This is a genomic window from Brevibacterium sp. FAM 24630 (assembly GCF_049804075.1).
Taxonomy (GTDB): Bacteria; Actinomycetota; Actinomycetes; order Actinomycetales; family Brevibacteriaceae; genus Brevibacterium.
This window is the reverse complement of the sequence record NZ_JBNBZD010000011.1, coordinates 57672-114680: the sequence shown is the minus strand read 5'-3', so window position 1 is coordinate 114680 and position 57009 is coordinate 57672. Positions and strand designations below refer to the sequence as shown.

Annotated in this window: 48 protein-coding genes (2 of these 48 running past the window's edge); 19 read left to right on the top strand and 29 right to left on the bottom strand. The window is 66.2% G+C overall.

Annotation, left to right across the window (positions count from 1 at the left end; all coding sequences use genetic code 11):
* The 9 genes from betC to ACPUD7_RS10330 form a co-directional block, all read right to left on the bottom strand.
* On the bottom strand, nt 1-1376 hold the 5' portion of the coding sequence (gene betC, locus ACPUD7_RS10370) for a choline-sulfatase (protein ID WP_135542485.1). The gene continues 214 nt to the left of window position 1, outside the view; only the first 1376 of its 1590 coding nucleotides appear in the window; it begins with the start codon at nt 1374-1376; the stop codon falls past the left edge of the window.
* Nucleotides 1373-3526, bottom strand: coding sequence for a BCCT family transporter (locus ACPUD7_RS10365; protein WP_205683403.1), 2154 nt, complete (start codon nt 3524-3526; stop codon nt 1373-1375). Before ACPUD7_RS10365 ends, betC begins: the two co-directional genes overlap by 4 nt.
* A gap of 415 nt (nt 3527-3941) precedes the next feature.
* On the bottom strand, nt 3942-4256 hold the full coding sequence (locus ACPUD7_RS10360; protein ID WP_135542483.1) for a DMT family transporter: 315 nt from the start codon (nt 4254-4256) through the stop codon (nt 3942-3944).
* The gene (locus tag ACPUD7_RS10355; RefSeq protein WP_240690119.1) at nt 4253-4609 is read right to left on the bottom strand and encodes a DMT family transporter; all 357 of its coding nucleotides are present in this window, start codon (nt 4607-4609) and stop codon (nt 4253-4255) included. Before ACPUD7_RS10355 ends, ACPUD7_RS10360 begins: the two co-directional genes overlap by 4 nt.
* A complete protein-coding gene (locus ACPUD7_RS10350; RefSeq protein ID WP_135542481.1) occupies nt 4606-5319 on the bottom strand; it encodes a TetR/AcrR family transcriptional regulator in 714 nt (237 codons plus the stop codon). The genes ACPUD7_RS10355 and ACPUD7_RS10350 overlap by 4 nt, the downstream gene beginning before the upstream one ends.
* Nucleotides 5320-5427: 108 nt before the next feature.
* Nucleotides 5428-6219: an ABC transporter ATP-binding protein gene (locus ACPUD7_RS10345; RefSeq protein ID WP_135542479.1), complete on the bottom strand. Its 792-nt coding sequence runs from the start codon at nt 6217-6219 to the stop codon at nt 5428-5430.
* A gap of 5 nt (nt 6220-6224) precedes the next feature.
* Nucleotides 6225-7208 carry an ABC transporter permease gene (locus ACPUD7_RS10340; protein WP_135542477.1) on the bottom strand — a complete coding sequence of 328 codons (984 nt, stop codon included), beginning with the start codon at nt 7206-7208 and terminating at the stop codon, nt 6225-6227.
* 141 nt (nt 7209-7349) lie between these two features.
* A complete protein-coding gene (locus tag ACPUD7_RS10335) occupies nt 7350-8333 on the bottom strand; it encodes an ABC transporter substrate-binding protein (RefSeq protein ID WP_135542475.1) in 984 nt (327 codons plus the stop codon).
* A 263-nt stretch (nt 8334-8596) separates the two neighbouring features.
* Nucleotides 8597-10858 (bottom strand): S9 family peptidase, encoded by a 2262-nt coding sequence (locus ACPUD7_RS10330; RefSeq protein WP_425119836.1) that lies wholly within the window; start codon nt 10856-10858, stop codon nt 8597-8599.
* 200 nt (nt 10859-11058) lie between these two features.
* Here ACPUD7_RS10330 and ACPUD7_RS10325 point away from each other — a divergent pair, with 200 nt between their 5' ends.
* The 3 genes from ACPUD7_RS10325 to ACPUD7_RS10315 are packed head-to-tail and all read left to right on the top strand — an operon-like array spanning nt 11059 to nt 14316.
* The gene (locus ACPUD7_RS10325; protein ID WP_240690117.1) at nt 11059-12096 is read left to right on the top strand and encodes a Bug family tripartite tricarboxylate transporter substrate binding protein; all 1038 of its coding nucleotides are present in this window, start codon (nt 11059-11061) and stop codon (nt 12094-12096) included.
* Nucleotides 12093-12767, top strand: a complete 675-nt coding sequence (locus ACPUD7_RS10320; RefSeq protein ID WP_240690115.1) for a tripartite tricarboxylate transporter TctB family protein — start codon at nt 12093-12095, stop codon at nt 12765-12767. Before ACPUD7_RS10325 ends, ACPUD7_RS10320 begins: the two co-directional genes overlap by 4 nt.
* A 1-nt stretch (nt 12768) precedes the next feature.
* Nucleotides 12769-14316, top strand: coding sequence for a tripartite tricarboxylate transporter permease (locus tag ACPUD7_RS10315; RefSeq protein WP_135542472.1), 1548 nt, complete (start codon nt 12769-12771; stop codon nt 14314-14316).
* A 51-nt stretch (nt 14317-14367) separates the two neighbouring features.
* Here the strand turns inward: ACPUD7_RS10315 and ACPUD7_RS10310 are convergent, their stop codons facing one another.
* From ACPUD7_RS10310 to ACPUD7_RS10285, 6 genes are all read right to left on the bottom strand, one after another.
* Nucleotides 14368-15921 carry an MFS transporter gene (locus tag ACPUD7_RS10310; RefSeq protein ID WP_135542470.1) on the bottom strand — a complete coding sequence of 518 codons (1554 nt, stop codon included), beginning with the start codon at nt 15919-15921 and terminating at the stop codon, nt 14368-14370.
* 54 nt (nt 15922-15975) lie between these two features.
* Complete coding sequence (locus tag ACPUD7_RS10305; protein ID WP_425119835.1) at nt 15976-19230, bottom strand: carboxyl transferase domain-containing protein; 3255 nt, start codon at nt 19228-19230, stop codon at nt 15976-15978.
* Nucleotides 19227-20969, bottom strand: a complete 1743-nt coding sequence (locus ACPUD7_RS10300; protein WP_425119834.1) for an AMP-binding protein — start codon at nt 20967-20969, stop codon at nt 19227-19229. The genes ACPUD7_RS10305 and ACPUD7_RS10300 overlap by 4 nt, the downstream gene beginning before the upstream one ends.
* 109 nt (nt 20970-21078) lie before the next feature.
* Complete coding sequence (locus ACPUD7_RS10295; RefSeq protein ID WP_425119833.1) at nt 21079-21756, bottom strand: TetR/AcrR family transcriptional regulator; 678 nt, start codon at nt 21754-21756, stop codon at nt 21079-21081.
* An 87-nt stretch (nt 21757-21843) separates the two neighbouring features.
* Complete coding sequence (gene araD / locus ACPUD7_RS10290; RefSeq protein ID WP_425119832.1) at nt 21844-23562, bottom strand: L-arabinonate dehydratase; 1719 nt, start codon at nt 23560-23562, stop codon at nt 21844-21846.
* Nucleotides 23563-23690: 128 nt separating this feature from the next.
* Nucleotides 23691-25088 carry an SLC13 family permease gene (locus ACPUD7_RS10285; protein WP_425119831.1) on the bottom strand — a complete coding sequence of 466 codons (1398 nt, stop codon included), beginning with the start codon at nt 25086-25088 and terminating at the stop codon, nt 23691-23693.
* A gap of 169 nt (nt 25089-25257) precedes the next feature.
* Between ACPUD7_RS10285 and ACPUD7_RS10280 the strand changes: the two genes are divergently transcribed.
* The 3 genes from ACPUD7_RS10280 to ACPUD7_RS10270 are packed head-to-tail and all read left to right on the top strand — an operon-like array spanning nt 25258 to nt 27437.
* Nucleotides 25258-26040: an HpcH/HpaI aldolase family protein gene (locus ACPUD7_RS10280; protein WP_425119853.1), complete on the top strand. Its 783-nt coding sequence runs from the start codon at nt 25258-25260 to the stop codon at nt 26038-26040.
* A gap of 41 nt (nt 26041-26081) precedes the next feature.
* Nucleotides 26082-26897 (top strand): IclR family transcriptional regulator, encoded by an 816-nt coding sequence (locus tag ACPUD7_RS10275; protein ID WP_425119830.1) that lies wholly within the window; start codon nt 26082-26084, stop codon nt 26895-26897.
* An 18-nt stretch (nt 26898-26915) separates the two neighbouring features.
* A complete protein-coding gene (locus ACPUD7_RS10270) occupies nt 26916-27437 on the top strand; it encodes a TetR/AcrR family transcriptional regulator (RefSeq protein ID WP_425119829.1) in 522 nt (173 codons plus the stop codon).
* Between the two features lie 134 nt (nt 27438-27571).
* On the opposite strand, the gene ACPUD7_RS10265 is transcribed toward ACPUD7_RS10270, so the two are convergent.
* Complete coding sequence (locus ACPUD7_RS10265; protein WP_425119828.1) at nt 27572-29392, bottom strand: flavin-containing monooxygenase; 1821 nt, start codon at nt 29390-29392, stop codon at nt 27572-27574.
* A gap of 114 nt (nt 29393-29506) precedes the next feature.
* Here ACPUD7_RS10265 and ACPUD7_RS10260 point away from each other — a divergent pair, with 114 nt between their 5' ends.
* A complete protein-coding gene (locus ACPUD7_RS10260; RefSeq protein ID WP_240690083.1) occupies nt 29507-30667 on the top strand; it encodes a GAF domain-containing protein in 1161 nt (386 codons plus the stop codon).
* Here ACPUD7_RS10260 and ACPUD7_RS10255 read toward each other — a convergent pair whose 3' ends face one another.
* Both ACPUD7_RS10255 and ACPUD7_RS10250 read right to left on the bottom strand, forming a co-directional pair.
* The gene (locus ACPUD7_RS10255) at nt 30668-31990 is read right to left on the bottom strand and encodes a helix-turn-helix domain-containing protein (RefSeq protein WP_240690085.1); all 1323 of its coding nucleotides are present in this window, start codon (nt 31988-31990) and stop codon (nt 30668-30670) included.
* A 62-nt stretch (nt 31991-32052) separates the two neighbouring features.
* Nucleotides 32053-33396: a CynX/NimT family MFS transporter gene (locus ACPUD7_RS10250; protein WP_425119827.1), complete on the bottom strand. Its 1344-nt coding sequence runs from the start codon at nt 33394-33396 to the stop codon at nt 32053-32055.
* A gap of 86 nt (nt 33397-33482) precedes the next feature.
* Here ACPUD7_RS10250 and ACPUD7_RS10245 point away from each other — a divergent pair, with 86 nt between their 5' ends.
* Complete coding sequence (locus tag ACPUD7_RS10245) at nt 33483-34232, top strand: AraC family transcriptional regulator (RefSeq protein WP_425119826.1); 750 nt, start codon at nt 33483-33485, stop codon at nt 34230-34232.
* A gap of 36 nt (nt 34233-34268) precedes the next feature.
* Here ACPUD7_RS10245 and ACPUD7_RS10240 read toward each other — a convergent pair whose 3' ends face one another.
* The 3 genes from ACPUD7_RS10240 to ACPUD7_RS10230 form a co-directional block, all read right to left on the bottom strand.
* Complete coding sequence (locus ACPUD7_RS10240) at nt 34269-35777, bottom strand: pyridoxal phosphate-dependent decarboxylase family protein (protein ID WP_425119825.1); 1509 nt, start codon at nt 35775-35777, stop codon at nt 34269-34271.
* A complete protein-coding gene (locus ACPUD7_RS10235) occupies nt 35770-37143 on the bottom strand; it encodes an MFS transporter (protein WP_425119824.1) in 1374 nt (457 codons plus the stop codon). The genes ACPUD7_RS10240 and ACPUD7_RS10235 overlap by 8 nt, the downstream gene beginning before the upstream one ends.
* A gap of 108 nt (nt 37144-37251) precedes the next feature.
* On the bottom strand, nt 37252-38097 hold the full coding sequence (locus tag ACPUD7_RS10230; protein WP_425119823.1) for an urea carboxylase-associated family protein: 846 nt from the start codon (nt 38095-38097) through the stop codon (nt 37252-37254).
* Between the two features lie 137 nt (nt 38098-38234).
* Here ACPUD7_RS10230 and ACPUD7_RS10225 point away from each other — a divergent pair, with 137 nt between their 5' ends.
* The 3 genes from ACPUD7_RS10225 to ACPUD7_RS10215 all read left to right on the top strand — a co-directional run bounded on the left by ACPUD7_RS10225 (nt 38235) and on the right by ACPUD7_RS10215 (nt 39652).
* Entirely contained in the window at nt 38235-38513 is a 279-nt protein-coding gene (locus ACPUD7_RS10225) for a hypothetical protein (RefSeq protein ID WP_425119822.1), read from the top strand.
* Between the two features lie 81 nt (nt 38514-38594).
* Complete coding sequence (locus tag ACPUD7_RS10220; protein WP_425119821.1) at nt 38595-39140, top strand: TIGR03086 family metal-binding protein; 546 nt, start codon at nt 38595-38597, stop codon at nt 39138-39140.
* Between the two features lie 59 nt (nt 39141-39199).
* Complete coding sequence (locus tag ACPUD7_RS10215) at nt 39200-39652, top strand: carboxymuconolactone decarboxylase family protein (protein WP_205683399.1); 453 nt, start codon at nt 39200-39202, stop codon at nt 39650-39652.
* A 29-nt stretch (nt 39653-39681) separates the two neighbouring features.
* Here the strand turns inward: ACPUD7_RS10215 and ACPUD7_RS10210 are convergent, their stop codons facing one another.
* The 4 genes from ACPUD7_RS10210 to ACPUD7_RS10195 all read right to left on the bottom strand — a co-directional run bounded on the left by ACPUD7_RS10210 (nt 39682) and on the right by ACPUD7_RS10195 (nt 44347).
* The gene (locus ACPUD7_RS10210) at nt 39682-41205 is read right to left on the bottom strand and encodes a tripartite tricarboxylate transporter permease (protein ID WP_425119820.1); all 1524 of its coding nucleotides are present in this window, start codon (nt 41203-41205) and stop codon (nt 39682-39684) included.
* A complete protein-coding gene (locus ACPUD7_RS10205; RefSeq protein ID WP_425119819.1) occupies nt 41202-41768 on the bottom strand; it encodes a tripartite tricarboxylate transporter TctB family protein in 567 nt (188 codons plus the stop codon). The genes ACPUD7_RS10210 and ACPUD7_RS10205 overlap by 4 nt, the downstream gene beginning before the upstream one ends.
* On the bottom strand, nt 41765-42697 hold the full coding sequence (locus ACPUD7_RS10200; RefSeq protein WP_167854494.1) for a Bug family tripartite tricarboxylate transporter substrate binding protein: 933 nt from the start codon (nt 42695-42697) through the stop codon (nt 41765-41767). The genes ACPUD7_RS10205 and ACPUD7_RS10200 overlap by 4 nt, the downstream gene beginning before the upstream one ends.
* 363 nt (nt 42698-43060) lie before the next feature.
* Nucleotides 43061-44347 carry an adenylosuccinate synthase gene (locus tag ACPUD7_RS10195; RefSeq protein ID WP_135542272.1) on the bottom strand — a complete coding sequence of 429 codons (1287 nt, stop codon included), beginning with the start codon at nt 44345-44347 and terminating at the stop codon, nt 43061-43063.
* 316 nt (nt 44348-44663) lie between these two features.
* Between ACPUD7_RS10195 and ACPUD7_RS10190 the strand changes: the two genes are divergently transcribed.
* Both ACPUD7_RS10190 and ACPUD7_RS10185 read left to right on the top strand, forming a co-directional pair.
* Nucleotides 44664-45941, top strand: a complete 1278-nt coding sequence (locus tag ACPUD7_RS10190) for a PLP-dependent aminotransferase family protein (protein WP_240690090.1) — start codon at nt 44664-44666, stop codon at nt 45939-45941.
* A 108-nt stretch (nt 45942-46049) separates the two neighbouring features.
* Nucleotides 46050-46589, top strand: coding sequence for a hypothetical protein (locus tag ACPUD7_RS10185; RefSeq protein WP_425119818.1), 540 nt, complete (start codon nt 46050-46052; stop codon nt 46587-46589).
* A gap of 72 nt (nt 46590-46661) precedes the next feature.
* On the opposite strand, the gene ACPUD7_RS10180 is transcribed toward ACPUD7_RS10185, so the two are convergent.
* The 4 genes from ACPUD7_RS10180 to ACPUD7_RS10165 form a co-directional block, all read right to left on the bottom strand.
* The gene (locus ACPUD7_RS10180) at nt 46662-49187 is read right to left on the bottom strand and encodes an FtsX-like permease family protein (RefSeq protein WP_425119817.1); all 2526 of its coding nucleotides are present in this window, start codon (nt 49185-49187) and stop codon (nt 46662-46664) included.
* A complete protein-coding gene (locus ACPUD7_RS10175) occupies nt 49184-50134 on the bottom strand; it encodes an ABC transporter ATP-binding protein (RefSeq protein WP_425119816.1) in 951 nt (316 codons plus the stop codon). The genes ACPUD7_RS10180 and ACPUD7_RS10175 overlap by 4 nt, the downstream gene beginning before the upstream one ends.
* Nucleotides 50135-50254: 120 nt before the next feature.
* Nucleotides 50255-50962, bottom strand: coding sequence for a LuxR C-terminal-related transcriptional regulator (locus tag ACPUD7_RS10170; protein WP_425119852.1), 708 nt, complete (start codon nt 50960-50962; stop codon nt 50255-50257).
* A gap of 125 nt (nt 50963-51087) precedes the next feature.
* Nucleotides 51088-52740, bottom strand: coding sequence for a sensor histidine kinase (locus tag ACPUD7_RS10165; protein ID WP_425119815.1), 1653 nt, complete (start codon nt 52738-52740; stop codon nt 51088-51090).
* Nucleotides 52741-52999: 259 nt separating this feature from the next.
* Here ACPUD7_RS10165 and ACPUD7_RS10160 point away from each other — a divergent pair, with 259 nt between their 5' ends.
* The 6 genes from ACPUD7_RS10160 to ACPUD7_RS10135 form a co-directional block, all read left to right on the top strand.
* Nucleotides 53000-53425, top strand: coding sequence for a fluoride efflux transporter FluC (locus ACPUD7_RS10160; RefSeq protein ID WP_135542282.1), 426 nt, complete (start codon nt 53000-53002; stop codon nt 53423-53425).
* Nucleotides 53422-53799, top strand: a complete 378-nt coding sequence (gene crcB / locus ACPUD7_RS10155; RefSeq protein WP_425119814.1) for a fluoride efflux transporter CrcB — start codon at nt 53422-53424, stop codon at nt 53797-53799. The genes ACPUD7_RS10160 and crcB overlap by 4 nt, the downstream gene beginning before the upstream one ends.
* Before the next feature lie 131 nt (nt 53800-53930).
* Nucleotides 53931-54341, top strand: a complete 411-nt coding sequence (locus ACPUD7_RS10150) for a hypothetical protein (RefSeq protein WP_425119813.1) — start codon at nt 53931-53933, stop codon at nt 54339-54341.
* On the top strand, nt 54238-55755 hold the full coding sequence (locus tag ACPUD7_RS10145) for a sensor histidine kinase (protein WP_425119812.1): 1518 nt from the start codon (nt 54238-54240) through the stop codon (nt 55753-55755). Before ACPUD7_RS10150 ends, ACPUD7_RS10145 begins: the two co-directional genes overlap by 104 nt.
* On the top strand, nt 55752-56420 hold the full coding sequence (locus ACPUD7_RS10140) for a response regulator transcription factor (RefSeq protein ID WP_135542288.1): 669 nt from the start codon (nt 55752-55754) through the stop codon (nt 56418-56420). Before ACPUD7_RS10145 ends, ACPUD7_RS10140 begins: the two co-directional genes overlap by 4 nt.
* Nucleotides 56421-56495: 75 nt before the next feature.
* Nucleotides 56496-57009, top strand: the 5' portion of a protein-coding gene (locus tag ACPUD7_RS10135) for a DUF4956 domain-containing protein (RefSeq protein ID WP_135542290.1). Its footprint extends 134 nt past the window's final position; only the first 514 of its 648 coding nucleotides appear in the window; it begins with the start codon at nt 56496-56498; its stop codon lies beyond the right edge, outside the window.

The window sequence follows — 57009 nt, the reverse complement described above, 5'->3', positions numbered from 1 at the left end:
TGCAGCGTCTGCGCATAGGCGGGGTCCTCGGCCCGGTTGACCAGCTCATCCGGGTCGGCGGCGAGGTCGAAGAGCAGAGCCGGATCGCCCGGGCAGAGCGTGAGCTTGCAGTCTCCGCGCACAAGCGTGACCTGCGGGCGGTAGGTGCCTTCGGCGAAGTATTCGACGACGACATCCCGGTCCTCGGGTCCGAGTTCTCCCGTGGCCTCCCGCCGAGCCGACTCCAGCAGGGACGTACCCACCAGCCCTTCATCGATCGCCGAGGCGGCCCCGGCCGGCGCGTCAGCCCCACCGTCCGCAGAGGCCGCATCGCTGCCGGTGCGGGCGATCTCGAGCAGAGTGGGCGCGAGGTCGACGAGGCTGACGGGGTTGGCGTAGCGGCCGGGAGTGACCACCTCGGCGGGGCCGTTGATGATGATCGGCACCCGGGAGGACTGCTCGTAGGGCGACATCTTGAACCACAGTCCCTTCTCCCCCAGCATGTCACCGTGGTCGCTGGTGACGATGATGACCGTGTTCTTCGCCAGGTCGAGCTCTTCGAGCCGCTTCCTGATCGCCCCGACATGGTCGTCGATGTAGTTCACCGCCGCATAGTAGGCTCGGCGGGCTCGCCGCACGTCCTCGATGCCGGGCTCGCGCTGGTCGAAACCGCACATCGTGCGCAGCCGGTGGCTGTGCGGGTCCTCGGCCGCATCGGGAACCTCGGGGTGGGCGGGGTCCGGGATGTCCACCTCGGCGAAGCGGTCCCAGTTGGCCTTCGGCGGTTCGTACGGATCGTGCGGGTGGATGAACGAGGTGACCATGAGGAACGGCTGGTCGGATCCGGCCGCCTGATTCGCGCGTTTGCGGTCGTTGAGGTGCCGCAGGGTCTTGAAGATCACCTCATCGTCGAAGTCCTGCTGGACGTTCGCACTCGCCGCTCCGGCGGTGAACACGGGTTCGGCTTCGTGGTACCACTGGAGCTTCTCCTCCAACGGCCGCTGCCAGTCCGGAACCATGTCGAGATCGGCCGGGTAGACATCGGTGGTCAGGCGCTGCTCGAACCCGTGGTGCTGATCAGGCCCGATGAAATGCATGCGCCCGATGAGCGCCGTGTGATAGCCGAGCTTGCGCAGCCGGTGGGCGAAGGTCGGCACCGAGGCGGCGAAGTCATCGCCGTTGTCGAGGCAGTCGACGTCCGAGGGCATCCGTCCGGTCATCATCGATGCCCGCGACGGCGCACACAGGGGCGTATTGCAGTACGCCCGATCGAAAACCGCCCCATCGGCGGCCAGAGCATCCATGTTCGGTGTCAGCGCGGCCTGATCGCCGTAAGCGCCCAAGGCCTGCGCGGCCATCTGATCGGCCTGGATGACGATGATGTTCGGGGTGGTCATGAGCGGTCCTCTCGGTGATCGGTGGTGGAGTCGGAATCGGTCGCCGAGGCAGCTCCGGACCCGGCGAGTTCCTCAGCCTCGGTGTCGGTGGGGTCATCATCGGCTGCCGCGGATCCGTCCGGATCACCGGATTCGGTATCGGCGGTCCAGCCGTCGGCCCATTCCCCGGTTTCGTAGTCGAAGCCGACCGGATCGCCGTTCTCGTCCGTGCGCTGGTACCAGCCGGTGTAGTCCTCGTGTTCGGAGTCGATGCCGCAGTTCGCGCCGTCACCGGGTTCGGTGGGAACGACCTGGAGGGCGAAGTCGTCGCCATAGGCGTCGGCACCGGCGACCACGGCATTGTCGACGGCGTTGAGCGCGTACTGCCGGCGCAGAGCCAGCGGGTCCGTGCGCAGCTCCTTGAACCACGCGACGATGATGAAGAGCATGACGATCGCAAACGGCACGGCCGTGACGATGACGAGCTGCTGGAGCCCTTCGAGCGCGCTGGCGTCGCCGAGGAGGAGCATGACCACGGCGATGCCGGACATGACCAGACCCCAGAACACGACGACCCACTTCTTCGGCTCCTGATCACCGCGGCTGGTGAGCATGCCCATGACCACCGAGGCGGAGTCCGCGGAGGTGATGAAGAAGATCGCGAGGACGACGATGACGACGAACGGCAGCCATTCGACGTAGGGCAGATTGTCGATGAGGGTGAAGAACACCTCGGGGGCTTCCATGCTGTCGTTGAAGCCCGCGGCTCCGGAACGGTACATCGAGATCGAGGTTCCGCCCATGATGCCGTAGGCGACGAAGAGCAGAGTCGAGGGGATGAAGATCGTCCCGAGGATGAACTGACGGATGGAGCGACCGCGGGAGATGCGGGCGATGAAGGTACCGACGAACGGCGACCAGGAGATCCACCAGGCCCAGTAGTACACGGTCCACAGCGACTGGAATTCCTGAGTCTCATCGCCCCAGGACAGAGACCGGCCCATCATGTCGAACATCGAGCCGAGGTATTCCATGAACGCCGACGGCAGCAGGTTGAACAGGAACAGAGTCGGTCCGAGGAACAGGACCAGAGCGACGATGCCGACGGTGAGCACGATGTTGATCGACGACAGGTAGCGGATTCCCCGGGAGACGCCGGAGACGGCCGAGATGATGAATCCGCAGGTGAGGACGAGAATGATGATGACGAGCATATTGTTCGTCATCGGTCCCGCTCCGGAGACGATGCTGACTCCGGTGCCGATCTGCATGGCCGCGATGCCCAGGGCCGCGGCGGTGCCGAAGAGCGTGGCGACGATGGCGAAGATGTCGACGAGCTTGCCGGCGAAGCCCTCGGTCTGGCGCTTGCCGAAGAGGGTGACGAAGATCGAGGACAGCAGCAGGGAGCGTCCGCGACGGTAGGCGGCGTAGGCGATGGCACCGCCGACGAGGGCATACATCGCCCAGGCGTGGAAGCCCCAGTGGAAGTAGGTCTGGGCCATCGCACCGTGAAGCGCTTCGGTGGTCTCCGGATCGTTCGTCAGCGGAGGCGGGGCGATGAAGTAGGTCAGCGGCTCGGAGGGCCCGAAGAAGAGCACACCGATGCCGATGCCGGCGGCGAAGAGCATCGCGACCCAGGAGAAGGTGCTGAACTCGGATTTCTCTCCGTCCTTGCCCAAGGGGATCTTGCCGTAGGGCGAGAACGCGAGGATGAGCAGAGACACGAGCACGATGATGGCGACGAGGTTGAACAGCCAACCGACGTGCAGAGTCGCCCAGTCATAGGCCGTCTGGGCGACACCGGCGACGCTGCTGGGGCTTGCGATGCCCCAGATGACGAATGCGACGGTCAGCGACCCGGCGATCGCGAAGATGATCTTGTCGAGGAAGTAGTGACGACGCTGCTCGTCGATGGCGATGCCGGGCACGAGGATGGGGTGGGTGTCGTGCGGGTAGTTGGCGCCCGCCTCGCTGGCACCGGCCTTGCGAGGGTCGGGGCGGCTGTAGTCGAGCTTGCCGAGGCCTCGTCCGGTCTCTCGGCTGACCCGTCCCGCTTCAGCACCGACGCGCTTCGCGTCGGCCTTCAGCCGTTCTCGCGGCGGGCGGCGGGTGGACGTGGTGGATTGGTCCGATTCCGTCCGGTCGGGATTCGTTTCGAAATCGTCTGCCATGTGTCGGTTCACTTTCATTCGGCGGTCAGGACAACTGTTCGTCGAACGGCGACAGGCCCAGCAGACATACCCGCTATCGCCCGATGAGCTCGGCGGCTCATCAGGTCAGAGATTTTCAGGATTCGAGATCGACTGGGCTGTCGCCGATCAGCAGGGGGCTCCGCGGATCGGCGGACGGTGCTTAGGGCTCTCCGCCCCACCATCCGACGGCAGCAGGTTCCCAGGAGTCATCGGCGAAGCCACAGCTCGGGCGTTCACGATTCGGAGTCGACGAACCACCACGGTGTGGGTCGTCACTTCCGAAAAGAGTCATATCTTCAGACGATAACAGTTTCTGCAGTCTTCCCAAAGGAAACGGCAACGGCCGCTGGACACAGCCTCAAGGCCACTCTGCCCGGAATGCTTGCCGCTGAGCTCAGCCTGCTTCGACGAGCATGACGCCGACGGCGATGAAACCGATGCCGAGAAGTGCCTTCCGCGTCAGCGGGTCCTTCCAGATGACGCGTGAGAGCAGGCAGACCAGGGCGACTCCGCAAGCGGCCCAGAGGCCGTAGGCGACCCCGAGGTGCATGCCGGCGGCCAGTGTTCGGCCGAGGAAGTAGAAGGCAGCACCGTAGGCGATGGCGACGGGAATGATCCAGATCCTGCGCTGCAGGCCCCCGCTGGCGCGCAGGCACAGGGTGCCCGCGACTTCGCTGAGGATCGACAGGACCAACCAGAGCCAACTCATTCGGTCACCTCCTCCACGGTCTCTGATTCGCCGGGCGTTCCCGACTCGACAAGGACGACACCGATGATGATGACGACGATGCCGATCACGGCACCCAAGCTGAGGACTTCTCCGAAGAACACGACACCGAGCATCGCAACGAGTGCGACGCCGCTGGCCGACCAGGTGGCGTAGACGGCGCCCAGCGGCATCCCGAGTCGCTGCGTGAGGCCGAGGATGAAGAAGGCTGCGGCGTAGAGGATGACGACGCCGGGGATCCACACCGGATCGGCGATGGAGGCGCGCAGCATCAGCGTTGCGGCAACCTCGGCGAGGATGGCGACGGCGAGGAGGAGCAGACGAGTCATATTCATGCGGTCACCTCCCGGGTGCCGGTGCCGGTGCCGGTGGCGGTGCCGGTGTCGGTGCCGGCGTCATCGGCAACGGCGCGATCTTCGGCGGCTGAGCACTCACCTGCCGCTGCGGGCTCTTCGGCTCCGGTACGGCGGTTCGCCGCAGCACGGCCGTTTCCTGCGGTGAGTCTTTCGGCCATGTCGATGAGTCCGAGGGCGTGTTCGCGCACTGCGGCGAGGTCGGTCGACCGGAAGACTCCGGTGGCTTCGGACATCCATGCCCCGTCAGCGCAGAACCGGGCCGCGGTCAGCAGTGACACCGCCTGCGCGTCGAGCCCGACGGTGTCGAACCACGGCCCGAGGTGGCCACTCCACGCCTCCGCCAACGTCGGGTGGTAGAGGGCATCGGAGAAGATCCAGTAGTCGGCGCGGGAGACCTCTGCCGTGGTCGCGACGGCGACATAGGCGCGGTGCCGCTCGAAGCTCGACAGCTCCCCAACCGGTTTCCCGGCCTGCCCGGCGAGCATATGCGCCCAATGCTCGGCGGCATGATCGACCACTCCCACCATGAGGGCTTGTTTGGAGGGGAAGTGGTACATCAGCCCCGGCTTCGTCAGCCCTGCCTGGTGGGCGACCGATTCGAGCGAGATGGTCACACCCTGCACCGAGTCGTGCGATTCGGCGAGAGCCTTCGCCGCTTCGAGAATCCGTGTCCGCGCATCACCAGCCATACAGCGACTTTACCAACCGGTTGGTAAAGTCAGCCAGCCCTGGCCTTCACCGGCCCAGCTGCTCGCCGATGCGGCCACTCCGCGAGTTCAGCGGATTGGTCCTGCGACTCAGTTGAGCAGCGCCCGGTCCCCCAGGGTCGCTCCCTTGAGCTTCGAGAACTCCCCGAGCAGAGTCTCAACCGTCAGGTCCTTCTTCTCCTCGGCCGTGGCCTGGTAGATGATGCGACCTTCGTGCATCATGATCAGCCGGTTGCCCAACGCGATCGCCTGCTCCATGTTGTGGGTGACCATGAGCGTGGTCAGCCCGTCAGCTTCGACAATCTTCTTCGTCAGCGCCGTCACCAGCGCTGCGCGCTGTGGGTCGAGCGCCGCCGTGTGCTCGTCGAGCAGCAGGATCCGCGGCTGAGTGAATCCGGCCATGAGCAGACTCAGCGCCTGCCGCTGTCCGCCGGACAGCAGCCCGACCTTCGTCTTCAGTCGGTTCTCGAGGCCGAGCTCGAGCGTCGCCAACTCGTCCTTGAAGTGCTCCCGCCGCGCCGAGGTGGTGCCCCGACCCAGCCCACGTGACTGTCCGCGCTTGAGCGCCAGGGACAGGTTCTGTTCGATCGTGAGGTCCGGTGCTGTGCCCGCCATGGGATCCTGGAACACCCGGCCCAGGTACTTCGCGCGCTTGTGTTCACGTTTCCGAGACACCTCGGCGTCGTCGATCGTGATCGATCCGGAGTCGATGGGCAGACGTCCGGAGATCGTGTTGAGCAGTGTCGACTTGCCCGCACCGTTGGAGCCGATGACGGTGACGAAGTCGGACTCGGCGAGTTCGAGCGAAAGCCCCTGCAGCGCCTTGCGCTCGTTGACGGTTCCGGCGAAGAAGGTCTTCGAGATGGTGTTGATCTTGAGCATGCCACTCAGCCTTCCTTCCCGGCGCGTGCACTGCTTGCCCCGGCAGGGATGTCAGCGATCTCGGCCGGGTCCTTGATGTCGGTCGTGCCCTGCGGCACCGAGGTGGCCGCACGGTTGCCGCGGCCGCGCAGCGACGGGATCCGCTTGAGGAAGCCCCACCTGGGCAGCAGCAGTGCGATGACGACGAGGAGCGCAGTGGTCAGCTTCATGTCGTTCGTATCGAGCCCGGCGCGCAGGGCGAGGAAGATGATGAGCCGGTAGAACACGGAGCCGAGCAGTGCGCCGAGGCTGGCCATGAAGATGTTGCGGTTGCCGAACACGGCCTGGCCGAGGATGACCGACGCCAGTCCGACGAGGATGAGGCCGATGCCCATGCTGATGTCGGAGAAGCCCTGGTACTGGGCGACGAGGGCGCCGCAGAGCGCGACGAACCCGTTCGACAGGGCGAGGGTGAGCATCGTCGAATTGTCGGTGTTCACACCGAGGCTGCGGATCATCTCCTTGTTGTTGCCGGTGGCCTGGATGGCCAGGCCGAGATCGGTGGTGAGGAACCAGTCGATGGCGAACTTGAGGATGAGGGCGAAGGCGAGCAGGATCGCGATCGACACCCAGGTGCCCAACAGCATGTTCTCCCGCAGCGGGGTGAACACGGTGTCCTCTCGCAGCAGCGGCAGGTTCGCTTTGCCCATGATCCGCAGGTTGATCGACCACAGTCCGATCATCGTGAGGATGCCGGCGAGCAGTCCATCGATGCCGCCCTTGGTGTGGAGCAGACCGGTGATGTATCCGGCGATGAGTCCGGCACCGATCGCGGCGGCGGTGGCCAGGAAGGGGTCGACCCCGGCGATGATGAGGGAGGCTGCGGTGGCGCCGCCCGTGGTGAAGCTTCCGTCGACGGTGAGGTCGGGGAAGTTGAGGACCTTGAAGGTCAGATAGACCCCGAGCGCCATCGCGCCGTAGATGAGCCCGAGCTCCAATGCTCCGAACATGGGTTTCCGTTCATTTCTGGTGTGTGGTTCGTGGTGGCGCCGAGGGGGCCGGCAGTGCTGCCGGCACCCTCGGCGCCGGTGACCTCAGGCTGAGGAGTTCAGGACTCCGCGCACCGGGTCACGAGGTGTGGCCGACGAGGGTCAGTCGATGACGTTGTCGGCTTCGTCGATGAGCTTCTGCGGAATTTCAACGCCCTGGGCCTTGGCGGCCTTCGGGTTGACGACGAGCTCGAGGTTCGAGCTGGTCTCGACCGGCATCTCGGCAGGCTTCTTTCCGTCCTGGAGGATCTTGAGAGCCATTTCGCCGGTCTGTTCGCCGAGCTTCGTGTAGTCGATGCCGCGGGTGATCGCTGCCCCGGATTCGACCTGGCCGGCTTCGGAGCCGACGAGCAGAGCCTTGTTCTTCTCTGCCGCCTGAACCATGGTCGACACGGCCGAGACGACGTTGTTGTCGGTGGGCACGTAGTAGGCGTCGACCTTGCCGAGTGACTCCACGGCCTGGGCGAGTTCGCTCGAGTTCGCGATCGTCGCTTCCTTGATCTTCACATCAAGGCCCTTCGCGGCCTCCTTCGCCAGGTCGACCTGCACCTGCGAGTTGACCTCACCGGAGCTGTAGACGATGCCGACGGTCTTCGCATCGGGCTTGACGTCCTTGACGAGCTTGAGCTGCTCTTCGACCGGGTTGAGGTCGGAGGTGCCGGTGACGTTGCCGCCGGGCTTGTCGCTGGAGTCGACGAGCCCGGCTTCCTCGGCGTCGGTGACGGCGGTGAAGAGCACGGGCTTGTCGGTGATCGCCTGGGCCGCGGCTTGGGCGGCCGGGGTGGCGACGGCGAGCACGAGGTCGAGGTCGTCGTTGGCGAAGGTCTGGGCGATCGAGGTCGCGTTGGCCTGTTCGCCCTGGGCGTTCTGCACATCCCAGTCCACGTCGACGCCGGCATCTTCGAAGGACTTCTTGAAGCCTTCGGTGGCGGCGTCGAGCGCCGGGTGCTGCACGAGCTGCGAGACACCGATGGCGAACGAGTCGTCCTTGCCCCCGCCGTCACCGCCCTCTCCGCCGGAGCAGGCCGAAACCGCAAGAATCGAACCGACCGCCACAATCGCTGTGGCCAATTTCCTGAGACGCATTCTTCTCCCTTTCGGAATTTCGGTCCGCCGGTGCGGATCCGTCACGAATTCTGCATTCGGCACCGCCTCCCCTCGCACGCGAGAGGGCAGGGCGATGCAGATGAATGATGTGTCACCTGGCCTCAGACCGTTCTGAGACCATGACGCACATCACGTCGAATGTGATGATATCCACTCTATTGCCCGGCACTGACACCGGGTGCCGATTGCGGCTTTTGGAGACAATCGTCCCAGTATCGTTATCTCCGGCGACAGACGTCCCGTCAGGGCTCGATCTCGACATCCGTTCGTCCCAGGACATCGAGGATCCAGGCGAAGTCGAACGCGGTCTCCTTCCAGGCGTCGTAGCGGCCGGAGGCGCCTCCGTGGCCGGCGACCATTTCCGTCTTGAGCAGGGCGTTCGCCCCGACTTCGCGGAGCCGGGCGACCCATTTCGCGGGTTCGACGTAGAGGACCCGGGTGTCGTTGAGCGAGGTCACGGCGAGGATCTTCGGGTACGCGGCCTCGGTGACGTTCTCATAGGGGGAATAGGAGCGCATGTAGTCGTAGACGTCCTCATCGTGCAGCGGATCGCCCCATTCCTCCCATTCGATGACGGTCAGCGGCAGTTCGGGCATGAGGATCGAGGTCAGAGCGTCGACGAAGGGCACGTGCGCACTGATTCCGGCGAAGAGTTCGGGAGCCATGTTCGCGACCGCGCCCATGAGCAGTCCGCCGGCCGATCCGCCGGTGGCCACGAGCCGGTCCGGTCGTGTCCATCCCTCCTCGACGAGGTGGTTCGCGGCGGCGATGAAGTCCGTGAAGGTGTTCTTCTTCGCGGTGGTCTTGCCCTGGTCGTACCAGTGTCGGCCCATCTCTCCGCCGCCGCGGACGTGGGCGATGGCGAAGACGACCCCGCGGTCGAGCAGAGACAGCCGTGAGACCGAGAAATACGGGTCCATGCTCGCTTCGTAGGAGCCGTACCCGTAGAGGACGAGCGGTGACGGCTCTTCCGGCGCCGAGGCGGCCGTGCCCTGATCGGCGAAGCGCTGCAGGTCCGTGCGGTAGACCACCGAGATCGGCACCTCGGCGCCGTCCTCGGCGCGAGCCCACAGCAGGGTCTCGTCATACTTGTCGAGTTCGACGGAGCCGAGCACGGGCTGCCGTTTGAGAACCGTGTCAGTGCCGTCCGCGATGCTGTGGGAGTAGAGCACAGACGGAGTCGACATGGAGGTGAAGAGCAGCCGGATGGCGGTCTGGGCGAACTCGGGGTTGGCCGAGAGCATCAGGGTTCCGGTCTCTCGACCGAAGGGCAGCTCCTGCAGTGCCCCATAGGGCGAGGCGGCGTCCAGGGTGAGCGCGATGGTGCCGACGCGGGCGAAGCCGCCACGGCGGTAGCTGAGGACGATGAAGTCGGCGAAGGCGTCGACGTCTTCGATGCGCATGCCGTCGATGTCGGCGAGGACGGGGCGCGGGTCCGCCGTCGGGTCGGAGGCGGGGACGTCGACGAGTTCGAAGTCGTCGCGGTTGCGGTTGTGGGTGATGAGGAACCGGTCCTCACCGCCGATGACAGCGTGTTCGACGTGGTATTCGACGCCTTCGACGCGCGGCCAGACTTCCTGCGGTTCGGCTTCGAGGTCGTCGGCGCTGATGCTCCAGTAGCCGGTGGTCGTCTTCGACCCGGTGACGACGAACATCATCGTGCCCGAACGGGAGAACCCGGAGCCGACGAAGTAGCGTTCATCGGGTTCTTCGAAGATGCAGGTGTCTGCCCCCGCTGCGGTGCCGACGCGGTGGCGCCACACCTTCTCCGGCCGCCAGGCGTCGTCGACCGTGGTGTAGAAGACGAAGCGGCCGCTGGGATCGAGCGAGGCTCCTGCGAAGGTGCCTTCGATGACGTCATCGAGTTCGTCACCGGTCTCCAGATCCCGCAGTCGCAAGGTATAGCGTTCGTCTCCGGTGGTGTCGACGCCGTAGAGCAGCCACCGTCCGTCGTCGGAGAGCGAGAAGGATCCGAGTGAGAAGAACTCCTGCCCCTCGGCGGCGAGGTTCGAGTCGAAGACGACCTCTTCACCGGGCAGCTCGTCCTCGCCGACCGTCGGCGGGGTCCAGTCCTCGGGTCCGGAGATCGGGACGCGGACGCTGATGCCGTAGTCGAGTCCGGCCCGGGTGCGGGAGAAGTACCAGTAGGCGCCGCGCCGGTTGGGCACGGACATGTCGGTTTCCTTGATGCGGGTCTTGATCTCGGTGAAGATCGATTCCTGCAGTCCTTCGAGATGAGCGGTCTGCGCCGCGGTCCAGGCATTCTCCGCCTCGAGGTGCGCGATGACCTCGGGCGAGTCCTTCTCCCGCATCCATTCGAAGTCATCGACGAAGGTATGCCCGTGGTGGGTGCGCTCGAGGGGCACCTTCTTCGCCACCGGGGCCGAGGTCGGGCTTGCCAGCGTCGGGCTCGCGGGCTTCGAGGACTCGGACTTGGAAGACACGGACGAGGCCGTCGGAGTTTCGGATGATTCGGGGGCTGCTGCACCGGAAGTTTCGCTCATGAGTCCACCCTAGTGGCAGACTCGTCGACCGAGGCGTGCTCGGCGGCACCTTCGCGCGGCCCTCGCAGGCCCCCGGGCGAGCAGAATGCGCTTAACGCGCTCAATGAGCAGAACGCGCAGAGTGAGCATAAGCAGGCGCCGCGTCAGCGCACCACCTTAAGGTGAGTCTCACATCACACCTGCCTTCAAAGGAGAAGTCCGTGCCACAGGCGCCACCTCCCGAGGATTCGACTGCCGAATCCTCCCATCCTTCACGACGAATGTTCGGTCGCTTCGCCTATGGGGCGATCGCCTTGGCGGCGATCGGCACGGCGACGACCTACTCGTTCAAGGCCGCCTCGGCCCAGGGCGATCTGTCATCGAACCTCACCCTCATCGCTCCGGCCGGGGCGGGTGGCGGCTGGGACGGGTTCGCCCGGGAGACTCAGCAGGCCATGCGCGTCGAGGCGCTGGCGAACAACGCGCAGGTCGTCAACATTCCCGGAGCCGGCGGCACCATCGGTCTCGGCAAGTTCTCGACCATGCACGGTCAGGCGGATACGATCCTGGCCACCGGCACGGCCATGGTCGGCGGCATCGCACTGAACGCATCGCCCGTCGGCTTCGCTGACACCACCCTGCTGGCCCGCGTGGCCGAGGACTATGACGTCCTCATCGCCGCAGCCGACTCCCCGCACAACACGATCGACGATGTCGTCGGTGCGTGGAAGAAGGACCCGAAGGGATTCGTGTGGACGGGCGGCTCGGCCGGTTCCGTCGACCATCTTACGATCGCTCAGCTCGCACTGCTCGGCGGAATCCCCGCCTCCGACATCACCTACATTCCGAAGTCCGGCGGCGGTGAGGCGATCCAGACGCTGCTCTCGGGCACCACCGACTTCGCGTCCTGCGGCTTCAACGAAGTCTCCGACCAGATCGAAGCCGGACGCGTCAAAGCCATCGGTGTCGCCGCTCCGGAGCGGATCAAGGGCTTCGACGATGTGCCGACCATGTCCGAACAGGGCTACGAAGTGACGCTGACGAACTGGCGCGGCTGGCTCGGGGCGCCCGGAATCACCGGCGCCGAATCCTCCCAGCTGCTCGGGGTGCTGCAGAAGACCCGCGACAGCGCGGCCTGGAAGGACGCCCTCGATCGGAACAAGTGGACCGACGTGTGGCTGACCGGTGATGAGTTCACCGAATTCATCAAGGAAGACAGCTCCCGGGTAGAGAAGCTGCTGAAGGAGTTGGGACTGTGAGCGCACAGACAGCAACGGACACGGAACGGACGAACCGCCTCGGCGCGGGAACCTGGTGGCAGGGACGATCGGGACTGATCGTTCCGCTCATCATGGGAGCCTTCTCGACTTATCTCCTCGTCGGCATCCTCACGATGGACGTCGCCGAGGATGCGGACAAACCGGGGCCGCAGTTCTTCCCGATGATCATCATGATCGTCGGATATGCACTGACGATCCTGCTGGTCATCGCCTATATGCGCAATCCGGAACCGGTCGACGTCGACGACGAGGTGCCGACCGAAGTCGAGGAGGACACCGCGTTCTCGACCCCGGTCACCGCGGCGGTCTCGGCATCGCGCCTGTCCCCTCACGAAGAGGACGAACCGGCAGGCGACCGCAAGGCTCTGGCCGCAGCTCGGGCGGCCGATACGAAGCACCGCACGCACAGCGACTTCGTATCCCTGGCCTGGGGCGCCGGCGGTTTCGCCGCCTTCGCGCTGATCCTCGAGTTCGCCGGGTGGATCATCGCCGCCGCGCTTCTGTTCTGGTGCGTGGCGAGGTCGATGGGCTCGAAGAAGCCCTTGTTCGACCTCACTGTGGCGCTGACGTTCTCATCCTTGGTCTACATCGCCTTCGCGGTGATGCTGGGGCTCAACCTTCCTTCGGGAATCCTGGGAGGTGGCTTCTGATATGGACGCTCTCATGTCCCTCTTCGAGGGCTTCACACATGCTCTGACTCCGATGAACCTGCTGTGGGTCCTCGTCGGCTGCTTCCTCGGCACCGCCGTCGGCGTGCTGCCGGGCCTCGGATCGTCGATGGCGGTGGCGCTGCTGCTGCCGATGACCTTCGCACTCGATCCCACCGGCGCCTTCATCATGTTCGCCGGCGTCTACTTCGGTGGGCTCTTCGGCGACTCCACGATGGCCATCCTCATGAACACTCCGGGGCAGGCTTCGGCGATCGCCTCGACCTTCGAAGGCCACAAGATGGCCAAGGCCGGGCGGGCCCCACAGGCTCTGGCCACCGCCGCGATCGGTGCGTTCATCGGCGGGTTCATCTCCTGCTTCCTCGTCGTCTTCGTCGCCCCGGCATTGGCGGATCTGTCGACGAGCTTCGGTCCCGCCGAGTTCTTCGCCCTCGCACTCTTCGCCTTCGTCGCCACCTCCTCGGTGGTCGCCGATTCGGTGCTCAAGGGGCTCACTGCGCTCGTGCTGGGCATCGGCTTCACCGTCATCGGCATCGACTCGGTCTCGGGCACGGAACGCTTCACCTTCGGAGTGCCCGAGCTCTTCGACGGCGTCTCCCTGGTCACGGTGACCGTGGGTGTGCTCGCCCTCGGCGAGGTGTTCTTCATCGCCTCGCGCATCCGACGTCAGGCCAAGGACAACACGGTCAACTCCTCGGGTCGGCCCTTCCTCTCCCGCAAGGAGTTCGGTGAGGCACTGCCGGCATGGCTGCGCGGCACGGCGATCGGTCTGCCCTTCGGCGTCATCCCCGTCGGCGGTGCCGATGTGCCGACGTTCATGGCGTACGGGCTCGAGCGCAAGCTCGATGCCCGGCGGGCCGACCCGCAGTTCGGCAAGGGAGCGATCCGCGGTCTCGCCGGCCCCGAGGCGGCCGGTTCGGCGACGACGGGCATCGCCATGGGTGCGCTGCTCGCGTTGGGGCTGCCGATCTCCGCGACCGCGGCGATCATGCTCGCCGCATTCCGTCAGTACGGCATCCAGCCCGGTCCGCTGCTCTTCGACCGCTCCCCCGAACTCGTGTGGGGTCTGCTCGCGAGCTTCTTCGTGGCGATGATCGTCCTCCTCATCATCAACCTGCCCTTCGCTCCGCTGTGGGCGAAGCTGCTGAAGATCCCGGATCCCTACCTCTACGGCGGCATCGCGGTGTTCTGCGGTCTGGGCATCTACGCGACCTCGGCGTCGACGTTCGAGCTGCTCGTCCTCCTGGGCATCGGCATCATCAGCTTCGTGCTCAAACGCTACGGAGTGCCGTTGGCACCGCTGATGATCGGCATGGTCCTCGGTCCCCTGGCCGAGTCGAACCTGCGCGATGCGCTGCTGGCCTCCGGCGGTGAGGCATCGACGCTCGTGTCCTCACCGATCACGATCGTCATCTACCTCGTGCTCATCGCCGCCCTGCTCTACACCGGCATCGGCCGTGTGCTTGCCCGCAGGCGCCAGAAGCAGACGACGCAGGAGATGCTCTCCTCCGCGAAGGATGCGGTGCGCTGATCGTCTCCGCGGCTTCGCCGCATTCCCCGCAGCGACCAGGCGGCCGACCCATTACGGGGCGGTCGCCTCGTCGTTTGCCTCGGCGTCGGCTCCAGGCAGGAGCCGTCCGGCACCTCGCAGTCCGAAGCTCGTGAGCACCGCGGCGATGAGGACGAGGACGACGGCCGCACCGGCGGCCCACTGCACTCCTGTCTCGAACGAGGACAGGGCCGCCTCGGCGATGCGGTGGGCGGTCGCGCCTCCCGTTTCGGCGGTGTATTCGAGAGCCGAACCCAAGGTGTCGAATTGCGGTTGGCCCGCTTTCGCACCGATCTCCGAAGCCAAGGCCGACCCGAAGACGAAGGTCGAGAGCCCGCCGAGGACGGTCGTGCCCATGACTGAACCGAGTTCGTAGGCGGTCTCCGATATCGCCGAGGCGGCCCCGGCCTTGTTCGCCGGGACCGCGGCGAGGATGAGGTCGTTGGTGACCACCTCGGCCGCGCCGAGCCCGATGCCGAGGATGAGGAACGCGACCAGCATTCCGGTCACGGTGTGCTCGCCGGTGAACGCGACGATGCCCATGCCCACGGCGTTGAGCAGCAGTGCGGCGGGAACGACTACGCGCGGGGCGAGGCGGGTGACGATCGGCACGACGAGGTAGCCGGAGACGATCGAGGTCACGAGCCCGGGGATGAGGACGAGCGCGGCTTCGACCGGGGTGAGGCCGAGGACGAGCTGGAGCAGCTGGGTGCCGAAGTAGAGGAATCCGGCCAGGCCCATGACGCTCAGCAGATTCGAGGCCACCGCGGAGGTGAAGACCGAGTTCGCGAACAGTCGAACATCGAGCATCGGAGTCGGCAGTGCGAGCTGGCGCAGTGCGAAACTTGCTCCCGCGACGATGGCCACCGAGAGGGTGAGCCAGAAGAGGATGTCAGCGCCTGCGGTCATCGCGTGTTTGAGGGCGAAGACCAAGGGAGCCAGCGCGAGCATCGACAGGAGGATCGAGGCCGGGTCGATGCGGCCGGGATTCGGGTCCCGCGATTCGGGCAGCAGCCACAGAGCCGCCGGGATGAAGACGGCGATGAGCGGAATGTTGATGAAGAAGATCGACCCCCAGTGGAAGTGTTCGATGAGGATTCCGCCGAGGATCGGGCCGAGTGCCGCGCCACCGGAGAACATCGCCGCCCAGGTGGCGATGGCCACCCGCCGGTCACGCTCGTGGGCGAAGATGTTGCGGATGAGCGAAAGCGTCGAGGGCATGAGGGTGGCCCCGAAGACTCCGAGCAGCGCACGAGCGAGGATGAGCATCTCCGCCGAGGTGGAGAACGCCGCGAGCAGAGACGCCGCCCCGAAGCCGGCCGCGCCGATGATGAGCAGTCGACGCCGACCGAGCCGATCACCGAGGCTGCCCATCGCCACGAGCAGTCCGGCGAGCATGAGGGCGTAGATGTCGACGATCCACAGCAGTTGGACTCCCGTCGGATGCAGGCCGACGCTGATGGCCGGGATGGCGAATCCGAGCACCGTGTTGTCGATGGAGATGAGCAGCACGGGGATCATGAGCACAGCCAGGCCGGCCCATTCGCGCCGGCCGGCGCGCAGCTGTGGAATCAGCGTCGTCGTCATTCACCCAACTGTACCGTCTGGACGGTACAGTTGGGAAGGGGCGGACCCGACTGCTCAGGGAGTGCGCAGCATCCGTGCCCATTCCCGGGTGAGCGCCGGGTCGATGACATCGTCGATGTCGAAGATCATGGCCGCGCTCATCGCCTTGCCCTGTTCGTATTCGGCTGCGATGAGCTCCTCCTCCCGTTGCGCGCGCTCAGCCGGGTCCTCGATGGCCGCGAGCTCCTTCGCATAGCCCAGGCGCACCGAGCCTTCGAGCCCCATCGGGCCGATCTCTCCGCTCGGCCAGGCGATGGTGAAGGCAGTGGCGTCGAAGCCTCCCGCCGCCATCGCCATGGCGCCCAGACCATATCCCTTCCGGATGATCACCGCCCCGACGGGCACCGACAGCGACGCACCTGCGACGAAGAGGTCACCGAAGGCCCTCACCCCGGGTTCACGTTCGGCGTCCGGTCCGACCATGAATCCCGGTGTGTCGATGAGCGAGAGCACGGGAACTCCATGGCTGTCGGCTAGCCGCAGATGCTGTGTGAAGGATCGTGCCGCATCGACGTCGATCGCTCCGCCGAGGTGATGGTTGTCGTTGGCGATGACCGCCAGGGGCCGCCCGTCGATGCGGATGAAGCCGGTGACCGCCCCTGCCGCGAAGCCCCGACGGATTTCGACGAACGTGCCGTCATCGGCGATCGCCTCGACAGCGTCCCGGATGGCGAACGTTCGCAGCCTGTCGGCAGGCACGATCGTCCGCGCTCGCTCGGCTGCCGCCGCACCCACGGCCGAGTCCGCCGCGCCCTCGGCCGAGCCCGCGGCAGACACCTCATCTGTTCCGGAGAGAATTCCCAACATCTCCTTCGCAAGGCCGACGGCTTCAGCCTCGTCGGCGGCGAGCACATCGATGACGCCGTTGGCCGTGTGGACGGCGACCGGGCCGATGTCTTCGGGGCGGAACCGGCCGAGGCCCCCGCCTTCGATCATCGCGGGACCGCCCATGCCGATGTTCGCGTCGGGCGTGGCGATGATGAGGTCGCACACTCCCGCCAGTGCGGCGTTGCCGGCGAAGCAGCGCCCCGAGACGACGGCGATGAGCGGCACCCGACCGCGCAGTCCGGCCAAAGAGGCGAAGGTCGGCACGTCGAGGCCGGTGCCCGGGCCCCTGTCGGTGTCTCCCGGTCGCCCTCCGCCGCCCTCGGCGAACAGGACGATGGGCACTTGCTTGGACTCGGCCAGTTGGATCAGCCGGTCGGTCTTCGCATGGTTGCGCGTACCCTGGGTGCCCGCGAGAACGGAGTAGTCATAGCTGATGACGATGATCTCCCGGCCGTCGACCGTGGCCGGTCCGCCGATCAGCCCGTCGCCCGAGGTCTTGGCGATGAGATCGTCGACGCTGCGCCGTCGCGTCTGAGCGGCGATGACGAGAGGGCCGAATTCGACGAAGCTGCCCTCGTCGACGAGCTCGGCGATGTTCTCCCTGGCAGTGCGGCGATTGCGCGCATGGATCTTCGCGACCGCCTCTTCGCGGGCGGAGTCCTCAACCTGCGCATGCCGATCGCGGACCTCGGCCACTCCCGGATGGGGCTCATGTCGCCCATCGGTCGCCTCCGCAGACTCCGCTGCGCCGGTGAGGACAGCAACCGGCTGGCCGACCCTGACCTGGTCCCCGGCCGCCACCAGGTGCCGCACCGCGTCAGCCGGCGGACCGTGAACCGGATGGTGCATCTTCATCGCTTCGAGGAGCACGTACTCCCGAGGGTCCTCGCCGAGGCTGACGACCGTCCCCGACATGGACGCCCGAACCAGCGACTCGTCGGGTCCTACCTCGACCTCGCCGAGGTGACTGCTCGGTTCGCGGTCGGATTCGCCGCTCACCGACTCCGACTCTCCAGCGTCTGCGGACTGCTGCAGCAGGGCCGCTCGGTGCACAATCGCCTCGGCATGATCGTCGAAGGCCGAGGTCGTCGCATCTCCGAGATCGAGGACTTCGGTCAGCGCCCGCAGCAGCCCGAGGTTCGTCTCGATGCCGATCACCTGTGTTTCGTCCAGGGCACGCCCTGCGGCCGAGACGGCGGCCTCGAGGCTCGGGGCGCTGACGATGATCTTGCCGAGGAGCGGGTCGAAGACACCGGTGACCCGCACTCCGGCCCTGGCCCAGGTGTCGACGCGCACGCCGGGGCCGGTCGGCCAGGCGATCTGTTCGATCTCGCCGATGCTCGGGGCAGGATCACCGCTGTCCGTGAGACTCTCAGCGCCCACACGCAGCTCGATCGCATGGCCGCAGGTGCCGACCTCGTCGAAGCCGCCGGGGCTGCGGCCCGAGGCGATGGCGATCTGAGCTGCGACGAGGTCGAGGCCGGTGACCGCCTCGGTGACGGTGTGTTCGACCTGGATACGAGGATTGACCTCGAGCAGGACATAGTCCGAGTCCGTGACGAGGAACTCGACCGTGCCGAGCGATCGGTAGTCTGCGGATGCGGCCAGTCTCGCCGCATCGGCATGGAGTCGGGTGCGCAGTTCGGCAGACAGACCCGGGGCGGGCGCGATCTCGACGAGCTTCTGCCGGCGACGCTGGATGGAGCAGTCGCGGTCGCCGAGGACCGTGACCCCCTCGACGGTGCCGATCACCTGGACTTCGATGTGGCGGGCTCCGGACATCAGCGCCTCGGCGAAGATGCGGTCGTCGCCGAAGCCGGCCGCCGCTTCGGCGGAGCAGGCGCGCAGGGTGCCCTCGATCTCGGAGCGGTCCGTGACGACGCGGATCCCGCGTCCGCCACCGCCGGCGAGGGCTTTGACGACGATGCCGGACGGATTGCCTTCGAGGAGATCCCGCACCTGTGCTGCCGCCTCGGCGACATCACTGTCGTCGAGGCTGAGCAGTCCGGTGGCAGGCGGGGTCGGTATTCCGAGCTCCTCGGCACGGATGCGGGTGGCTCTTTTGTCCCCGAAGAGCTCGAGCGCATCGGCGTCCGGGCCGATCCAGGCCACTCCGGCCCCGGCACAGGCTCCGGCCAGTCGGGGCGATTCGGAGAGGAAGCCGTATCCGGGGTGGACGAACGAGCAGTTCGCCGAGCTCGCCGCCGACAGGATCGCGTCGGCGTCGAGATAGGCCGCGGCTCCCGCCCCGGGAAGAGTGACTACTTCATCGGCGAGCGCGATGTGCAGGCCTGCGGATCGGCCGAGGGCGGCCTCGGTCTGTGATTGCACGGCGACGGCTCGCAGACCCAGAGACTGTGCGGAGCGGATGATGCGCACGGCGATCTCACCGCGGTTGGCGACGAGGATTCCTGCCGCCTCGGTGGGGACGGGGGCGCTCATACTTCGCCCTCCAGCAGCTCCTCGAGCAGGACGGTCTTGCGGATCTTGCCGGTCGCAGTCATCGGCATGGCCTCGACGAAGACGAACTCGGGGACCTTGTAGACCGCCATGTTCTCCCTGGCCCAGGCGGTGAGCGCTTCGGCATCGGCTGAGGCGCCGGCTCGCGGGATGACGAAGGCGACGGGCACCTGCCCCCGGTCAGCGTCCTCGCGAGGGGCGACGGCGATGGTGTCGATATCGGGGTGGGCACGCAACAGGCCCTCCACTTCGGCAGGGAAGACGCTCATGCCGTTGACCTTGATCATCTCCTTGGTGCGGGCCAGATAGGTCAGCGCACCCTGGTCGTCGAAGCGGCCGGTGTCGCCGGTGCGCAGCCAACCGTCGATGAGTGATTCTTCCGTGGCCTGCGGGTTCTTCCAGTATCCGGTCGTCACCGAGGGCGAACGCACGATGATCTCCCCCGCCTGCCCGACGGGCACCGGGTTGAGGTCGATGTCGACGACGAGGATGTCCGTGCCGGGCACCGGGAATCCGCAGTAGACCGGTTCCGCCTTGAGGTCACGGTTCTCGCCCTGGAGGCCGAGGGTGAATGTATCGGAGGTGTGGGTCTCCGTCATCCCGTAGGAGGCTTCGCGGAGGACGATTCCGGTTCTCGCCTCCCACTGTTCACGCAGCTCGATGTCGAGCTTGCGGACGAACGAGACCGCCTGGCAGGAGTCGAGAGAGCTCAGGTCGACGTCCGCGAATTCCTCGGTCTCGAGCAGTTCGAGCAGCTCACCGTAGCCGTCGGCGGGCGAGACGAACTGTGTGACCCCTCGCTCGGCGATGCTGCGCAGGGCGGTCTTCGGGTGCCAGCGGGACAGGATGGCGATCTCGCCGCCGTTGTAGATCGGCAGCAGCAGGCCGAAGTTCTCACCGGCGACCCAGAACATGGGGAGGAAGCCGAGATACACCGCGCGATTCTGACCGGGGACCTCTCCCTTGCCCGCCAGGGCGGACACCGCGGTGTAGGCGAGGTGGCCGAGAGTGTGTTCACACCCCTTGGGCAGGCCCGTCGTTCCTCCCGTGTAGTTGAGGGATGCGAGCCTTTCGGGGTCCGCCGGCACATGTTCGACCCCCGCCGAGGCGAGCACCCGGCGCCAGTCGCCCGCGTCCTTCGCCGCCGGGATGCGGTGGGGCATGTCCGAGCTGGGTGAGACGGCGGAATCCTCGGCGAACACTGCGGCCGGGTCCGTCCATGTGACGTCGATCGGGGTTTCCATCCGGGCCAGAGCGGCGTCGACGACCTCGCGCGAGTGGGGGTGGGCGATGAGATGGGTGGCGCCGGAGTCGGAGAGCTGGTGGCGCAGCTCCTCTGACCGATACATCGGGTTCGCGGGAACATAGACGGCGCCGAGCCAGCCGATCGCGAGGAACGTCTGGACGAACTGCGGGCAATTGCCCATGTAGACGGCGACTCTGGTGCCGACCCCCACTCCTCTGGCCATGAGCCACCCGGCGACCGCTGCCACATCACGCTCCAGCTGCGCCCAGGTCGAGGTCCATCCGTAGTAGCTCATCGCGGTGTCATCGGGGCGTGCGGCGGCCCAGTGGATCAGCGTTTCCGCCAGCCCGGGCCCCGCCACAGGCTCAGGCAGCTCGTGCGGGACCTCCTCCGGCCAGAGTGAGCGCAGTGCGGCCAGTTCGACTGCGGCTTTGTCCCATCGTGCGACTGTGGCGGCAGAGGTGCTGTCGGACATCGAGGCTCCTTCGCGCAACGGGTTCCCGCTGCCTGATTGACGACTGTGTCAATCACCGTTCTAGCCCAATTCCCCGGGCACTGCAAATGGTCGACTCGTGCCGTCGGATTCAGGCAGGGTCGGTCGAAGCCCGGTCGTCGTCGAGCGCGGCGAGCCCGCCGGTGTACCCGATCAGGGCGAGGTAGACGCGGGTGGTCTGATCGACGTAGTACCGGGCCCGGGTGCGGTCCTCCCGAATCGCGGCGGCCGCGTCCATGCTCACCGCACGCATGAGATTCGCGGCGTACTCCTCGTCGACCAGGGGCGTTGCGAGTCCGGCCTCGCGCACGCTGTCAATGTGGCGCAGGGTCCGTCGGTAGGGTTTGCCGCGCATGACCTCGAGGATTTCGGCGATCGTTGCATCGGCCTGCGCACGCTTCTCGATCTCGTCGAGGATCTCAAGATTGTCGGCGTAGAGCTTGATGAAGGCTTCCATCGATGCCCGGGAGACGAGCACGGGATCGTCAGCGACCCGCTGAGGATGGTGGTGTGCCTCGAGCAGTTCGTCTCTCAGGCGTGCTGCGATGACGCGGAAGATCTCGGCCTTGCTCGCGAAGTAGACGTAGAAGGTCGGCCGAGACACAGAGGCCGCGGAGGTGATATCGCCGATCGTCGCGGAGTCAAAGCCCTTCGCGGCGAAGACCTCGCGTGCGGCGTGGACGAGCCCGTCTTTCGTGTCGGATTCGAGTTCGCGTCTGATGTCACGGGCCCGGGTCCACTCGACCTCGCGGATGGGCCGCTGTCTCATCGCCGTCCTCCCTGCACATCACCATAGCGAGCTGCGGGCTCCTCCCCTTTCGCAGTTCGACAATCCTATGGCACATGTGTGGGAGGCTCACAGGATCTCGGGCTCCGGGTTTCCGACACCGGCGAGGAAATCGAAGTCGCAGCCCTGATCGGCCTGGTTCACGTGACGGCGGTAGAGGCCCAGATAGCCCCGCTCGCGGCCCAGCGGCAGCGGTGCGATCCGCCTGAGCCGTTCGGCCCATTCCGCCTCGTCGACTTGGGCATTGATGGTCCCCGCAGCAACATCGAGTTCGATGCGGTCGCCCGTGCGCACGGCTGCCAACGGCCCACCCACCGCGGATTCCGGGGCGACGTGGAGGATGCAGGTGCCGTAGCTGGTGCCTGACATTCGGGCATCGGAGATGCGGACCATATCGCGCACCCCCTGCTCGACGAGCTTCTTCGGCAGGGGCATCATGCCCCATTCGGGCATGCCCGGCGCGCCGACCGGCCCGGACCCGCGGAGGATGAGGACCGTGTTCTCGTCGACCTCGAGGGCCGGATCATCGATCTGCGCCTTGTACTCGCGGTAGGAGTCGAACACGAGTGCAGTGCCCGTATGAGTGAGCTTCTCCGGGTCCATCGAGGCCGGTTTGATGACCGCCCCGTCCGGGCACAGGTTGCCGCGCAGCACCCGCAGCGCCGGGACCGTGGACACGGGGGTGTCGATGCCCCGGATGACATCGTCGTCGTGGACCTCTGCGCCTTCGACCTCGTCGCCGAGGACTCCCCCGGTGATGATCGGCGCGTCGAGGTGGAGAAGGTCCTGCAGGCGGTTGAGCAGACCGAGGATCCCTCCGGCATCGTAGAAGTCCTGCATGAGGTGGTCCCCGGCCGGGCGGATATTGGCCAGCAGCGGGACGCGCTGGGCGAGCTCGTCGAACAGTTCGTTCGTCGTGTCGAGTCCTGCGCGTCTGCCCATGGCGACGAGGTGGACGATGGCATTCGTCGATCCGCCCATGGCCAGGGCGACCACAGATGCATTGTGGACCGCCTCGGCGGACATGATCGTCGACGGCGTGCGGTCGTTCCACACCGCGTCGACGGCTAGCCGTCCGCTGGCGGCGGCGAGGCGCGATTGGTCCGCCATCACGGCGGGGATCGACGAGGCTCCGGGCAGCGAGAATCCGAGCACTTCGGCAATGGCCGTCATGGTCGAGGCCGTACCCATCGTCATGCAGTGGCCGGGCGTTCGGGCAATGCCGCTCTCCATCCCCTTCCATTCGCACTCGGAGATGTTGCCGGCACGGAGTTCATCCCAGTACTTCCACACGTCCGATCCGCTGCCGAGCGTCTGACCCTTCCAACATCCGCTCATCATCGGCCCCGAGGGGAAGTAGACGGCGGGGATGTCCATGCTGATGGCTCCCATGAGGAGCCCGGGCGTCGTCTTGTCGCAGCCGCCCATGAGCACGGTGCCGTCGATGGGGTAGGACCTCAGCAGCTCTTCGGCCTCCATGGCCAGGAGGTTGCGATAGAGCATCGTCGTCGGCTTCTGGAAGTTCTCAGACAGTCCGATCGCCGGCAACTCGAGCGGGAAGCCGCCCGCTTGGAAGATGCCGCGCTTGATCTCTTCGACCCGCTGCGGGAAGTGGCCGTGGCACGGGCTGATGTCGTTGTAGGTATTGATGATGCCGATGACCGGCTTGCCGACGAAGTCCTCCTCCGAGTACCCGAGCTGCTTGATGCGAGAACGGTGCCCGAACGACCGCAGATCGTTGACACCGAACCACCGATGGCTGCGCAGCTCTGTGGGTTCCTTCGTCATTGCACTCTCCCTGTCTCGTCTCCTGCTGGTCGGTGTTGTCTCGGCCGGCCCGTTTCCGGAATCCGCGGCAAAAGCGTCGGCCGTCTCTGACTCGACCGCTTCCGGCTCGGGCATCCCCATCGACCCTGTCACGGATAGACGACCAATGACAGCAGGGCCGTAGCCACCGTGAGGATCACCGCAAGCGGCAGTCCGATCTTGATGTAGTCGGTGTAGCGCAGCTTCGCCACGAGAGTCTGAGTCATGCACGGTGTCCCGATCGGAGTGAAGACTGCGATGTTGCAGGCCAGCGTGATGGCGATCGCCCAGCTGGTCGGGTCGGCACCGACCGAGGCCGCCACCGACATTCCGATGGGCACGAACATCGCTGTGAGAGCGACGTTCGAGGCGAAATTCGTCAGAATCATGGACACCATGCACAGGAACAGCAGGATCAGCCACTCCCCCGAGATCCCGCCGAGGAGGCCGGTGATCCAGTCGGCCACGAGCTGTCCGCCGCCCGACTGGGTGAGACCGGCGCCGAAGGCCTGAGCCGCACTGAGGATGATGATCGTGTTCCAGTCGATGCGCTTGAGCGCTTCCGTGAACGGCAGGCATCCGGTGGCGATGAGCACGAGGGCTCCGACCATGGCAACTGTCGCGATATCGGCGATGCCGATGGAGAATCCGACGATCATGAGGATGAGGACGCCGAGCGAGAACGGCATCCGCCAATTCACCGAGGCGGCCGGGGACTCGTCCTCGACCATCGTCGCCGTCGCACCCCCAGCCCCGCCGGATCGCGCGACACCGGCACGGGTGGAGTTCGCCTGCGAATCGGCAGAACGGTGCTGTCTTTCGGCATCAGGCAGCTCTTCCGAGTCGATCCCGACCAGGTCGACCTCGCCGCGGCCGGCGAGAACTCGCGTGCCGATGCGGTAGCCCAGAGTGGCCATGTAGACCACGGTGATGATGATCAGCGGTCCGCCCACGGCGCTGAGAGTGAACATGCCCATGGGGCGGGCGCCCTCAGTCTCCATGAGGATGTCCTGAGTGACGAGCTGCGCGGTCGAACCGGCGAGGGTGGCGATACCGCCGATGGCCGCTCCGATGCCGGCGGAGATCGCCAGAAGCTGCACATTCAGTTTCGTCGTGGCGCGGGCCGCGAGGATGCCGATGAGCGGCAGGAAAATCGCGACGACGGCGCTGTTGCTCAGGAACGCCGACAGGCAGGCGGTGACGAGGGTGATTGCAGCGACGAGCAGTCGCGGATTGCGTTCGACCCGGCTGCGCTGGAACCACTTGACCACAAGGTCGATGACCCCTGTATTGAACAGGGCGCTGCCGACGACCATCATGCACGCGGTGAAGACCGTCGCGGTGCTGCCGAATTTGACGTATGAGTCCTCGAAGCTCAGCGCCCCGATCGCCACCATCAGCAACGAGGCCCCGACCGCGGTGATCGCGATCGGAATCTTCTCGAGGATGAAAGAGATCATCGCGACCACGATGATGAGGAGGCCGAGAATCGCCTGCCATTCGTCCATGTGCTGAAGTCTCCTTTGACTGATGCCGCATGTATCGGTCCGATACCGATCGGGTATGTTCACATATGAACTGGTAGTCTCTATATGAATAACCCTATTGAGCGGATCCGAGACCGTCAAGACGGACATCGGTGAGGCCCCGGCACAAAGGAGTACGGAATTGGAGACTGTGACGAGCGCGGAGGATCGGAGGGCGGCATCGGTCCAAGCGCTGCGCAACCGCGAGGCAGCGGTCGGAACGTTCGTCGGTCTGGGATCGATTCCGGCGACGGAAGTCTGTGCCCGGGCGGGATTCGAATGGCTCCTCATCGACCTCGAGCACGGGGCCGGCGGCGAAGCGCAGCTCAATGCCCAGACGCACACCGCCGCCCGGTTCGGAGCGCTGAGCATCGTTCGAGTGTCCATGCCCGATCGCATCCGCTGTTCCCGAGCACTGGATCTCGGCGCTGATGGAATCATGGCGCCGAGGCTGGACACCCCCGAGGACGTCGCCGCCTTCCTCAGTCACCTGAGCTACCCGCCGGAGGGCGATCGCGGGGTCGCCACCTACCACTCGGCCGCAGGATATGGGCTGGTCAGGGACTATTTCGAGAATGTGCCGCAGCCGCTGGCTCTCGTCCAGATCGAATCCGCTGAGGCTCTGCAGAATGTGGATTCCATCGCGGCGATCGAAGGCGTCGACGTGCTCTTCGTCGGGCCCCGCGACCTCTCCTCCTCGATCGGAGCAGCCCCGGCCGTGGAGGATCCTGCTTTCGCCGCGGCGTGTTCCCGGGTGGTCGAGGCTGCGGCGGACAACGGAATCGCCGCGGGAATCCTCGCAGGCACGGCCGCCGCCGTCGAAGGATTCGTCGACCTCGGCTTCACCGCAATCGCCGTCGGATCAGATTCGAGCCTCATGGCGAATGCCGCGGTGCATGCGGCGAACACAGCACACGATCTGCTCGCCCGATAGGATCTCTGCGAGACTTCAACCGAATCTGCGAAGGAGCATCCGTGGCAACCGCCGACGACAGCAAGTACCGCGCACCCGCCGCGGTGTGTGCCGCCGATGTCCTTCTCGCAGTCGCGCGCAGTGAGACCAGACTCAATGCCGGTCAGCTCTCGACACTGACCGGGCACAACAGATCCCTGGTCTACCGCACCGCCAAGAGCCTGGTCACTCGCGACTTCCTCGAGGAGTACGAGCAGCAGGGAAGCATCTGGTTCCGGCTGGGTCCGGCCGCCGGAGAGATCGGAGGCGCATACCAGCGGGCGATCCCATTTCAGGAGAGCATCCGGCGTCAGATGGGTCAGCTGAGCGAGCGCTTCGGAGAGACGGTGAGCGTGGGACGTCTCGAGGGCCCGGAGGTTCGCTATCTGATGAGAGAAGAGGGGCGCAATTCCGTCGTTGCCCTCTCCCACGTGGGTAAACGCCTTCCCGCCCACGCGACGGCGATCGGAAAGGCGCTGCTGTCCGAACTCGACTGGTCGAAGACCGCGGACCTCTTCGGTGATGCTGCCGCCCTTCGCCAGCTGACGGACTCGACCATCCACACCCTCTCCGGCCTGAGAACCGACCTCGTCGAGGTGAGCGAGCGCGGCTATGCCGTGGAATACGGGGAGGTCGTGCAGGGCCGCTGCTGTGTCGCCGCGACCGTTCCGGGCTTCGAAGTCTTCGGTGCACGAATCGCCATGAGCATATCGATGCCCCAGCCCAGATTCGATGACGAGCACGAACAGGTCGCCGCCGAACTCCTCCGCTGCGCTGCGGAACTTCGGGACGACGTCCGCGACCGCAGAGACCTCGGCGGCGCTGAGTCTCTGGCCTGATCGACTAGGCTCGTGAGCATGGCACGCAATCCCACCGAGACCAAGGAGAGGCTGCTCGACGCCTTCGAATCCCTCCTCGACGAATTCGGCACCGCTGGCGCGACGCTGGACGCAGTGGCCGCGAAGGCCGGTGTCTCCAAGGGTGGATTGCTCTATCATTTCGGGTCGAAGGCCGCGCTCATCAAGGGAAGTCTGGAGCGGCTCGAACACCTCGTCGCCGAGGATGTCGAAGCCATGAAAGCCGCCGGCGACCGACTCCACCTCTACTACCTCGAGACCTCGGCGGAGATCGGCACCCCTCTCGATCAGAGCCTCATCGCCGCCGGTCGTCTCGCCCAAGAGCATGACGAGGCGAAGACCGCTCTGCGAAAGACCCGCGAGGCGTGGTTCGACGTCCTCAACGACCACCTCGGCGACCCCGCTCTGGCAATGACCATCCAACTCATCGGAGATGGCATGTACTTCAACCAGAATTTCGGACTCTCCCAGGACGAGGCACTCGGGCATGTCAAGAACGTCCTCGCCCGCCTCGGTCTGTGAGCCGCTTGAGTCGTCCGGCTCCTTAGCGCTGCGCCCCCAGGGTGCCCCGGCGTGGACAGAGGGCATGGGCTGATCCTGCCCAGCAGAATCAGCCCATGCCCTCTGCCGCGCGGGCCGCGGCCGTCGACCGCACCTCAGCTCAGGTGGTGCACCTCCTGCAGCCCGTAGACAGGGGTGCCGATCCCTTCGTGACGGGCCTTGAGCTGCAGGGCCAGGTAGAGCGAGTAGTGCCGCGACTGGTGGAGGTTGCCGCCCATGAACCACAGGTTCTCCTGCTGCGTGGGCTTCCACATATTGCGCTCTTCGCCTTCCCACGGGCCGGGGTCCTTCGCGGTGTTCGAGCCCAATCCCCAGCACTTGCCGACTTTGTCGGCCGTCTCCTGGTCGACGAGGTCTGCCACCCACCCGTTCATCGAGCCGTAGCCGGTGGCATAGACGACGAGGTCGGCAGTCAGCTCGGTGCCGTCATCGAGAACCACTGAGTTCTCGGTCAGGTGGTCGACTTGCCCCTTGACGAGCTTCACCTTGCCGTCGGCGACGAGCTCGGCGGATCCCACGTCGATGTAGTAGCCGGAGCCGCGGCGCAGATACTTGAGGAAGAGCCCGGATTCGTCATCACCGAAGTCGAGTTCGAACCCGGCGTTCTCCATCCGCTGGTAGAAGTCCTTGTCGCGTTCCTTGATCTGGTCGTAGAGCGGGATCTGGAACTCGTGCATGATCCGGTAAGGCAGCGAGGCGAAGATGAGATCCGCCTTCTCCGTCGTCACACCTTTGGCCAACGCGCGCTCGGAATACAGGTCCCCCATCGCGATATCCACGAGCGAATCGCTCTTGACGATGTGCGTGCTCGAACGCTGCACCATGGTGACGTCGACATCGTTCTCATACAGTGCGCCGCAGATGTCGAAGGCCGAATTGTTGCTCCCGATGACGACGACCTTCTTGCCCGCGTAGGCATCGGGGCCGGGATGCTGCGAAGAATGCTGCTGCTCGCCCTTGAACACGTCAGCGCCAGGGAACGTGGGGATGTTCGGTTTGCCCGACATGCCGGTGGCCATGACCAGGTGAGTGGGGCGCAGCGTGAGCTTCTCCCCGTTCCGCTCGACGTCGACCGTCCACTGACCGGCGTCTTCGTCATAGCTCGCCGAGCTGGCCGTCGTCGAGGACCAGTACGGGATCTCCATCACCTTGGTGTAGAACTCCAGCCAATCCGCGATCTTGTCCTTCGGTGCGAACACCGGCCAGTTGTCCGGGAATTTCAGGTACGGCAGGTGGTCGTACCAGACAGGATCGTGCAGGCACAGCGACTTGTACCGTGACCTCCACTGGTCGCCCGGCCGCTCCCACCGGTCGACGACGAGGGCGGGAACTCCAAGCTGGCGAAGGCGAGCGCCCAGAGCGATTCCGCCCTGTCCCCCGCCGACGACGAGGATGTACGGGTCGGCGGTCTTTCCCCAGGAGGCGTCCTCCTCGGCGAGTTTCTCCGACCAGCTCTTCCGCTCGGGATCGACTCCGTGCTCCGCGCCCATGATGCGGCGGGTGCCGCGCGGCTCTTCGTGTCCGGCGATTTCCTGCAGTGAGGTCAGGACGGTCCACGCTTTGGTGCCGTCCTCGTCGATGAGACGGACGAGTCCCTTGCCCCGCCCCACCGAGGTGGTGAAGGTGAACCAGGCTTCGGTCACCCCATCTGCTTCCGCGGCGGGTTCGCTGAGTTCGAAGTTCATGGGCGAGACGCGCTCGAGGTTGTGCGTCAGCAGGTCGGTGACCCCTTCGGGGTTCTCCACGGTCTTGAGGTTCCAGGTGAAGGACACCAGGTCTCTCCAGTAGCTGGCCGTGGCGAACAGTCCAGCCGCGGCCGGGATATCCCGGGCCCGCAGAGCCGATTCGAATTCGTTCAACCACTCGGTGGCGATGTCGTCTGCAGTCAGCTGCCGGCGTTCGATCGTCGTTGTCATGATCACTCCTCTTCGTTGAGCTGTGTGAGTCCAAGCTATGTGCGGCCGGCCCCGGAAGGAAGAGTTGCATCAAGTTGCATGGCCATGCGCGAGGACCGCCCCTATACTCAAGACATGCCTCAGCCCGACCTGGCACACCTCGCCAGGGATCTGACACGCATTCACGATGCCGTGATCACCGGTGGTTCGCCGCCGGTGCAACCGCGCGCGCTCGTCAAGCGCTCGTGGGATCGGATGCTGCGCCTGGGCCTCGATCCTGCAGGCGGCAACCGGAGGCTCGTCGCCGCCGAGGCGGATGTCGAGGCACGCAGGCAGCGGTCGAAGCTGCGCCTGATCATCGACGAGATGAAGACAGTGCTCCTCCAGGCTCCGGACGCCGCGACCTTTATCCTCGTCGTCACCGATGCCGAGGGTGTCATCCTCTGGCGCGATGGAGCCACCGTCGCACGCCGTCAGGCCGATGGTCTGGGCTTCGTCGAGGGTGCGCACTGGTCGGAATCGGTCGTCGGGACGAACGCCATCGGCACGGCCTTGGCTGAGGAATCGCCCGTGCAGCTGTTCTCTGCCGAACACTTCGAATCCTCACAGCACCCGTGGTACTGCAGCGCGGTTCCGATCCATGACCCCACCGACGGCACTTTGCTGGGAATCGTCGACATCAGCGGTCCTGCACTGACTCTGCATCCGACGGTGCAGACCCTGGTCAACACCGCTGTTCGTCTCGCCGAAGCGCGGCTGCTGATCATCCAGCAGGAACAGCTGTCGAACCTCCGTGATCGCATGTCGACGATGCTGCAGGGCTCTCAGGGTCCTGCTCTGGTCGTCGACGACGCCGGCTGGGTCGCCTACCAGCAGGGGGTGAGGAGCCGCGACCGAATCGAGGTGCCCTCACCGGACCGCACGATCCTCATCCCGGGAGCCGGACTCTGCCTGCCCGAGAGGATCACCGGAGGCTGGCTGCTCCGGCCCTCCGGAGACCGCCAGGCGGCAGTGGTGCTCCGGCTCTCTTCCGACCCTGCCGTGCTCGAGGTCCACTCAGGGGCGGATCCGCTGACCGTTCCGCTTACGCCCCGCCACGCACAGATCCTCGAGGCGGTCACCTCGGCGGGGACAGCCGGCATCAGTGCCGCAGAACTCAGCCGGACGCTCTACGGTGACTCCGACCGGCTGGTCACGGTACGCGCCGAGGTGTCCAGGCTGCGACGATCGATCGGTGCACTGCTCGCCACCCGCCCCTACCGCTGGGCCGAGGGAGTCAGCGCGCGGGTGGAGTGATCACTGCCTCCCAGCACCCCGATACGTGCCGAAGTTCCAGAGCACGCCCTCGGGGTCCTGGACGCTGAAGTCGAGTGACCCGTAGTCCTGTTCGGTCAAGCCCACGACTTCGGTGGCCCCGGCACTGATCGCACGACGGTAAAGCTCCTCGACACGGTCCGTTGCGATGTAGACCGAGCCGGAGGCGACACCGGTCTTCGTCATCACTCCCCCGTCATCGCGGACCGAGCCGAGCATGATTCCCCCGCCTTGGGGCCAGGCCAGTTCGGCGTGGTCGACCCGTTGCGAATCCTCGGCGTTCGTGTACTCGACCACGACCTCGAATCCGAAGGCCTCGCACAGGAAGGCGATTGCGGCCTTCGCGTCCCGATAGCGGAACGTCGGCCAGATGTTCGCTGCGGTTCCATTCGACATGTCAGCTCCTAGAGTTCGATCCTCAACGGACAGCTCTCTGCTGCCCGTTACCCCTCTATCGTGGATCGACCGCCTCGGCGAGGTCTTGGACAAATGGGAACTGCCGCCGCTGACGATCGGATCCTCTTTCAGCCACTGTCGAGGACTCGTTCCGGTCAGTATCTTGAAATCGCGGTTGAGATGAGATTGGTCGGCATAGCCGCACACCGTCGCGATCTCGGCCAGCGAAGCAACAGGAGGGTCGATCATCCTCCGGGCACGATCGAAGCGCATGACACGGGCTGCCTCCTTGACCCCGATGCCGAACTCGGCACGGAACTGGGCGTTGAGATGCCGTCTGCTCCACCCGATGCGATCGGCGAGGAGTGAGACCGGAAGCCGTCCACGGCTGGCCGCCATCTCCCGCCATGATTCGAACACCTCCGCTCGAGGCTGCGCTTCCTCATCGACGACCCGCAGCAGCACCTCGTCGATGGCATCGAACCGAGCGGACCAGCTCGTCGCGTCGTTGACGCGCTCATGGAGCTCGGCGGCGATCGGAGCCGAGACCTCGCCGAGGTCGTAGGTGCGGTGGGCGAAGTCGACCGCCGGCATTGCGAAGAACACCCGCGGAGCGAAAGGCGTGAAATTGATCTGGATTCCGGCCATCGTGCCGTTGTGCCGGATGTGCGTCGCCCGCAGATGAAGCCCCGCCAGCAGGACGTCGAAGTCCTCGACGTCTCCGGTCTCCGGATCCGATTGGCGCAGCGGCCGGCCGATCGAGACGATGAAGGTCATCGCCCCCGAGGGCAGGCCCAGGTGCGTCCCCGCGGGGACGCCTGAGATGTCGTAGCCGACGTAGTCGCCGACATAGGGCCGCAGACGCGGATGCGGGCTGCGGGTGAGGTCGTCGCCGGATGCCGCAGACATGCACCCAGTGTATGCCCGCCTCCTCGGCGAGGGCCCTCCCACATCCTGCCGGCTGCGACGACTCACCCGCGCAGCACGACCTCGCGAGAATGCGCGCCACGTGCCCGAATGTGTCTGTCCTGGCTGGCGAAACCGCCGATGACCAGCTGGACCACGAGCATCACCAGCAAGGTGATGAGCGGGACGGTCCAGGACCCGGTCACTGTGTGCAGCCAGCCGATGCCGATGGGACCGAGGCCGGCGAAGAGGTAGCCGAAGCCCTGCGCCATCGTCGACACGTGCCCGGTGTGGTGGGCGTCGGGCGAGCGCCACACGATATAGGACAGCGACAGACTGATCGTCGCACCCTGTCCCAGACCGAGCAGCGTCATCCACACATAGGCGCCGCCCGTGGGAGCCACCAGCAGCCCGGCAAACCCCGCAGCAGTGAGGACGAAGGCGGCAGCAACACCGAGCCAGCGCGGCCGCAGCCGTTGCGCTGCCGCAGGGGCGAAGAGGCAGGTGATGATCGCCGGGAATGCGGAGAAGGACAGCATCCAGCCTGCTTCGTCGGCGGGCATCCCGCTGTCCTGCAGGATCGAGGGCACCCAGGTCAGCGCGGCGTAGTAGCTCATCGACTGCAGCCCCATGAAGCCGGTGACCGCCCAGGCGATCGGGTCGGTCAGTATCGAGCGGAACGGCGGTTCACCGGCTTCGCTGGCAGCGTCTGCTGCACCGTCATGGCCGGCGACCGTCCCTGCGAGGCGGCCGGGGCGCCGACGCATCTGCGGGATCCACAGCAGTGCGGCCAGCACCGCGGGGACAGCCCAGATCCCCAGAGCCCAGCGCCAGGAGCCGCCGACGATCGGCAGCAGCGGGACGGTCAGGCCCGAGGCCGCCGAGGCGCCGAGGAACAGAGCCGTCGAGTACAGGCCCATCATCAGGCCCACCCGGTGGGCGAAATCGCTCTTGATCGCCGTGGGCAGCAGGACGTTGCCGACGGCGATCGCCGCGCCCACGAGCACCGTTCCGGAGAACAGCGCCAGCAGGCTCGGCTGCAGACGCAGAGCAATGCCGGCGGCGAGGATGATCATGACGAGGCCGAGCACCCGGTGCACGCCGAATCGGCGCGTGAGTCCCGGAGTGAGGAACGCGAACGCGCCGAAGGCGAAGACCGGGATCGTCGTCAGCAGACTCCCCACCGTCGCACTCAGGTGAAGATCGCCGAGGATGTCACCGAGCACCGGCCCGACCGAGGCGACGCCGATGCGCAGGTTGAGACCGATGAGGATGAGCCCGGCGCCCAGGACGAGCAGAGAGATTCTGCCCCGTCCGCTCGTCATCCTCCGCTGAGGTGGATCGGTGAGCGTGGTGCCGTGCTCGGTGAGGGAGAGCTCCTCGTTCGCATTCGGGTCGGATCTCTTCATTTCGTCCTTCGTCGTCGCGCAGTCGGTCAGTGCTCGACCATTCAATCGCGAACCGCCTCGGCGGGGAACCGTTAAACTGACGGCAGATGAACAAATTCAGCCACGAATCGCTCAGTCCGGAACTCATCCACCTGCTCGGCCACGATGAGCGCACCCCGGCCCACACCCATGCGCTCGGCCACCTGGTCTACCCGGCGACCGGCGTGCTGTCGCTGGTGACGAGGGACGGCTCGTGGATCGCTCCGTCCAATCGCGTCGTCTGGGTGCCCGCGGAGTTCGAACATCAGCACCGCGCACATGGGGCGACCGACATGCGCGTCGTCTTCCTGCCCGAGTCGATGGCCACATCACTGGTGCCGCATCCGGCGGTGCTGGCGACGACGCCGCTGGCCAGGGAGGCGATGCTCGCACTCACCGGGCCCAGACGGCGGGAGAAGGCGAGCACGGAGCGCCTGCGCCTCGTCGTCATCGATGAGCTCTCGGCCACCGGCGAACAGCCGCTGCACCTGCCCGAACCGCACGATGATCGACTCCTGGCCGTAACGAAGCTTGTCGAGGAGGATCTGTCGACCCCCGTCTCCCTGGCTGAACTCGGTCACCGGGTCGGCGCGAGTGAGCGGACGCTGTCCCGCCTGTTCCAGCAGGAGACGGGGATGACCTTCCGCCAGTGGAGGGCCGAGCTGCGGGTCCACCGTGCGCTGCTGCGACTGGCCGACGGGATGAGCGTCTATGACACTGCCGCCGAATGCGGGTGGGCGAACCCCGGCTCGTTCATCCTCGCGTTCACCTCCTTGGTCGGGATAAGTCCGGGGAAGTATCAGCAGTCGCTGGTGTGAGCCGGACCGTGGAGCTCAGTCCCTGCGTTCGTCGACTCAGTCTTCGCTGGCGCGGGCGAGCAGCTCGGTCAGCAGCGCCTCGGTCACGGCCGTCGGCAGGGCTTCGATGAGCGCCATGAGCGGCCCGAGCCTGCCGGGAACACCACCGCCGGTGCCTGCGAGCCTGAGCAGCAGGGCGCACATCGCCGGGCTCGGCCGATTGCCCCGTGGATAGAGCGCCCGTGCGATCCTCGCAATCGATGCCGCCGAGTGCGGTCTCTTTCCCCGCACCCGATCGGCCGAGCCGGAGACGGCTGCCAGCAGATCGGGCATCACAGTCTCCGTGACCGGGGTGATGGTGAGGTGGACGCTGCGGGGCAGAGACGTGCCGTCGGACTGGGCGTAGCCTGGCTGGTGCTGGAGCATGAACCCCGCCGTCCGCACCTCGTCGGCCAGGCGATGCGGATCGACCCGGCGTCCGGCGGGCACGGATGGGTCCGCGATGAGGGCGAGCGCCGGCCCGGTGGGCCGTCCCCACACGGTCAGGCCGTCGATGTTCTCGACCGCGGCGATGATCGCCTCGGTGGTCCGGCGGCAGGAGGCGACCGCCTCGGCGTAACCGACCTGCCCCAGATAATTGATGACCGCCCAGGCTGCGGCCAGCGGGGATGCCGACTTCGACCCCAGCAGCGTCGGGTTGACCACGGGATAGGCCGGCCAGGAGCTCGTCGCGAAGAACTGTGCGCGGTGCCGGCGGCGGCCGCGGTGCAACAGCACAGAAACGCCCTTCGGCGCGTACCCGTACTTGTGGAAGTCCGCGGAGATGCTCGTGACGCCGGGCACCGCGAAGTTCCACGGCTGCGTACCCGACCACCACGGCAGTGCCAGTCCCCCGAAGCAGGCGTCGACGTGCAGCGACAGCCCGCGTTCACGGGTGCGGCCGGCCACCTCGGCGATGGGGTCGATCGCTCCGGTCGGGTAGGCCGGTGCCGAGAGCACGACGAGGGCGACATCGTCATCGAGGCGGTCGATGATCTCACCGGGACGCACCCGGCCGTCGGCGGGCACCGGAACGGGATCCCAATCGAGGTCGAACAGCGCCGCCGCCTTCTGGAAGGCGGCATGCACCGTCACCGAGGTGAGCAGCCGCGGCCGGCGAGCCGAGTGCGGATTCTGCTGCCGCCAGAGGTCGCGGGCGGTTTTCACGGCGAGCAGGCAGGACTCGGTGCCGCCGCTGGTGACCGAACCGAACACCTTCCCCCGGGTCCCGCCGGTGATTCCGGCGGCGAAGCGGACGAGGTCCTTCTCCATCCGCGCGATCGAGGGGAAAGTCAGCGGGTCGAGCCCGTTGAGGGGGCGGGCGGATTCCATCGCCGCCCCAGCCAACGTGTCGATGACCTCGTGACCGGGGTCGTAGACATAGGACAGGACCCGCCCACCGTGGGTGGGGGCGTCGGCGGTGCGCATCCGGCTGAGCGTTGCGAGGATCTCCTCGGCCCGTGGATCGAGGGGCCCGCGCCGAGGCGGCCCGGCCGGTTCCCCATGGCGGCGCGGCTGATCACTCACGGTCGACCTCATCCTTGCGCAGTCGGTACCGGGCCAAGGTCACCAAGCTGGCAACCATGAGCAGTGCCGGAATGAGCGAGAACGCCAGTGCAATGCCCAGCAGGGCCGCTGCCGGCTGGGCGACGGTGACCTCGGCAGTGGATTCGATGTAGCCGGTGACGGCCAGGACGATCGTGAGCACGGTCGACCCGAGCGCCATTCCGGTGGTCTCCCCGGCTGTCCAGACTCCACCGAAGACGCCTGCCCGATCGCCGTGGGTGCGGGCGTCGACGGAGATGACATCGGGCAGCATCGCCATCGGCAGGGTCTGCATGCCCGCATAGGCGGCACCGGCGAGGACGATCGGGGCGATGATCCAATAGCCGGGGGCCCAGATCAGCGGGATGGAGGCGAGGTTGGCCGCGAGGAAGAGTGCGCTGGCGATGACGAAGGCGCGTTCTTTGCCGAGGCGGCCGGCCACGGATTTCCACACAGGGGCGACGAGGAGCGCCGGGGCGATGAGACTGACGAAGAGCAGCGTCACCGCCCCTTCGTCACCGAGCAGCCAGCGGGCGACGAACTGGGCCGCGGCGAGCATGAGACCGGTGGTCAGCCCTTGGATGACGAAGGTGGCCAGGAGCGCGCGGAAGTGTTGGCTGTCCCTGAGCGTGCGCCAGCCGCTGCGATAGTGCTCGAGCACCGGGATGCCCGGTGTGCGCGTGTATTCGCCCACCGGTTGAGCGAGTGCGCCCTCGCAGCGGCTGACCGGCACGATCGTCGTGGCCGCCCAGGTGCCGATGAAGAGGAGGACGCCGGCGGCCACGGCCATGGCGAAGTACCCCAGGTACGGGTTGTCGACGAGGCCGCGGATCTCCGGGCCTCCCCCGCCGAAGATGAGGATGGCGGCGGTAAGCACGACGACGCGCCAGGTCAGCAGGTGGGTGCGAGCCGAATAGCGTGGGGTGAGTTCGGCCGGCAGGGCGATATAGGGCACTTGGAACAGGGAGAAGCAGGTGGCGGCGAGGAGGAAGGAGATGAAGACCCAGACCATTGCGGCGGCCGGCGGCAGGCCAGGTGGGACGGAGAATGTGGCGATGAAGGCGAAGGGCAGGCCGATGGCGCCGAGGATCATCGGGCCGCGACGAGTGCCCTTCGACTGCAGGGCGCGGTCGCTGAGCCCGCCGATGATCGGGTCGATGAGGACGTCCCACACCTTCGCCAGTGTGATGACAGCACCCGCGGCGAGCGCGGAGACGCCGAGGGCGTCGGTGAGGTAGTAGATGAGCACGAGGCCGGGCAGGGTGGCGAAGCCGCCGGTGCCCAGCGAGCCGAGCGCGTATCGGACCGTTGTCATCCTCGACAGGCCCGGACCACCGTGTCCAGTCATGTTCACATGCTACGTGGCCACGGCCTCGAACGATTGCGCCCGCCGCCTGACTCGGTGGCGGCCGCGGTTTCCATCGACTGCGGCCGCCGCGTGTTCCTGGATATCCGCTCAGCTGCCCCAGACCTGCGGCTTCAGTCCGTGCTGTCCCCGATATCGCGGTGACTGCGGTTCCGTCCACTCGCCGAGGAGGCCCTCCGCCAGCCGGTAGACCGTGACCTTGAGCGGGTGGCAGTTGTCCACCGGGTCCTCGTTGTCCTCACCGAACATCGGTGCGGACAGGTCTCCTCCCGGGCAGGTCGACAGGGCTGCGAGCAGATCCTGTTCGGCGAAGAACTCGAAGTGGTCACCGGGTGTCGCCGGACAGGTCTTCATGAAGTATTCGTCGTTGTCGTTCAGCCCTGTGCACTGGAAGACATTGAGCACATCGTGGACGTCGAACTCCGTGAGGCCATAGGGCAGGACGGCCCGGACCAGGTTGGAGTGGCAGTGATAGTCGAAGGCGACTCCGCTCAGCATCTGTGAGACATAGGGGTCGCAACGGGTGCCCAAGGTGTCATGCAGCCGACCACCTTCGGCGTCGGTGCCGTAGTCGGCAAGGGTGTCGCTGACGATCGTGGCCATGGGGCGGAGGAACGGCAGCGTCGACCACAGCCGATCGAAGGTGGACACATGCGCGGCTTGCAGCTGCCGGGTCCTGCCTGCCCAGAAGCGCTCCCTGGGGTCATGGCGATTCCACAGGTTGAGGTCCCCGACCTGCGGGCCTTCGACGGTCGAGATCCGACACACATGTCCGGCGGAGATGTCCCACGCCTGTCCCGAGCGGATCGGCACCGTGAATTCGTCGACGATCTCCCGGTTGTCCGTGTCCTTCCCGATCCGTCCATAGAAGTCTTTGTCGACGTCGAGTGCGGAACCCTGGTAGGCCGCTTCGGTCAGGCGTGCGTTCTGGTTCATGGTCGTCCCTCCCCTGCTGCGAATTTCGGTGGTCTGCCTGCCACAATGCCACCTTCCCACCCTCGACCCAAGTGCTTGCCGAGGAGGTCTATGCTGAGAAGAGAGTCGTCGTTCGCGCCGCATCGTAGGAGGTCGGAATGGCTGAAGAGGACATCGACATCGAACTGCAGGACACCGGAGAGTTCCTGGCCAGCATCCATACGGATACCGGAACGGAGGAGATCGTGCTCATCCTCTCCGATGCCGAGGACGTCTCCGACGGTGTGCTGGGCAATGACGAAGCCACCGCACGGGCCACCGTGGTATTCATGCTCAAACATCAGGCCGCCGGAGATCTGCCGGATCGGATCGACCTCGTTGACATCTCCGCAGCGTACGACGGAGGAATCGAGGCCATCCGCGACCTTCGCAGCTGAACTCCGTTTCACCGGGAACGCAGACCGACGAGGGTCTGTTCTCTCCTGACAGCGGACCGGATGCGGGTATATGGTCGAAACATGTCTGGAAGCACAGATCGATACACTGCCATTTCCGATGAGTTCGAAGCCCGGATGCTCGGCATCGGTTCCGATGATTGGCAGAAGACCGTTCCGAGCTGTCCCGATTGGACCGTCGAAGAACTCGTCGAACATGTCCTCGGTTCCCACAGATCAATACTCGCTGTGGCCGGACAGTCCTTCGCACCAGAAGCCGGCACCGAGCTCATCGCTCGTTTCGCTCAGGCGAGGGAAGCTGCCGTTCAGGCTCTCATCAACCCTGACATCGCAGACACCCAGGTGGAGTCACCACTGGGCGCGATGACGTTCGCTCAGCTGTCCGACACCCTGCTCTGCGGTGACACACTGTTCCACACCTGGGACCTTGCGCACGCGACCGGCCAGGATGAGAACCTCGACGAGTCCTCCTGCCACGCAGTCCTCGACGCGCTGCGTCCGTATGACGATGCAATTCGCGCCCCAGGATTCTTCGCCGCCAAGATCACTCCGCCGGCCGATGCCGATGCGCAGACTCAGCTGCTGTGCTTCGGTGGTCGCAGAGCCTGACACCTCTCCGAGGAGTTCCCTCCGCGGAGGCAAAGAAGAAACACACAAAAGAGAAGAAGATGACGAACATGTCGGACACTCAGCGTCTCAACATCCAAGCTGTCGACAAGAATGCCTACCAGCCGCTGGTGGCGATGGAGAAGTACATCCACAGCGGCAGTCTCGGCGAGGGTCTGCTCTCGCTCATCAAACTGCGTGCTTCACAGCTCAACGGCTGCGCGTACTGCTTGAACATGCATGCCGGCGAAGCCCGCAAGGCCCAGGTCGACCAGGTCAAGGTCGATGTCCTTGCCGGATGGCACGAAGCCGCCTCCGTCTACTCCGACCGCGAGCAGGCCGCGTTGCGCCTGACCGAAGAGGTCACGCGCATCTCCGACGGCGTCTCCGATGACACGTGGGCGGCCGCCTCGGCGGTGTTCTCCGAACAGGAGATGGTCGAACTGCTCATGGCCGTTTCAGCCATCAATGTCTGGAACCGTCTGGCAGTGGCCACCCACCAGCACCTGGACTGAGGTTCTGAGAAGATCAGTGCACCGAATCATCAGCGTCGTTCGTTCGCTGGCTGATGATCGGCACTGGTCTTCGTGCCCACCATCTTCTTCCACGGCAGGGCCGTCAGCAGTGCGAGGACGGCGATGGCGAGGAACAGCAGCACCAACGGCTGAGAGATCATGGTCCAGAAGTTGCCGCCGGAGAGGCCGAGCGCCTGCTGCAGGTTCCGCTCGAGCATCTCGCCGAGGACCAAGCCGATCACGAGCAGCGCCGGAGACATGCCGACGAGACGCATGACATAGCCGAGAACGCCGAACGCCAGAGCAATGTACACGTCTGTCGCGGAGTTGTGGATGCTGTAGCAGGAGATGAGAGCCAACATGAGGATCGTCGGTGCCATGAAGGGCATCGGAATGGCCAAAATCTTTGCGAGCAGAGACGAAGCACTGATATTGACGACGACGCCGAGGATCGCACTGATGAAGAGCGCTCCGACAATCGTCCAGCCCAGTTCCGGATTGGCATCGAAGAAACCCGGCCCCGGGTTGAGCCCGTACATCATGAGATAGGCCAGCAGCACTGCGGTCGTACCTGAACCGGGAATTCCCAGGGTCAGCAGCGGAACCATTGATCCGGAAACCGCAGCATTGTTTGCTGCCTCTGGTGCGACCAGCCCCCTGACAGCTCCCTTTCCCATTCCTGCCGAAGCAGGGGCGAGACGCTTTTCGAGCCCATAGGAGAAGAACGCCGCGATGGTTGTTCCCGCTCCGGGGAGAACACCGGCGATGAAACCGATGATCGACCCTCGGATGCCCGGCAGCGTTCCCTGTCTGAGTTCGGCCTTGGTAGGAAGGAACCGCCCCGACAGACCTTTGACCGCTTGCGAGTTCATGCCCATGTTCGTGCTCGCGAGGATTTCACCGATGCCGAACACGCCGATGATCGCCACAATCGGATCGATGCCTTCGAGGAGTGTGAACGTGCCGAAGGTGAAGCGCGGAAGCCCTGACTGCAGCTCGATTCCCACCGTGGAGATGGCCACCCCGATGACGACTGCGGTGAGACCGAGCATCGGCGCTGAGCCGACAAGAGTGGCACTGAGGACGAGAGCCATGACGACTACCGCGAAGTAGACGGCCGGTCCGAAGGCCAACCCCATCTCCGACATGGGACCGGCGATGAACGCGAGTCCGAGGAATGCAAGGATGCTGCCGAGGAACGAGGCCAGTGCTGAAATCGACAGCGCACTTGCCGCTTTTCCCTTCAACGCCATCGGGTGACCATCGAGGGTGGTCATGATCGCGCCCGGATCGCCGGGGATGTTCAGGAGGATCGCAGAGATGCGCCCTCCGTATTCGGCACCGAGGTAGAGGGAAACCATGAGTGGCAGCGACAGCTCGGGTGGCACGGTCATCGCCACTGGAAGCAGCAGCGCGATCGCCGTCGAGGGGCCGACACCGGGAAGCAGACCCGCGACCGTACCGAGGATGACTCCGAGGAGGATGACGAGCAGCAGCGTCGGTGACGTGGTGATCGTTCCCAGAGCGCTCAACAGATCTGACAGGGTATTCATAGGTTCAGCCCTCCGAACACGAGGTACTCGAGCCAGCCGACTGGAAGCAGCACGTTCAGCCAGACATCGAAGACGAGGAAGAGGATCATTCCGATGACGAGTCCGAGGACGAGCACCCAGACCGCTTTGAGCGGTCTGAGTCGAACTCCGAAGACGAGCGTCGTCGTGAGCACAGAGAAGACCGCAGCCGCCTCGGCGAATCCGATGAGGAAGATCGATACTGTGAACAGTGCGAAGAGAACGATGCACGTGAGCACTCGAACCAGCTCGATGCCGGTCTCAGGTCTGGTTTCGCCCTTTCCTCGCAGCAATGAGAACAGGCCGAGCGCTGTGGTGCCTACGAGCACGATGCCGACGACGACAGGGAACGTCTTGGGGCCGATTCCGTCTTCGCCTTCGACACTCGGCAACAGGAGAGCGTTGATGAGATAGAAGAGTGCCAGCCCCAAGAAGACGACTGCAGCGATGGTCTTCGACGCAGCTGTGCTGCCCGGCTCGATCTCAGCAGCGGTCTCCGGGCCTTCGACGGCTGCCGGACCGTCAGCCTGGGCTTCGGAACTCATTTGCTCAGTCCTACCTTCTCCAGCACTTCTCGCGATTCTTCTTCCTCGGGCATGATCACCGTCTCCAGCCATTCGTCGCCGGGCAGATAAGCGGGATTGATGCCGAGTGCATCAGACTGTTTGACGAATTCGTCCGAAGCGACGCCCTTCTTCAGCGCCTTCTGCCACCAGGCGACGGCCTCCTCGGGCATATCTGCCGGGCCGAACACTCCTCGCCAGTGGTTGATGGTGATATCCATATCGAGGTCGTGCCAGGTCGCCGCGCCTGTGCCGGGACCGTCTTCGATGGGTTCCGGGGCCGAGACCGCGATGATCTCCACGTCCCCGCTTTCGACCAGCTCCACAGCCTCCGACATTCCTGTCGAGGCGACATCGATGCGCCCGCCGAGGAGTTCATTGTTGAGGTCACCGCCGTCGGAGAATGCCACGAGATTCAGTGCGCTGAGGTCGTCGACTCCGTATTCGTCGGCGGGTCGGAGGACATTGAGCTGATCATCGCTGGGCACGGTGCCGATGCCGAAGTCGACGCTGCCCGGGTCGTCTTTGATCTGTTCGAGCACTTGCTCGGCTGAGTCGTATTCGGACCCCGACTTCACCATCCAGACCTCGTAGTCTGTGGTCAGCTGCGCAATCGGCGTGAAGTCGTCGATCGACATGTCGGTCGTACCGGTGATGTTCGACAGGAGCACACGGTTGGACTCGACCACCACCGTCGTCCCGTCATTCTCCCGTTGCAGAACTGCCGCTCGTGCAGGGTTGCCACCGCCTCCGCCCATGTTCTCAATGGTGACGAAGCTTTCGACACCCGCGTCTTCGAGTCCGTCCTTGGTGATGCGAGTCGTCAGGTCGAGGCCGCCGCCAGGGGAACCTGCCGCGATCGCGGTGACCCGAGGCGGTGGAAACCCTTCCCCGCGGTCGATTTCGGGCATGCATGCGGTGGTCGAAGCGACGAGCAGAACGCTTGCGATTGCCGCGAGCCCACGAGCTGCGCCGAGAGGAGAACGACGGTCAGCGAGAGCGCTCAACCATGTATGCGACGGCGAAAACATGGTTTCAGACGCTAGCACTTTCCCATATCGATTCTCAACGAATCTTGCGAACATGAGATGAGATTCCTGAGAGTGAAGAAATTATGTCCGCCGAAGGTGGAGTTCAGTGAAGGGCGGGGCCGACATGACTGTCGACCCCGCCCTTCACTCGTCACGTGCCTCAGGTGCTCACGTTTTCAGACAGCGACGCGCGCCCTGCCCTCAGTCCGAGACGCGCTTCCTGCCCCACCGGGCCGTTGCCCCTCAGTCCAACAGATCGTGGCGCACGATCGACTGTTCGCGGTCGGGGCCGACGCCGATGACCGACATCCGGCAGCCCGAGATCTCCTCGAGCGCGAGCACGTACTTCTGCGCATTGATCGGCAGGTCGTCGAAGGTCCGAGCCGCGGTGATGTCCTCGCTCCACCCGTCGAAGTATTCGAAGACCGGCTTCGCGTGGTGGAAATCGGTCTGGGACATCGGCATCTCGTCGAAACGCTGCCCGTCGACTTCGTAGCCCACGCAGACGGGGATCCGGTCGATGCCGGTGAGCACGTCGAGCTTCGTGAGCACATAGTCGGTGAAGCCGTTGGTGCGTGCCGCGTAGCGGGCGATGACCGCGTCGTACCAGCCGCAGCGGCGCGGGCGACCGGTGTTGACTCCGAATTCGCCGCCGGCCTTCTGCAGGTATTCGCCCATCTCGTCGAAGAGTTCGGTCGGGAACGGACCGGCGCCCACACGTGTGGTGTAGGCCTTGACGATGCCGACGACTCGGTTGATCCGGGTCGGTCCGATGCCGGTGCCCACGCAGGAGCCGCCGGCGGTCGGGTTCGACGAGGTGACGAACGGGTAGGTGCCGTGGTCGACGTCGAGCATCGTCGCCTGGCCGCCTTCCATGACGACGACCTCGCCGCGATCGAGCGCCTCGTTGAGCATGAGCTCGGTCTCGGCGACGTAGGGGCGCAGCCGTTCGATGAAGGGTTCGAAGTACTCGACGATCTCCTCGACGGAGACGGCCCGGCGGTTGTAGACCTTGACGAGCAGTTCGTTCTTCTGCCGCAGCGACCCCTCGATCTTCTGCCGCAGGATGGACTCGTCGAAGATGTCCTGGACGCGGATGCCCAGCCGCCCGATCTTGTCCATGTAGGCGGGTCCGATGCCGCGCCCGGTGGTGCCGATGGCGCGTTTGCCGAGGAACCGTTCGGTCACCTTGTCCATCGTCTGGTGGTACGGAGCCACGAGGTGGGCGTTGGCCGAGACCCGCAGCTTCGAGGTGTCCGCACCGCGGGATTCGAGGGCATCGATCTCTTCGAAGAGTGCTTCGAGGTTGACGACCACGCCGTTGCCGATGACCGGGGTGACGTTCGGTGAGAGGATTCCTGCGGGCAGCAGCTTGAGTTCGTACTTCTCGCCGCCGACGACAACCGTGTGGCCGGCATTGTTCCCACCATTGGGCTTGACCACGTAGTCGACGCTGGTGCCGAGGATATCGGTGGTCTTACCTTTACCTTCGTCGCCCCACTGAGCGCCGACGACAACGATTGCTGGCATGAGAGTACTTCACCTCGAAGTGAAAGGGGATGTCATTACGCGCTAAGTCTACTGGGTCACACCGACACAACCACCAGCGGGAGCATCCGATCACCGAGGCGGCGCCACCCCTGGCGCCCCGTCCTGGCACACTCTCCCACTCACTCCCTCGACGCTCGTGACGCCGCCGACTGCGCAGAACCGCCAGCATCCTTGTTCGCCACGTCACCCGGCCCTATGCTGAAGTCACCCACGTATCACGTCGTTCGGGCAGGAGCCTTCTGAACGTCGCCGGAGCAGTCGACTTCAGGGCATCACCGCTCTAAGGAGGTCGCTCATGTCCACCACCTCAATGCACCCGGCCACGAGTTCATCGCAGAACCCTTCGCCTTCGTCGCAGAATCTCTCGCTGCCGTACGCCAGCCGACACGACAAGCTCATCGGGTCCGTCATCGATGCCTCCACCACTCTGCTGGCCGCGTACGACCACGACATCGTCAAATTCGGGATGGGGGCACCCGCACCGGACATGCTGCCGGCGAAGGACTTCGCACGCATCGCCGGCGAGGTCTTCTCTCCGGAGAACTTCACCTACGGGGAGACGAAGGGCGAACCGATCCTCATCGAGGCGCTTCACGACTACCTCGCCTCCAGCGGACAGATCCCACCCGAACAGCAGGGCAACCGCGACCGTCTGCTCATCACCTCGGGCGGGATGCAGGGCCTCGACCTCGGGTTCAAACTCTTCGTCAGCCCCGGCGACCTCGTCGCCTGCGAATCCCCCACCTACACGAACGGTTCGGCCACAGCCATGAGCTACGAGGCGGAGATCCTCGAGATCCCCGTCGACGAAGACGGCATGCAGGTCGACGCCCTCGAAGAGCACACCGCACGAACCGGGCGCGCTCCGAAGGTCATCTACACCGTCCCGACGTTCCAGAACCCTGCCGGTGTGACGATGTCCCTGCCCCGCCGCGAACAGCTGCTCGCCTTCGCCCACCGTCACCGTTCGGTCATCATCGAGGACAACCCGTACGGCATGCTCCGCTTCTCCGGCGAATCCCTGCCGGCGCTCAGCGATCTCAGCCCGAACGATCCCCTCATCTTCGGCGTCCGCACCTTCTCGAAATTCGTCGCCCCCGGACTGCGCGTGGGCTGGATCGACGTCGACCCCGAGATCCGCGAACTCGCCGTCAACGCGAAGCAGACGATGGATTCCTGCGCGGCCGTGCCCAACCAGCACCTCATCGCCCGCTGGCTGGCCGAAGGCGGCGCGGACTCCCACGTCGAGGTCCTGCGTCAGGCCTATCGCGAGCGCAAGGTCGCCATGTCCGAAGGACTTCAGCGACTCTTCCCCGGCGAGATCCGAGCCACCGATCCCGACGGCGGATTCTTCCTCTGGGTGACCTTCGACGACGAGACGATCAACACCGAAGAGCTCATGCCCACCGCTCTCGAAGAAGGCGTCGCCTACATTCCCGGGCCCGCGTTCTCCCCTGCCGGGAACTTCTCGAACGCGCTGCGCCTGTGCTTCGCCTCGGCGACGCCCGACCGCATCGATGACGGCCTCGACCGTCTCCGCCGCGCCGTCGATCGGTACCGTTCCGAACGCTGACCTCCCACCACCCCTCGCCGAGGCGGCCGGCCCGACATGTGCACAATCACACGTTGAGCGTGCCCGATTCCGGGGTTCGCGGCCTCGGCAGTCGACGATAATGGAGATATGCGTATCAGACCGATCACCACTGTTGCCCTTGCCGGTCTTCTCGCTCTCAGCGGATGCTCCGGTTCCACCTCGGACGACTCCGAGCAGGCTCCGACCGACGACGCACAGTCCCAGAGCCCGGAAGCGGCCGAAGAGACTCCCAGCCGGCAGGCCCCGACCGAGGGCTCGGACGAGGACTCCGGCACGGACGATTCGTCCAGCACGGACGAGGACTCGGGTTCGGCCGACGATTCCGAGGAATCGCACCTGAAGCTCGACACCGGGGAGAAGACGATCACGATCGACCCCACCGATGTCTACTGCTCCGGGAAGCCGGGCAGCCTCCGACACATCATCGGCAAGACGAACAATAAGCTGCCTCTGGTCAAGGCCGAAGGCACCGACTTCGTCATGGTCAAGGTCGGTCAGGGACGGCCCTTCAAGGCGAATCGTCCCAAGGGCGTCGACATCGGCGACGAGAGCGTGACATTCGACGGAACCGAGCTCGGCACGGCAGTGCTCGACGGAACCATGACCTGCACCGACTGGGAGGACTGAGACAACTCCCGCACACACTGCGCGCCGCGGCCCCGAATTCGACGGGGCCGCGGCGCGCAGTGCATCCGGCGCTCACTCCATACTCATGCCCTTGGCCGGGACGATCCGCGACATGGCGCGGGCCGGAATCGCGGAGGCGAGCACGGCGGCGAGGATCGCGGCAGCGGCGATGAGACCGAGCTGCCCGCCCGGAACACTGAGCACCGGGGCGCTCGACTCCGGGGTGATCGAGGCCGTTCCCACCCAGCCGAAGAACGTTCCCACCGCTCCGCCGAAGACCAGAGCGATGACCGTCATCAGCAGGGACTCGATCGTGATCATCCGCGACATCGACCGACGCGTGAAGCCGAGCGCCCGCAGCAGGGCACCCTCCCTCCGCCGGTCGATCACCGAGAGGGTCAGCGTGTTGCTCACACCGATCACCGCGATGATCACCGCGGCGGCCAGCAGTCCGAGCACCACCGTCAGCGCCACCTGGAACATCGAAGCGAACTCCGCCCGGGTCTGGGCGGGATCGGCATCGGCCTGCGCCCCAGCGCTCTCGAGTTCCGAGGTCAGCGCCTCGATCTGAGAGCCGGAGGCATCATCGGCGATCTTCACCCAGGTCTGTGATTCGGCGTCGCCACCGGCGGCCTTGACGATCCGAGCCTCGTCGGCCCCACTGACCAGTGCCGTTCCGAGGGGAACGTTGTAGGAGCCGACGGCCTTGAGCGAGACCGTGTCACCGCCGACGTCGACGGTCACCGTCTTGCCGTCGATGTCCTCAGTCCCCTCGTCGAGGCCGATGCTCGAGGGGTCGATGAGCACGGTTCCCTCGTCGACGTCGTAGCCGTCGCTGCGCATGACCGGGGAGTCTGCGGCATCCTCGGCGCTGGCCACGGCCAGATCGCCCGAACCGCCCAGCCCGTCGATGCTCACCGAGGCGGCCGGTGCGGGAACCTCGACACGGTCCTCGACGATCGAGGCGTCGTCGAGGGACGTCGTCACCGTGTCCGCGGACCCGGAGACGACGAGGTCGACGGGCGTGTCCTCGGCGGTGGCGAGCTCGAGCGTGCGCTGCAGGCTCGCCGAGCCGACGACCACGGCCGTGACCAGGGTGATGCCGATGAGCAGCGCCCCCGTCGTCGAGGCGGTGCGACCACCCGCCGAGCTGGCCGAACGTCCTGCCAGCTTCACCGTCGGCGAGCGCCGGGCCACCACGGCGACCACCCGGGCCAGGGCTGCCACCAGCGGCGGCACGAAGGCGCGAGCGCCGATGAGCAGGGCCACGAAGAGTCCGAAGCAGCCGAGGATGCCGAGGACCACGGACTGACCGGAGGCACCGAGCAGGCAGACGGCGACCCCGACCGCGCCGAGCACGAGGGCGATCGTCGCCCGCACCCAACGGAAGCGGGGAGCGGCGGCCGGGACATCGACGGGACGCAGCGCCTCGATGGGAGAGACCCTCGAGGAGCGCAGTGCCGGGATGAGTCCGGCGGCCACCGTGACGAGGATGCCGACCGTCGGCCCGGTGATGAGCGCCGCCGGCGAAAGGGACATCTGTGCGAACTCGGGCATCCAGAACGCCCGCGCGGCCGCGGCCAGCCCCCAGCCGAGGAGCAGACCGAGTCCGATGCCGAACGCCGACCCGACGATGCCGAGCGTGAGGCTCTCGAGCACCGCGGCACCGCGCACATGGGACCGTGAGGCGCCGACGGCGCGGAAGAGGGCGAGCACCCGTGTCCGGGAGGCGACGAGCACATTGAAGGTGTTCGAGATGACGAGGGCGGCCACGCCGGCGGCAAGGAGGCCGAAGGCGATACCGACGGTCGAGAGCATGTCGGAGGAATCGGACATGGATTCGAGCTGCTCCTCGACGACCTGATCGACGGTTTTGACCTCGACCGCGTCGCCGGCTCCGGAGCGGTCGACGGCCGCGGTGACCGCCTCGGCGAGCTGTTCGCGGTCGGTTCCGCTGTCGGCGACGACGCGGATGGCGTCGGGGGCGAGCTCGGCCGGTGCGGCCGCCAGCCCGGCGTCGGTGAGATAGAGCGTCAGCCCCGCGGAGGTGGAGGATCCCGCGGCGATGCCTGTGACGGTGAAGCTCGGTCCCTCGTCACCGCCGCGGCCGGAACCGTCGAAGTCGCTGAGGCTGAGTTCATCGCCGACCGAGACTCCGAGAGTCTTCGCATCGGCCTCGCCCAGCATGAGTTCGTCATCGGCGCTGGGCTCCGACCCTTTGAGGACCTCGTCCTGACCCTGCGGGAGGTTCGTCACCCGACCCGTGACCTCGGCGCTGTCGGAGGACACGGAGACGTAGCCGGTCTGCGTGAGTTGGGCGTTGGAGGCGCCGTCGACCGCGGAGACGGTCTTCGTCAGCGATTCGTCGAGCGAGGCGGAGCCGTCGGCGACGTCTGCGGGGTCCGAGGCCTCGGTTTCGGTGACGGCGACGTCGGCGCCGGACCATTCGGCGCGGACTTGGTTGCGGAGCGTGTCGCCGAACGCCTGCGAGAACAGGAGGGCGGCGACGATGAAGGCCACGGACACGGCGATGGCGATCATCGCGGCGAAGAGTCGGCCCGAGGAGCTGCGGAGGTTCGACCATGCGATGCGGATCATCGGGCACCCCCGAAGGTCGTCGCGTCGGCGGCCGTTCCTGCCGGTCCGGCGGCGTGCGAGCCGGCGGCGTGCGAGCTGGCAGCGTGCGAACCGGCGGTGCCGGTGCCGGAGGTGCCGGTGCCGGAGGTGCCAGAGCGTGCGGCGCCGGAGCCTGCGGTGCCGGCGGCCGCGGTGACGTTCATCAGCGCAGTGGCCACCGATTCGGGGTCGGGCTGGGACAATTCCCCGGCGAGGCGACCGTCGGCGAGGAGGACGACACGGTCGGCGCGGGCGGCCGCGCGGGGGTCGTGGGTGACCATGACGACGGTCTGCCCCAGTTCGTCGACGGAGGAGCGGAGGATGCTCAGCACCTCTTCGCCGGCATTCGAGTCGAGGTTGCCCGTCGGCTCATCGGCGACGATGACGTCCGGTTGGGACACGAGTGCGCGGGCGACGGCGACGCGCTGCTGCTGTCCGCCGGAGAGCTCGTGGGGACGGTGTTTGAGACGTGCGCCGAGCCCGAGGAGGTCGACCATGCGGCGGAAGACCTGCCGGTCCGGCTTCTTCCCGGACAGTTGGGAGGGCAGCAGGATGTTCTCTTCGGCGTTCATCGACGGCACGAGGTTGAAGGACTGGAAGACGAAGCCGATGCGGTCGCGGCGGATCGCCGTGAGCTTCCGGTCGCTCAGCTTCGAGATCGGGGTCTCGCCGATGATCACATCGCCCGAATCGGGAGTGTCGAGGCCGGCGAGCATATTCAGCAGCGTCGATTTTCCGGAACCGGAGGGTCCCATGATCGCGGTGAATCGCCCGGCCTCGATGTCGATGCTCAGGTCGTCGAGGGGGCGGACGCTCGCGTCCCCCTCACCGTAGGTCTTCATCAGCGAGATGGCCTGGATGGCCAGCCTCGGTGCCGGGTAGGGGGTCTGGGCCGGTCGGGGGTCTGTGTATGTGGGTGAGGAATTCATGACTCCAGCTTCGTCGCCCGCCCCACCTGGGCACATCGGACCGGAGGATGGTCTTCGCCGAGGTGGTGGCCGCCTCGGCGGGGCCGAGTCATACCTGGGGATGAGTGCCGGAGTCGGTGCTCAGCTTCCCGGCGCGACGAGGCCGGCCTCGTAGGCGAGGACGACGGCCTGCACTCGGTCGCGGACCTCGAGTTTCATGAGGATGCGACCGACGTGGGTCTTGACCGTCGGCTGGGCGAGGAAGAGCCGCTCGCCGATCTCGGTGTTGCTCAGCCCCTTGGCGATGAGGGTGAGCACCTCCCGCTCCCGCGGTGTCAGCGATTCGAGGCGCCGGACCTCGTCCGCATCGAGCAGGTTCTGCGCGGGCAGGTTCTGTGCAGGCGTCGGGGACTGTGATGAGTCCGCCGAGGTGGCCGTGGGCGAAGCGTCCTGCCCCGCGCCGAGGTGGGGCAGGATTTCGCTGTCGAGCAGGCGTCGCGTGGTGGTGGGGGCGATGACCGCTCCCCCGTCGACGACGGTGCGGATGGAGTCGAGGAGCACCTCGGGGAGGGTGTCCTTGAGGAGGAACCCCGAGGCTCCCGCCCGCAGGGCGCGCAGGGCGTACTCATCGTCGTCGAAGGTGGTGAGGACGATGATCTTCGGGGTGCGGATGTGGCCTTCGTCGGCGAGGGCCAGGATCTGCTCGGTGGCGTCGATGCCGTCGAGGCGGGGCATCCGCACGTCCATGAGCACGACATCGGGCTGAACCTGGCGGACCGTGTCGAGTCCGGCGATGCCGTCACCGGCCTGCCCGGCCACGCTCATATCCGTTTGGGAGTCGATGACCATGGCGAAGCCGGCCCGCACGAGAGCCTGGTCGTCGACGAGGACGACCCGCAGCAGCTCAGGATGGTGGGAGTCCCGGGCGTCTCGACATCCTTGGACGGATTCGGTGTCCTGACCTCTGCCGGCGGTCACCGGCTGTTCCTCTCAGCGGAGTTCGCCTCTGAGACGCGGTCGTTCGTCTCCGAGGCGCGGTCGTTCAGTGCCGGGGCTTGGTCGCTCGCCTCCGAAGTGCGGCTGCTCGTTTCCGAGGTCGGGTTACTCGCCTCCGGGGCGCGGTCGCTCGCTTTGGAAGTCCCGTCGCTTGCCTCCGGGGCGCGGTCGCTCACCTCGGAAGTCCGGTTGCTCGGTTCCGCACCGTCGGTGCCGGTCTCCAGGCCAGCGCCGACGGCGCCCGCACGGCGGCTCAGCGGGAAGCGCGCTTCGACGAGGAAACCGGTCGCGGTGCCGAAGGCGCTGTCGGGGATCTTGCCATCGGTGACTCCCCTCGACCGGATCGCCCGTGCCGTCAGGGTTCCTCCGTAGAGGGCGGCGCGCTCCTTCATGCCGACGATGCCGTGCCCGCGGGCGCGGATGCCCCCGTCCTGGTCGGAGGTGCCGCCGTGCGCACTCGCTTGGGAGGGACCACCAGCACCGTCATCGCTGATGCGGGTGACGAGTTCGCCACCGTCGACCTGCAGCGACACATGTGCCCTAACACCGCTGCCGGCGTGTTTGAGCACATTCGTCAGGGCCTCCTGGACGATGCGATAGACCGCGAGCGCGGCACCATCGGGCAGCAGCTCCTCCTCGAAGCTGTCGACACCCGTGATCGAGACGGGCAGTCCGGCCGATCGCACATCGGCGATGAGCGTCCTGATGTCCGCAATTCCCGGCAGCGGTGCCGCCGAGCGGGCGTCGTCATCGTCGGAACGAAGGAAGCCGAGGAGCGAGCGGGTCTGTGCGAGAGCATCGCGTCCGGTGTGGGCGATCGTCTCGAGGACCTCGACGGCCGCGTTCGGGTCGGCCTTCGCCGCGTAGCGTCCGCCGTCGGCCTGGGCGATGATGACCGAGAGCGAATGGGCGATGACGTCGTGCATCTCGCGGGCGATCCGCATCCGCTCGGCATCGGCGGCGAGCCGGGTCTCGGATTCGCGTTCCCGTTCGAGCAGGCGGTTGCGCTTCCAGATGCCTTCGACCTCCCGACGGCGGCGGTAGCCGACATCGCCGAGGAGCCAGGCGATGAGGACGATCGCGGCGCAGAGGGCCACGATCGTGGCGATGAGCAGATACTCCCCGAGCTCCAAGGGGTGCGAGTCCGGTCCGATCGTCGCCTGCAGGGAGACGAGATAGAACCATCCGCCGAACAGCAGCGCCCCGACGAGGCCGAGGCAGAGCGCGATCCGACCGTGGGTGCGGGTGCCCCAGGCGGTTGTCGAGTAGACGGTGAGCGGAACGGCGACGATGCCGAAGTTCGGTCCGATCATCGTGAGCACGCTGAGCAGGCAGCCGAATGCAATGACCATCGTGCTCAGCAGCGGTGTCGTCCGACGCAGGGCCAGCGGCACGGTCTGGAGCAGGGCGATCGCGGCGTGGACGGGCACCGGCATGGAGGTCAGGGTGTTCGGCTTGGCCGTGCCGACGGCGGAGATGACGGCCAAGGATGCGAGCGGAAGTGCCCAGAGCAGGGAATCGGCGATCCATGGGCGTGCGGCGAGGTAGCCGCGCACGCGGTCGAACCGATCGGGGTCTCCCTGCCGCAGTTCACTCTCGCGGGCGGGTGCCCTCGACTCTCGGTTGCTCATGGGGCTCATGCTAGTGCGAGCCCCGAGGTGCCCGCATCATACCCAGGACTGATGCCCCTGCTCGAGCGCCTCGGCACAGCCCCACGGTCCCGAGAGCCACCGGCGGCCTATGGCAGAATGGGGGCGACGCCCACGCGTCACGGCGGTGGGGCTCGCCGTACCCAACCTCGGGTTCCTGATTCCGCATCTCGGATATCGGGCTGCCGACAACAGTCCCTACCTCGACCGGCGTCAGCATGCCCGAAAGGTAGGAGTATCCATGGCCGAAATCCGCCCCCTCCATCTGCGTCTGCCCTCTCTGGGGCTGGCCGTCATCGGCGGCAGCCTCGGCACCGCCGCCCGGGAGGCGATCGGCCTCGTCGTGGCCGACCGGGCGGGGATTCCGGTGGCGATCCTCGGGATCAACCTCCTCGGCGCGTTCTGCCTCGGCCTCCTCCTGTCCGGTCTGTCCCGGCTCGGCCCCGATGCGGGACTGCGGCGGACGGTCCGGATCATGGTCGGCACGGGCTTCATGGGCGGGTTCACGACCTACAGTGCGCTGGCCACGGATACGGCGAGCCTCCTCGGCGATGGTCGGATCGGGGCGGGGCTGGCCTACGGTCTGGGCACCGTCGTCATCGGCGGGCTCGCCACCTGGGCCGGGATCGCGGTCGCGTCAACGCGAGCGAACAGAGGCGTCCGGTGACCGCGCCGCTCTTCATCGTCATCGCCGTGGCCGGGGGTCTCGGCGCCGCGGTGCGCATGCTCTTCGACGGCGCCTACAAGGCGTGGAGCCCACGGTCGACGCCGTGGAGCACGCTGCTCATCAACGTCTCCGGCTCGCTCGTCCTCGGGGTCCTCACCGGCCTGGCCGGGGCGAACCTGCTGCCGGAAGGCTGGCATCTCGTGCTCGGGACCGGATTCCTCGGCGGCTATACGACGTTCTCGACCGCCAGTTTCGAGACCATCAGCCTCATCGAGGAACGCAGATGGGGCTCGAGCCTGCTCAGCGGGCTCGGCACGCTCGTCCTCGCCACCGCCGCGGCCGGATTCGGCCTGTGGGTCGGCGGACTGTTCTGACACCGTCCGAACACGGCGATGCCCGGCGCACCTGCTGCTCCCCGGCTCACTCGCCGCCTCCGAGCACCGGATGAGAGCATTCTCATCGCTTCACCCGGCACACCGGGCGCCGGTTCGACCATACTGGTGGCATGGGGCGATTCGGTTGGTTGATGGTCATCGGCACGGTGGTGCTCGCCGCGCTCGCATGGTTCGCTCTCGAACAGTCGATCGATGACGACGGCACCGAGCTCGGCCCGCCGGTCATCGTCCCCTCCGACACCTCGGCGCCGGGTTCCGGCTCCGACGACCCGTCGACCGAACCGACTCTCGAACCATCGACCGAGCCCTCCACCGGACCGAGTTCGCCGTCCTCCGATCGTCCCGGAGGCGCCGACCGCATCACCCCCGCCCCACCGCGTTCGGCCGGCGACGATGACGACCTCGACGATGACGACGATGAGCTCGACGACGATGACGACGACCTCGATGATGACGATGCCGACGATGCGGACGACGCCGACGACGACGATGATGATGATGACGACGATGACGACGACTGATCGGCGTGAGGGAATCACCGCCCGCACCCGGATTCTGGCCTGGATCATGCTCGTGCTCACCGTCGCGGTCTCCATCATCGTCGTGACCACGGCTCGGGCCGAGCTCGCGGGGGTCCGCGCCCATGCCGATGCCGAACTCGAACACGAGGTCGCGAAGTTCCGTGAGTTCGCGTCCAAACCCGACCCGACCGACGGCCACCCCTATGCCTCGGTGCGGGCGCTCATGACGAGTCATCTGCAGAACAACCTGCCCGAGCACACGGAGACCTTCTTCTCCATCATCGACGGCAAAGAGGACCAACGCAGCGCCGACACCCCACCGCTGCGCCTCGATCAGGATGCCCAGTTCGTCGCCGCCGCGGCGAAGGCGAAGACCCCGACATCCGGGGAGCTGAAGACCGCGGCCGGGCCCGTCGCCTATGCGGTCGTCCCCGTCGAGATCGAAGGGCAGCCGCAGCATGCTCAGCTCGTCGTCATCGAGTTTCTCGCCGACGACCTCGACGAGGCGTGGACGACGATCTGGACGATGATCTGGGTGGCCGTAGTCGCGCTCATCGCCGCCGGACTCCTCGGCTGGGTCGTCGCCGGGCGGGTCCTCGAACCCATCAGGCGTCTGCGGGAGACCGCCGCGGGCATCGGTGAGGACGAACTCGACCGCCGCATCGAGGTCACCGGCAATGACGACGTCGCCCAGCTCAGTCTCACCTTCAACCGGATGCTCGACCGGCTCGAGGCGGCTTTCGAGGGCCAACGCCAGCTGCTCGACGATGCCGGCCACGAGCTGCGGACCCCGATCACGGTCGTGCGCGGCCATCTTCAGGTCATGGGCGATGATCCCGTGGACCGGCAGAACACCTTGGAACTCGTCGACGACGAGCTCCAGCGGATGTCCCGCCTCGTCGACGATCTCGTCATGCTTGCCCGCAGCGAACGACCGGACTTCCTCGACCGCACGAACACCGACCTCATGGACCTCGTCATCAGCAGCTTCTCGAAGGCCAGCGCATTGGCCCCGCGCAACTGGATCATCGACGCAGCACCCGAGGGCTTCGGCCTCGTCGACGATGAGCGCCTCACGCAGGCGCTGCTCCAATTGGCCGCGAACGCCGTCGACCACACGACGCCCGAGGACACCATCGCCTTCGGAGGCCGCCTCGACGAGCACAGTGTGCACCTGTGGGTCCGTGACACCGGGGCCGGCATCGCCGCCTCGGACCAGCAGCGCATCTTCGACCGCTTCGCCACGGCGTCGACGAGCCGTGGCGGTCGCAAGGGCACGGGGCTGGGTCTGACGATCGTCGACCGCATCGCCCGCGCCCATGACGGTAATGTGAGCGTGAGGTCCGCTGCCGGCCAAGGCGCCCTGTTCACTCTCACCCTGCCGTGGCACCGCACAGAAGGAGACAGCCGTTGACACGCATTCTCATCGTCGAGGACGAGGACCGCATCTCTTCGTTCGTCGCCAAGGGGCTCGCCGCCGAAGGCTTCGCCACCGAGGTCGCCGATGACGGACATATGGCCGTCGAGTTCGTCCGCAGCGGCGGTTTCGACCTCGTCATCCTCGACCTGGGGCTGCCCGGCCTCGACGGCTTCAGCGTGCTGCGGATGATCCGCGCCGAACGTCATGACCTGCCCGTCATCATCCTCACCGCCCGCGAGTCCATCGAGGACACCGTGGCCGGGCTGTCGGGCGGGGCCGATGACTATATGCGCAAACCCTTCGCCTTCGATGAGCTCCTGGCCCGGGTGCGGCTCCGGCTGCGACCGGCCGAGGCGCAGGAGGCCACGGTGCTGCGCGCCGGTGACGTCGCCGTGGACATCCGCACCCGCCGGGCCCTGGTCGGGGATCAGGCGATCGAGTTGAGTTCGCGGGAGTTCACGCTCCTCGAGGTCTTCCTCAAGCATCCGGATCAAGTGCTCAGTCGCGCCCAGCTGCTCAGCCGTGTGTGGGGGCTCGACTTCGATCCCGGTTCGAATGTCGTCGATGTCTATGTCCGCTACCTGCGGGAGAAGCTGGGTCGGGACGCGATCGAGACCGTCCGCGGGGTCGGCTACCGGCTACGTGTGCCGAAGATGTGAAGACTCTCATCTTCTCCTCATCATCATCTTAATCTCGGCTAGCAATGTGGTGAATGAACACATCAAGGAGGAAACATGTCATTCGCCATTGCTCTGGCCACCGATCTCATCGCGATCTTCGTGCTCGCCTACGTTCTGTACTTCCGCCGGCATCGCCGTCGCGATCTGCTGCTGTCCTATGTTGCGCTCAACATCGGCGTCGTCGCGGTCACCTCGGCGCTGGGTTCGGTCGAGGTCGGCGTCGGTCTGGGCATGGGCCTGTTCGGCATCCTCTCGATCATCCGTCTGCGCTCGGATCAGATCACGCAGCAGGAGATCGCCTACTACTTCACCGCCCTGGCCCTCGGTCTGCTCGCCGGTCTGCACCCGGAGCCGATGTGGCTGACCCCGCTGCTGTCGCTGCTGGTCATCCTCGCCATCGCGATCCTCGACAGCCCGCTGGTCGCGTCGTCGACGCACCGTCACACCTTCACCGTCGACCGTGCGATCACCGACCGCAACGAGCTCATCGCCTATCTCAAGGACGTCTTCGCCGCCGAGACCGTGCGCGTCGAAGTCCTCGACATCGATATGGTCCGCGACACCACGC

What these genes read in the sequence shown, in the direction of transcription:
- ACPUD7_RS10365 (WP_205683403.1), bottom strand. Translation starts at nt 3,526, where the DNA reads ATGGCAGACGATTTCGAAACGAATCCCGACCGGACGGAATCGGACCAA.
- ACPUD7_RS10360 (WP_135542483.1), bottom strand. Translation starts at nt 4,256, where the DNA reads ATGAGTTGGCTCTGGTTGGTCCTGTCGATCCTCAGCGAAGTCGCGGGC.
- ACPUD7_RS10355 (WP_240690119.1), bottom strand. Translation starts at nt 4,609, where the DNA reads ATGAATATGACTCGTCTGCTCCTCCTCGCCGTCGCCATCCTCGCCGAG.
- ACPUD7_RS10350 (WP_135542481.1), bottom strand. Translation starts at nt 5,319, where the DNA reads ATGGCTGGTGATGCGCGGACACGGATTCTCGAAGCGGCGAAGGCTCTC.
- ACPUD7_RS10345 (WP_135542479.1), bottom strand. Translation starts at nt 6,219, where the DNA reads ATGCTCAAGATCAACACCATCTCGAAGACCTTCTTCGCCGGAACCGTC.
- ACPUD7_RS10340 (WP_135542477.1), bottom strand. Translation starts at nt 7,208, where the DNA reads ATGTTCGGAGCATTGGAGCTCGGGCTCATCTACGGCGCGATGGCGCTC.
- ACPUD7_RS10335 (WP_135542475.1), bottom strand. Translation starts at nt 8,333, where the DNA reads ATGCGTCTCAGGAAATTGGCCACAGCGATTGTGGCGGTCGGTTCGATT.
- ACPUD7_RS10330 (WP_425119836.1), bottom strand. Translation starts at nt 10,858, where the DNA reads ATGAGCGAAACTTCCGGTGCAGCAGCCCCCGAATCATCCGAAACTCCG.
- ACPUD7_RS10315 (WP_135542472.1), top strand. Translation starts at nt 12,769, where the DNA reads ATGGACGCTCTCATGTCCCTCTTCGAGGGCTTCACACATGCTCTGACT.
- ACPUD7_RS10310 (WP_135542470.1), bottom strand. Translation starts at nt 15,921, where the DNA reads ATGACGACGACGCTGATTCCACAGCTGCGCGCCGGCCGGCGCGAATGG.
- ACPUD7_RS10305 (WP_425119835.1), bottom strand. Translation starts at nt 19,230, where the DNA reads ATGAGCGCCCCCGTCCCCACCGAGGCGGCAGGAATCCTCGTCGCCAAC.
- ACPUD7_RS10300 (WP_425119834.1), bottom strand. Translation starts at nt 20,969, where the DNA reads ATGTCCGACAGCACCTCTGCCGCCACAGTCGCACGATGGGACAAAGCC.
- ACPUD7_RS10295 (WP_425119833.1), bottom strand. Translation starts at nt 21,756, where the DNA reads ATGAGACAGCGGCCCATCCGCGAGGTCGAGTGGACCCGGGCCCGTGAC.
- araD (WP_425119832.1), bottom strand. Translation starts at nt 23,562, where the DNA reads ATGACGAAGGAACCCACAGAGCTGCGCAGCCATCGGTGGTTCGGTGTC.
- ACPUD7_RS10285 (WP_425119831.1), bottom strand. Translation starts at nt 25,088, where the DNA reads ATGGACGAATGGCAGGCGATTCTCGGCCTCCTCATCATCGTGGTCGCG.
- ACPUD7_RS10270 (WP_425119829.1), top strand. Translation starts at nt 26,916, where the DNA reads ATGGCACGCAATCCCACCGAGACCAAGGAGAGGCTGCTCGACGCCTTC.
- ACPUD7_RS10265 (WP_425119828.1), bottom strand. Translation starts at nt 29,392, where the DNA reads ATGACAACGACGATCGAACGCCGGCAGCTGACTGCAGACGACATCGCC.
- ACPUD7_RS10260 (WP_240690083.1), top strand. Translation starts at nt 29,507, where the DNA reads ATGCCTCAGCCCGACCTGGCACACCTCGCCAGGGATCTGACACGCATT.
- ACPUD7_RS10255 (WP_240690085.1), bottom strand. Translation starts at nt 31,990, where the DNA reads ATGTCTGCGGCATCCGGCGACGACCTCACCCGCAGCCCGCATCCGCGT.
- ACPUD7_RS10250 (WP_425119827.1), bottom strand. Translation starts at nt 33,396, where the DNA reads ATGAAGAGATCCGACCCGAATGCGAACGAGGAGCTCTCCCTCACCGAG.
- ACPUD7_RS10245 (WP_425119826.1), top strand. Translation starts at nt 33,483, where the DNA reads ATGAACAAATTCAGCCACGAATCGCTCAGTCCGGAACTCATCCACCTG.
- ACPUD7_RS10235 (WP_425119824.1), bottom strand. Translation starts at nt 37,143, where the DNA reads ATGACTGGACACGGTGGTCCGGGCCTGTCGAGGATGACAACGGTCCGA.
- ACPUD7_RS10230 (WP_425119823.1), bottom strand. Translation starts at nt 38,097, where the DNA reads ATGAACCAGAACGCACGCCTGACCGAAGCGGCCTACCAGGGTTCCGCA.
- ACPUD7_RS10225 (WP_425119822.1), top strand. Translation starts at nt 38,235, where the DNA reads ATGGCTGAAGAGGACATCGACATCGAACTGCAGGACACCGGAGAGTTC.
- ACPUD7_RS10220 (WP_425119821.1), top strand. Translation starts at nt 38,595, where the DNA reads ATGTCTGGAAGCACAGATCGATACACTGCCATTTCCGATGAGTTCGAA.
- ACPUD7_RS10215 (WP_205683399.1), top strand. Translation starts at nt 39,200, where the DNA reads ATGACGAACATGTCGGACACTCAGCGTCTCAACATCCAAGCTGTCGAC.
- ACPUD7_RS10210 (WP_425119820.1), bottom strand. Translation starts at nt 41,205, where the DNA reads ATGAATACCCTGTCAGATCTGTTGAGCGCTCTGGGAACGATCACCACG.
- ACPUD7_RS10205 (WP_425119819.1), bottom strand. Translation starts at nt 41,768, where the DNA reads ATGAGTTCCGAAGCCCAGGCTGACGGTCCGGCAGCCGTCGAAGGCCCG.
- ACPUD7_RS10200 (WP_167854494.1), bottom strand. Translation starts at nt 42,697, where the DNA reads ATGCCCGAAATCGACCGCGGGGAAGGGTTTCCACCGCCTCGGGTCACC.
- ACPUD7_RS10195 (WP_135542272.1), bottom strand. Translation starts at nt 44,347, where the DNA reads ATGCCAGCAATCGTTGTCGTCGGCGCTCAGTGGGGCGACGAAGGTAAA.
- ACPUD7_RS10190 (WP_240690090.1), top strand. Translation starts at nt 44,664, where the DNA reads ATGTCCACCACCTCAATGCACCCGGCCACGAGTTCATCGCAGAACCCT.
- ACPUD7_RS10185 (WP_425119818.1), top strand. Translation starts at nt 46,050, where the DNA reads ATGCGTATCAGACCGATCACCACTGTTGCCCTTGCCGGTCTTCTCGCT.
- ACPUD7_RS10180 (WP_425119817.1), bottom strand. Translation starts at nt 49,187, where the DNA reads ATGATCCGCATCGCATGGTCGAACCTCCGCAGCTCCTCGGGCCGACTC.
- ACPUD7_RS10175 (WP_425119816.1), bottom strand. Translation starts at nt 50,134, where the DNA reads ATGAATTCCTCACCCACATACACAGACCCCCGACCGGCCCAGACCCCC.
- ACPUD7_RS10170 (WP_425119852.1), bottom strand. Translation starts at nt 50,962, where the DNA reads ATGGTCATCGACTCCCAAACGGATATGAGCGTGGCCGGGCAGGCCGGT.
- ACPUD7_RS10165 (WP_425119815.1), bottom strand. Translation starts at nt 52,740, where the DNA reads ATGAGCAACCGAGAGTCGAGGGCACCCGCCCGCGAGAGTGAACTGCGG.
- ACPUD7_RS10160 (WP_135542282.1), top strand. Translation starts at nt 53,000, where the DNA reads ATGGCCGAAATCCGCCCCCTCCATCTGCGTCTGCCCTCTCTGGGGCTG.
- ACPUD7_RS10150 (WP_425119813.1), top strand. Translation starts at nt 53,931, where the DNA reads ATGGGGCGATTCGGTTGGTTGATGGTCATCGGCACGGTGGTGCTCGCC.
- ACPUD7_RS10145 (WP_425119812.1), top strand. Translation starts at nt 54,238, where the DNA reads ATGAGCTCGACGACGATGACGACGACCTCGATGATGACGATGCCGACG.